This window comes from Flavobacteriales bacterium (assembly GCA_025210295.1).
In the GTDB taxonomy this organism is placed as follows: domain Bacteria; phylum Bacteroidota; class Bacteroidia; order Flavobacteriales_D; family Parvicellaceae; genus S010-51.
This window is the reverse complement of sequence record JAOASC010000043.1, coordinates 1-57671: the sequence shown is the minus strand read 5'-3', so window position 1 is coordinate 57671 and position 57671 is coordinate 1. Positions and strand designations below refer to the sequence as shown.

The 57671-nt window shown below is 34.4% G+C and carries 45 protein-coding genes (1 of these 45 running past the window's edge); 20 read left to right on the top strand and 25 right to left on the bottom strand.

All coding sequences use genetic code 11. The features are described from left to right. A protein-coding gene (locus N4A35_12840; protein ID MCT4582292.1) for a DUF6089 family protein crosses the window boundary here: on the top strand, positions 1-417 show its 3' portion. 384 nt of this gene lie to the left of the window's left edge; 417 of the gene's 801 nt are visible here — the last part of the coding sequence; its start codon lies off the left edge, out of view; it ends in the stop codon at positions 415-417. A gap of 134 nt (positions 418-551) precedes the next feature. Here the strand turns inward: N4A35_12840 and N4A35_12835 are convergent, their stop codons facing one another. Next, positions 552-1244, bottom strand: a complete 693-nt coding sequence (locus tag N4A35_12835) for a response regulator transcription factor (protein ID MCT4582291.1) — start codon at positions 1242-1244, stop codon at positions 552-554. A gap of 161 nt (positions 1245-1405) precedes the next feature. Here N4A35_12835 and N4A35_12830 point away from each other — a divergent pair, with 161 nt between their 5' ends. The 5 genes from N4A35_12830 to menD are packed head-to-tail and all read left to right on the top strand — an operon-like array spanning position 1406 to position 9076. Further along, positions 1406-1639 (top strand): hypothetical protein, encoded by a 234-nt coding sequence (locus N4A35_12830; GenBank protein ID MCT4582290.1) that lies wholly within the window; start codon positions 1406-1408, stop codon positions 1637-1639. Between the two features lie 38 nt (positions 1640-1677). Next, entirely contained in the window at positions 1678-5958 is a 4281-nt protein-coding gene (locus N4A35_12825; GenBank protein ID MCT4582289.1) for a PKD domain-containing protein, read from the top strand. A 2-nt stretch (positions 5959-5960) separates the two neighbouring features. Next, positions 5961-6380, top strand: coding sequence for a hotdog fold thioesterase (locus N4A35_12820; protein MCT4582288.1), 420 nt, complete (start codon positions 5961-5963; stop codon positions 6378-6380). Positions 6381-6385: 5 nt separating this feature from the next. After that, complete coding sequence (locus tag N4A35_12815) at positions 6386-7378, top strand: chorismate-binding protein (protein ID MCT4582287.1); 993 nt, start codon at positions 6386-6388, stop codon at positions 7376-7378. A gap of 15 nt (positions 7379-7393) precedes the next feature. Next, on the top strand, positions 7394-9076 hold the full coding sequence (menD, locus tag N4A35_12810; protein MCT4582286.1) for a 2-succinyl-5-enolpyruvyl-6-hydroxy-3-cyclohexene-1-carboxylic-acid synthase: 1683 nt from the start codon (positions 7394-7396) through the stop codon (positions 9074-9076). Positions 9077-9080: 4 nt separating this feature from the next. Here the strand turns inward: menD and N4A35_12805 are convergent, their stop codons facing one another. From N4A35_12805 to N4A35_12780, 6 genes are all read right to left on the bottom strand, one after another. Further along, positions 9081-9770, bottom strand: a complete 690-nt coding sequence (locus tag N4A35_12805; GenBank protein MCT4582285.1) for a fibrobacter succinogenes major paralogous domain-containing protein — start codon at positions 9768-9770, stop codon at positions 9081-9083. 39 nt (positions 9771-9809) lie between these two features. Further along, on the bottom strand, positions 9810-10523 hold the full coding sequence (locus tag N4A35_12800) for a fibrobacter succinogenes major paralogous domain-containing protein (protein ID MCT4582284.1): 714 nt from the start codon (positions 10521-10523) through the stop codon (positions 9810-9812). A gap of 101 nt (positions 10524-10624) precedes the next feature. After that, positions 10625-14080: a hypothetical protein gene (locus N4A35_12795; protein ID MCT4582283.1), complete on the bottom strand. Its 3456-nt coding sequence runs from the start codon at positions 14078-14080 to the stop codon at positions 10625-10627. Between the two features lie 397 nt (positions 14081-14477). Further along, the gene (locus N4A35_12790; protein ID MCT4582282.1) at positions 14478-15539 is read right to left on the bottom strand and encodes a T9SS type A sorting domain-containing protein; all 1062 of its coding nucleotides are present in this window, start codon (positions 15537-15539) and stop codon (positions 14478-14480) included. 95 nt (positions 15540-15634) lie between these two features. Further along, positions 15635-17830, bottom strand: coding sequence for a DNA helicase RecQ (gene recQ / locus N4A35_12785; protein MCT4582281.1), 2196 nt, complete (start codon positions 17828-17830; stop codon positions 15635-15637). 178 nt (positions 17831-18008) lie between these two features. Further along, positions 18009-19841, bottom strand: coding sequence for an ABC transporter ATP-binding protein/permease (locus N4A35_12780; GenBank protein ID MCT4582280.1), 1833 nt, complete (start codon positions 19839-19841; stop codon positions 18009-18011). Positions 19842-20024: 183 nt separating this feature from the next. Between N4A35_12780 and guaB the strand changes: the two genes are divergently transcribed. The 5 genes from guaB to N4A35_12755 all read left to right on the top strand — a co-directional run bounded on the left by guaB (position 20025) and on the right by N4A35_12755 (position 27716). Next, entirely contained in the window at positions 20025-21497 is a 1473-nt protein-coding gene (gene guaB, locus N4A35_12775) for an IMP dehydrogenase (GenBank protein MCT4582279.1), read from the top strand. 65 nt (positions 21498-21562) lie between these two features. After that, positions 21563-23482, top strand: coding sequence for a peptidylprolyl isomerase (locus N4A35_12770; protein ID MCT4582278.1), 1920 nt, complete (start codon positions 21563-21565; stop codon positions 23480-23482). A 1-nt stretch (position 23483) separates the two neighbouring features. Further along, the gene (locus N4A35_12765) at positions 23484-24338 is read left to right on the top strand and encodes a hypothetical protein (GenBank protein MCT4582277.1); all 855 of its coding nucleotides are present in this window, start codon (positions 23484-23486) and stop codon (positions 24336-24338) included. A 33-nt stretch (positions 24339-24371) separates the two neighbouring features. Continuing rightward, positions 24372-25706 carry a peptidylprolyl isomerase gene (locus N4A35_12760; protein MCT4582276.1) on the top strand — a complete coding sequence of 445 codons (1335 nt, stop codon included), beginning with the start codon at positions 24372-24374 and terminating at the stop codon, positions 25704-25706. A gap of 90 nt (positions 25707-25796) precedes the next feature. Next, positions 25797-27716, top strand: a complete 1920-nt coding sequence (locus tag N4A35_12755; GenBank protein ID MCT4582275.1) for a T9SS type A sorting domain-containing protein — start codon at positions 25797-25799, stop codon at positions 27714-27716. Between the two features lie 56 nt (positions 27717-27772). Here the strand turns inward: N4A35_12755 and trmB are convergent, their stop codons facing one another. Next, positions 27773-28447 (bottom strand): tRNA (guanosine(46)-N7)-methyltransferase TrmB, encoded by a 675-nt coding sequence (gene trmB, locus N4A35_12750; GenBank protein ID MCT4582274.1) that lies wholly within the window; start codon positions 28445-28447, stop codon positions 27773-27775. A 143-nt stretch (positions 28448-28590) separates the two neighbouring features. Between trmB and N4A35_12745 the strand changes: the two genes are divergently transcribed. The 4 genes from N4A35_12745 to N4A35_12730 all read left to right on the top strand — a co-directional run bounded on the left by N4A35_12745 (position 28591) and on the right by N4A35_12730 (position 33391). Continuing rightward, positions 28591-29133 carry a sigma-70 family RNA polymerase sigma factor gene (locus tag N4A35_12745; protein MCT4582273.1) on the top strand — a complete coding sequence of 181 codons (543 nt, stop codon included), beginning with the start codon at positions 28591-28593 and terminating at the stop codon, positions 29131-29133. A gap of 12 nt (positions 29134-29145) precedes the next feature. Then, the gene (locus N4A35_12740; GenBank protein MCT4582272.1) at positions 29146-32082 is read left to right on the top strand and encodes a carboxypeptidase regulatory-like domain-containing protein; all 2937 of its coding nucleotides are present in this window, start codon (positions 29146-29148) and stop codon (positions 32080-32082) included. 214 nt (positions 32083-32296) lie between these two features. Beyond that, a complete protein-coding gene (locus N4A35_12735) occupies positions 32297-32539 on the top strand; it encodes a hypothetical protein (GenBank protein MCT4582271.1) in 243 nt (80 codons plus the stop codon). A 12-nt stretch (positions 32540-32551) separates the two neighbouring features. Further along, positions 32552-33391 carry a hypothetical protein gene (locus tag N4A35_12730; GenBank protein MCT4582270.1) on the top strand — a complete coding sequence of 280 codons (840 nt, stop codon included), beginning with the start codon at positions 32552-32554 and terminating at the stop codon, positions 33389-33391. A gap of 73 nt (positions 33392-33464) precedes the next feature. Here N4A35_12730 and carB read toward each other — a convergent pair whose 3' ends face one another. From carB to N4A35_12705, 5 genes are all read right to left on the bottom strand, one after another. Further along, positions 33465-36284: a carbamoyl-phosphate synthase large subunit gene (gene carB / locus N4A35_12725; protein MCT4582269.1), complete on the bottom strand. Its 2820-nt coding sequence runs from the start codon at positions 36282-36284 to the stop codon at positions 33465-33467. A 164-nt stretch (positions 36285-36448) separates the two neighbouring features. Then, positions 36449-36715 carry a hypothetical protein gene (locus N4A35_12720; protein MCT4582268.1) on the bottom strand — a complete coding sequence of 89 codons (267 nt, stop codon included), beginning with the start codon at positions 36713-36715 and terminating at the stop codon, positions 36449-36451. 2 nt (positions 36716-36717) lie between these two features. After that, positions 36718-36975: a hypothetical protein gene (locus N4A35_12715; protein MCT4582267.1), complete on the bottom strand. Its 258-nt coding sequence runs from the start codon at positions 36973-36975 to the stop codon at positions 36718-36720. Between the two features lie 86 nt (positions 36976-37061). Beyond that, positions 37062-37706 carry a DUF4296 domain-containing protein gene (locus N4A35_12710; GenBank protein MCT4582266.1) on the bottom strand — a complete coding sequence of 215 codons (645 nt, stop codon included), beginning with the start codon at positions 37704-37706 and terminating at the stop codon, positions 37062-37064. 11 nt (positions 37707-37717) lie between these two features. Next, positions 37718-39058: a dihydroorotase gene (locus N4A35_12705; protein MCT4582265.1), complete on the bottom strand. Its 1341-nt coding sequence runs from the start codon at positions 39056-39058 to the stop codon at positions 37718-37720. Between the two features lie 118 nt (positions 39059-39176). On the opposite strand from N4A35_12705, the gene plsX reads away from it, so the two are divergent. The 5 genes from plsX (at position 39177) to N4A35_12680 (ending at position 44577) form a co-directional block, all read left to right on the top strand. Beyond that, positions 39177-40121, top strand: coding sequence for a phosphate acyltransferase PlsX (plsX, locus tag N4A35_12700; protein MCT4582264.1), 945 nt, complete (start codon positions 39177-39179; stop codon positions 40119-40121). 12 nt (positions 40122-40133) lie between these two features. After that, positions 40134-41123, top strand: coding sequence for a ketoacyl-ACP synthase III (locus N4A35_12695; protein ID MCT4582263.1), 990 nt, complete (start codon positions 40134-40136; stop codon positions 41121-41123). 142 nt (positions 41124-41265) lie between these two features. Beyond that, positions 41266-41796, top strand: a complete 531-nt coding sequence (accB, locus tag N4A35_12690) for an acetyl-CoA carboxylase biotin carboxyl carrier protein (GenBank protein MCT4582262.1) — start codon at positions 41266-41268, stop codon at positions 41794-41796. Between the two features lie 91 nt (positions 41797-41887). After that, positions 41888-43228 (top strand): acetyl-CoA carboxylase biotin carboxylase subunit, encoded by a 1341-nt coding sequence (accC, locus tag N4A35_12685; GenBank protein ID MCT4582261.1) that lies wholly within the window; start codon positions 41888-41890, stop codon positions 43226-43228. A gap of 74 nt (positions 43229-43302) precedes the next feature. Further along, on the top strand, positions 43303-44577 hold the full coding sequence (locus tag N4A35_12680; GenBank protein ID MCT4582260.1) for a DNA photolyase family protein: 1275 nt from the start codon (positions 43303-43305) through the stop codon (positions 44575-44577). Here the strand turns inward: N4A35_12680 and N4A35_12675 are convergent. The 12 genes from N4A35_12675 to N4A35_12620 all read right to left on the bottom strand — a co-directional run. Continuing rightward, positions 44574-46061 (bottom strand): polysaccharide biosynthesis C-terminal domain-containing protein, encoded by a 1488-nt coding sequence (locus tag N4A35_12675; protein ID MCT4582259.1) that lies wholly within the window; start codon positions 46059-46061, stop codon positions 44574-44576. The two genes, N4A35_12680 and N4A35_12675, sit on opposite strands and share 4 nt — an antisense overlap. Before the next feature lie 8 nt (positions 46062-46069). Then, positions 46070-47074 (bottom strand): pseudaminic acid synthase, encoded by a 1005-nt coding sequence (gene pseI / locus N4A35_12670; protein ID MCT4582258.1) that lies wholly within the window; start codon positions 47072-47074, stop codon positions 46070-46072. A gap of 12 nt (positions 47075-47086) precedes the next feature. Then, positions 47087-48346 carry an ATP-grasp domain-containing protein gene (locus tag N4A35_12665; GenBank protein MCT4582257.1) on the bottom strand — a complete coding sequence of 420 codons (1260 nt, stop codon included), beginning with the start codon at positions 48344-48346 and terminating at the stop codon, positions 47087-47089. Then, positions 48343-48828 (bottom strand): GNAT family N-acetyltransferase, encoded by a 486-nt coding sequence (locus tag N4A35_12660; GenBank protein MCT4582256.1) that lies wholly within the window; start codon positions 48826-48828, stop codon positions 48343-48345. The genes N4A35_12665 and N4A35_12660 overlap by 4 nt, the downstream gene beginning before the upstream one ends. After that, positions 48809-49837 carry a hypothetical protein gene (locus N4A35_12655; GenBank protein MCT4582255.1) on the bottom strand — a complete coding sequence of 343 codons (1029 nt, stop codon included), beginning with the start codon at positions 49835-49837 and terminating at the stop codon, positions 48809-48811. Before N4A35_12655 ends, N4A35_12660 begins: the two co-directional genes overlap by 20 nt. Beyond that, positions 49827-50519, bottom strand: coding sequence for a pseudaminic acid cytidylyltransferase (gene pseF / locus N4A35_12650; GenBank protein MCT4582254.1), 693 nt, complete (start codon positions 50517-50519; stop codon positions 49827-49829). Before pseF ends, N4A35_12655 begins: the two co-directional genes overlap by 11 nt. Then, on the bottom strand, positions 50512-51666 hold the full coding sequence (gene pseC / locus N4A35_12645) for a UDP-4-amino-4,6-dideoxy-N-acetyl-beta-L-altrosamine transaminase (GenBank protein ID MCT4582253.1): 1155 nt from the start codon (positions 51664-51666) through the stop codon (positions 50512-50514). Before pseC ends, pseF begins: the two co-directional genes overlap by 8 nt. A 1-nt stretch (position 51667) precedes the next feature. Continuing rightward, on the bottom strand, positions 51668-52687 hold the full coding sequence (gene pseB / locus N4A35_12640; GenBank protein MCT4582252.1) for a UDP-N-acetylglucosamine 4,6-dehydratase (inverting): 1020 nt from the start codon (positions 52685-52687) through the stop codon (positions 51668-51670). Positions 52688-52769: 82 nt separating this feature from the next. Beyond that, positions 52770-53645, bottom strand: a complete 876-nt coding sequence (locus N4A35_12635; GenBank protein ID MCT4582251.1) for a hypothetical protein — start codon at positions 53643-53645, stop codon at positions 52770-52772. Then, a complete protein-coding gene (locus N4A35_12630; GenBank protein ID MCT4582250.1) occupies positions 53642-54556 on the bottom strand; it encodes a glycosyltransferase family 2 protein in 915 nt (304 codons plus the stop codon). Before N4A35_12630 ends, N4A35_12635 begins: the two co-directional genes overlap by 4 nt. Continuing rightward, complete coding sequence (locus tag N4A35_12625; GenBank protein ID MCT4582249.1) at positions 54557-57232, bottom strand: YfhO family protein; 2676 nt, start codon at positions 57230-57232, stop codon at positions 54557-54559. It abuts the gene before it with no gap. 149 nt (positions 57233-57381) lie between these two features. Next, positions 57382-57671: OmpA family protein (locus N4A35_12620; protein ID MCT4582248.1), on the bottom strand; the 290-nt coding region annotated here is incomplete at its 5' end.

The following is a 57671-nucleotide window of genomic DNA, read 5'->3' as shown; positions in this document are numbered from 1 at the left end:
ATGAACCCTCAAACCAACAATAATGGTGATTGGGTTAGTCTCCAAACATTAGGCACAGAAGGTCAAGGCTCCTCTCAAAACCCTAATAAGCAATATAAATCACAACAAATCAGTTTACCAGCAGGATTAGGTGTTAAAATAAATCTTTCTAAGCGATTTGCGCTTAGTGCTGAATACGGAATTCGAAAAACATTTACAGATTATTTAGATGATGTTAGTGGAACCTATGTAGACCTCACGCAATTAGAAATAGAAAATGGAACTTTAGCCTCCGATCTCAGTAAAAGTTATGGCATAAATGGCTTACAAAGAGGTAATTCTCAAAATAAAGATTGGTATTCTATTTATGGAGTTATGCTTAGCTTTAGAATACTCCCTAACAACGAGTGTAAAAATAATTTCAGAAAAAAAAGATGAAGTACTTCAATAAGTAACTCCATCTTTTCTTAAACAAGGAAAATATAAAATCAGTAAAATTGAGGTAGAAATCTCGAATTTACTTACTTTATAGACGTAAAAAATATTAAAGGGTTGCCTAACCTTTTGTAAAATTAGGGAGTAAACTTATATCCTACTCCCCTTATAGATTTAAAATAGGTATTCGGAGCTGTGTTTTTTTCAAATATTTTTCTAAATGAAAGTATCACATTATCAATTGTCCTAGTTGTTGGGTATATCTCATAGCCCCAAACCTTTTCTAATATTTCCTGCCTGCTAACAGCTTGATTTTTCTTATCTATAAGTAGCTTCAATAAGTTGATTTGTTTTTTTGTTAATGGAGTGATCACACCTTCATTATTTGAAACCTCAAAAGAATTAAAATTTATTGTAAACTCCCCTATTTGAAAGGTTGATATTCCATGAGTTCCGCTTACCTCTTTTGCAGACCTTTTAATCAAAAGTTTAATCCTTAATAAGAGTTCTTCAATATTAAAAGGCTTTGTTAAATAATCATCTCCACCAATCGTCAATCCTTTTATTCGATCTTCTGAATCACTTTTTGCTGTTAAAAATAAAATGGGGGTATGCTCATCATTTAAGCGTATAGTCTCACAAATATCAAATCCATTAACATCAGGTAACATAACATCCAATATTATTAAATCAAATTTCTTTTCTTTGACTTTAGACACCGCATTTTTACCTGTAAAAACAGAAGTTACACTGTAGCCTTCTATATCAAGATTTAACTTTATTGCCTCATGTAAATTTTCTTCATCTTCTACCAAAAGTATATTTTTCATAGCTCTTGCATTATTGGTTATGCAAATATAAACAATATCAGCACTATCTAGAAAAACCATAAATAAGGATACAAAAAAATGACAAACTCCTGCTTTTTTTAAACGAATCTATTGATATTCATTATAAATAACGTTATCTTGCGTAGCAAAATTTCTATAATATGAAAAACACTTTTTTTAGTATAACTGCTGTATTGATCAGCTCTATTGCATACAGCCAAAGCCAAAGTACACCTACTGTTGAGCGCAAAAACTTAAGTTTAACCCCAATTACAATAAAGGAGCAAGCAAAAATTAAGGACCTACCAACATTAGCTGTACCACAAAGTTCTACCTCCCCAAAAGAGGCTACAGCTAAAAAACAAGTTGCTGACGAACCAAAGCAAAAAAAATAGTGCACTTCCTTTTCGATTAACCAACAAGATCCGTAAACATGAAAACAAATTTCAGCCTTAAACTTTTCTTCCTTTTTGTACTAATTAGTAATCTAATTACTTCACAACATCATCCCCATTTGCATCATCACAAAGGTATTGTCAGATGTGCAACAGTCGAATATGATCAAATAAGAAGAAATGAAAACGCTAAGGTTGGAAGTCAATTGGAATTTGAAGCTTGGTTACAACAAGAGATAAAAGCATACAAGCAACAAAAAAGCGGAATAAAACTACCTGTTTTAACAATACCTGTTGTTGTTCATGTCATTCACAATGGAGATGCTGTTGGTTCTGGAGAGAACATTACAGATGCACAAGTACTCTCTCAAATTCAAGTGTTAAATGAAGATTTTAGAAAAATGGCTAACAGTCGTGGATACAATACCAATCCAGTAGGGGCTGATGTAGAAATTGAGTTTTGTTTAGCGTCTATTGATCCTAATGGGAATACTACAAATGGTATTGACAGAGTTAACATGGGACAAACTTCTTGGGATAGAAATGCTATTGAAAGCACCCTTAAACCGCAAACAATATGGGACCCAAACAATTACTTAAACATGTGGACTTGTCGATTTGGAGGAAGCGCAAGTTCTCTTTTAGGTTATGCTCAATTTCCTGACAACTCAGGATTATCTGGATTAAATCCATCTGGAGGTTCTGCAAATACGGACGGAGTAGTTATGAACTACAATGCTTTTGGTACAGCAGACCTAGATGATGGGTCTTTTGTTTTAAACCCAACATACAACCTCGGAAGAACTACTACGCACGAAGTAGGACACTGGCTTGGTTTAAGACATATTTGGGGAGATGGTAACTGTAGTCAAGATGATTACTGTAATGACACCCCTTTAGCAGGCGCTGCGAATTACGGATGCCCAACAGGAAGTTCTTCTTGTAGTTCTGTAGACATGATTGAAAACTACATGGATTATACAGATGATGCTTGTATGAACATCTTTACAGAAGATCAAAAAGCAAGAATTAGAACTGTTTTAAGTGTTTGCCCTCGAAGAGCAAGCCTAACAACATCTACAGTTTGTTCTAATGCATCTGCTCCTCCAACCTGTGCTATATCTGCTTCTAGTACCACGATTATAGCTGGAGGAAGTATCAACTTTACAGATGGCTCTACAGGAAACCCTACTTCATGGAGCTGGAACTTTGATAATACAGGACTAGGAGGCGTTTCTCCTGCAACATCTACCTCACAAAACCCTACCAATATCACTTACAATAATGTTGGAACATATCAAGTACAATTAACTGCTACGAATACTAATGGTTCTTGTACTTCAACACAAACAATAAATGTTGTTCTTTCTTCTGGCTGTGATACTTTATCAAACTTTGTTGCTACTGATTCACTTACTGTTTACCTTTCAAACCAAGGAAACAACCCATTTGGATATATCGCTGGCTGGAATAATTTTAGTGATATTTCAAAAGCTGAGTACTATAACAACTACTCTCCATATACACACGTAACAGGACTTGACATTTATTTTTATGGAGTAAATGACGGCGGAAATGGCGCGACTGTTGATTTTAACGTATGGGGAGACAACTCTGGAGCCCCTGGAAATATATTGGGTACTGCTACTGCTACCTTAGCCCAACTAGATAATGCACTAGCCTCAAACTCTGGCTTAGGTGTTCTTCACGTTACTTTCCCATCACCTGTGAATGTCGGAGGAAACCCTTTCTATTGTGGAATCTCTATGAATGGTTTTGGAAATACCGACTCTCTTGCCATTATAACAAGCACTGTAAACACTCCTACCAATACAGGGTGGGAACAATGGAGCAATAATGCATGGTATCCATATAACGACCAAGATAGTTGGGATGTAAACCTAACCCACTACATCTTACCTTATGTCACTGATCAACCTGTCTCAGCTACCATAACAGCAACACCAACAACATCATGTACAGGTACTCCAATTAATTTTAACGCAACTGGTACAAATGCTAATAACTATTCGTGGTTTTTCCCTGGTGCTACTATTGATACTGCTTCAGGTGCGAGTAGCTCAGCTACCTATTCTACTTCTGGCAGCTATACAGCCTATTTATTGGTTGATGGAACATGTAGAGGTAGATATTTAGATAGTGTACAAATTACCATTACTGATGGTCCAACAATTTCATCTACTACGACTACACCTAGTTGTAGTGGTAATGATGGACAAATCATCATCAACGCAACCAACGGTACAACTCCTTATCAATATAGTATTGATGGTGGAAATACCTACCAAACTTCCAATACATTTACAAACTTAACAGGAGGAAGCTATACTGTAAGTGTAATGGACGCTTCAGGATGTCAGAGTTCTGAAAGTGTTACAATTAATAATGGAACTGGGACTTTAACTGTTACAACTGTTGACACCAATCCAAGCTGTGGAAATATTGACGGAAGTATTGCTATTAACGTCAATGGCGGTGCTTCACCATATAATTTTAGCATTGACAATGGGCAATCCTTTTCGTCTGGTTCTGCTCCATATACGTTCTCTAGTTTAGGAGTAGGAACTTACAACATTGTAGTTCAAGATGCCAACGGATGTCAAGGTTTTAGCTCTACTAACCTAATTAATTCAAATGCTCCTACATTGACTTCTAATGCTGTTGATGTAAGTTGCAATGGTTCAAGTGATGGGCAGTTGTTTAACACAGCAACTGGCGGAACTTATCCTTATCAATATAGCATTGACGGAGGGAGTAACTTTCAAGCATCTGGAACTTTTGGTGGATTAAGTGGTGGAAATTATACAGTTATCGTACAAGATGCCAACGGATGTCAAGCAACAGGAAATGCTGTAATCAATGAAAGTAGTCCTATGACTCATACTGTGAGCATCACACATACTACCTGTGGTAATGATAATGGAAACATTGCAATCATTCCTAATGGCGGAACAACTCCTTATCAATATAGTATCAATGGAGGGGCTACGTTCCAAGCCAATGGATTCTTTAATACTTTACAAGGAGGAAACTACAGTGTTGTGGTTGTTGATGCCAATGGGTGCTCTTCTACAATATCTTCTGAAACAATTCAAGGGAGTGGAACATTCTCTGTATCTGCGACAACTACAGGAGAAACGTGTATGGATGCTAATGGAAGCATCACTGTAACAGAAACTGGTGGATTAGCTCCATACCAATACAGTATTAATGGAGGATTAAACTTTCAAAACACAGGATTATTTACTGGACTTTCTGCTAACAATTATAACATTGTTTTACAAGATGCCAACGGTTGTACAACCAATACATCTACTACAATAACCAACCAAGGAGGTTTTAACCTGTCTGTAACTCCAGACCAAACTGTTTGTTTAGGAAATACAGCAACAATAACAGCAGGAGGAGCAGGAAGTGGTTCGACTTACTCATGGGATAATGGTTTAGGAAGTGGTACAATGCATATTGTAACCCCATCACAAACTACAACCTATACTGTAATAGCTAATGATACCCAAGGTTGTTCGAGAACTGCAACCACTACTATTACAGTAAACACTCAACCAAATGTTACTGTTACACCTGCTAACCCTACAATTTGTAGTGGCGATAGCGTAACACTTATCGCTAACGGAGCACAGTCGTATGTTTGGAATAATGGTACAACACTAAACACCATAACTGTAGCACCAACATCTCAAACCCAATATGTTGTGATAGGACAAAATGGAAATTGTAATGGGACACCAGTAAACACTACGATTAATGTAAATCCATCTCCTACTATTGTTGCTAATGCTAGTCCGCTTACGATTCCTGTAGGAGGAACTGTTAACTTCAGTAATAATGGTTCGGTTGCAACAAGTTATAATTGGATTTTTGGAGATGGAACAAACTCCACTCAAGGCTCTCCATCTCACACCTATAATACTGATGGAACTTACAATGTTGTTCTCTCGGGAGTATTAGGCAATTGTGAAGCTACAGATACCATAACAATAATTGTTGGAAATGGAGGCCCAACTTCGATCAACAATTTCAAAATAGAAGAAGCGGTTCAAGTTTACCCTAACCCTACTAATGGATTAATCAACTTAAGCATTGAACTTCCTTATTATCAAGACATTGAATACGTACTATTTGATGCTATTGGAAAGGTTATTCAATCACAACAAGCAATTCAGGTTCTACAACTTAATACACCTATTGATTTTAGCAATAATGCTAAAGGTGTATATTATTTAAGAATTCAAACAGAGTTAGGGCAAACAACCAAAAGAATATCATTAATAAAATAACTATGATACCAAAAAACGTAAAGGTAAAAGATATTAATGCCATCAATAAAAACACATTAATTGACACATTAGGAATCGAATTTACTGAGGTTGGAAGCGATTATATTGTTGGAAAAATGCCTGTGGACGAACGTACTTTTCAACCGATGGGATTATTGCATGGAGGAGCAAATGTCGCATTAGCTGAGACCTTAGGAAGTACTGGAACCTATTTAATGATAGGCACGAAAACCCATTATGGTGTTTGTATCGAAATTAACGCCAACCATGTTGGAAGCATCATGGATGGATACGTTTATGGTAAAGCAGAAATTGTCCATAAAGGAAAGACAACACATATTTGGAAAATTGAAATTAAAGATGAGCATGGGAAGATGATTTCCATAGCTCGTCTTACTATGATGATTTTGGAACGTAAATAATTTTTATGACCTTAACTTCTTCAGAAGGCTTCGTTATCTACCGAACTCCGTATTCTAATAAAAAATATTATAGAACTGGAGACTGGAAAGAATATTCAGCTCAAAGTCATGGCTTTATTATTCAAAGTTTTGACAATCAAAAATCGTTTATTTTAGAAGCTCCTAAAAAAGAACTCAATGATAAAAACATTATCATCAATTTTCCTGAGAAAAAGCAAACTAACCATGAGTTAAGTAAAACTGCTTACCTTGAACAGTTAAATACTTTTATTGATGCTTCTCAAAGAGAGTTAACGAAAGTCATCTCATCAAGAATTATTAATCAAAGCGTTAATCAACAGTTTGACCTCTTTCAAGCATTCGAAAAATTGGCTTCTCAACAAACAAATGCTCTCGTTTATATTTTAAATATCCCTAATATTGGTATGTGGATGGGAGCCACACCAGAAACACTACTAAAAGTATCCCCTACCGAATCCTATACCATAGCATTAGCTGGAAGTCAAAAAAGTGATCACATTAGTCCATGGGGGAAGAAAGAAATTCAAGAACATGAATATGTAATTGAAGACATCTCTCAAAAGTTAATGGTTCAACAAATAAAGCATATCATATCCGATACAGAAACTATAGTTGCGGGAAGAGTGGCACATTTAAAGACCAAAATAAATATAAAAACTACATTAACAAACATAAAAGCTATTGCAGACACTTTACATCCTACATCAGCGATTTGTGGAATGCCACAGGAAAATGCTTATGAATTCATTATTGAAAATGAACCTTATGATCGAGAGTTTTATACTGGGTATTTAGGAGAGTTAGAAGATCATAATAATGCTTGGATTTTTGTAAACTTGAGATGTATGCAATTGTTTGATCATGTATTAACCTTATATGTCGGAGGAGGGATCACCAATGACTCTAATTCTGAAAAAGAATGGGAAGAGACCCAATTAAAATCACAAACATTATTGGCTGTCATTGAAAAAATATAGACCTTTGGGGTTTATATGGTATCAGAAAGTAAAAGAGTACAAGCAATAGTTGAGCTATTTGCTGCTAAAGGCATTAAAAAAATAATTTTTTCACCTGGATCAAGAAATGCTCCTTTAGTCTTATCGTTCACCAATGATGAAAGGTTTGAATGCATTTCAATCGTTGACGAACGTTCAGCTAGTTTTTTTGCTCTTGGAGTCGCGATATCTACACAAAGGCCAGTTGCAATATGCTGCACTTCTGGCAGTGCTGCTCTCAACTATTCTTCTGCATTAAGCGAAGCTTTTTACCAAAAAATACCGCTCATTGCTATTACTACTGATAGACCTCCTGAATGGATTCATCATGGAGAAGGACAAGCCATTAATCAAGTTAATGTTTTTCAAAACTTCGTTCACTCTGGATATCATCTTCCTATAGGTGAAAGCCTAGAAGACCTTCATTATTGTCAACGACAAATAAATGAAGCGCTTATTCACTGTTCAAAGAATAAATTACCTGTTCACATCAATATTCCTTTCAGAGAACCGCTATATAATACCGTTGAAAAAAGCACAGTTCAAGTCACGAATATTGAAAACATTTCTGTAGAACAAACCCTAGCAGAAAAAACTATTTTAGCGTTATCATCAATATACAATGAGCATAAAAAAGTTCTTATTCTTTGTGGTCAGTTGCCAAAAAATGGAGCCCTAAACTATATTTTGGAAGAGTTTGCTCTCCTCTCAAACACCATTGTTTTAACCGAATCAACAGCGAATTTATATAGCTCTAATTTTATTCCTTGTATAGATAGGGTTATCACAACATTTGAGTCTCCTGAAAAATATGAACCTGAACTTTTAATTACTATTGGTAACGCCATTATTTCAAAAAAAATCAAACAATTTTTAAGAAACGTTAAGAACCTAAAGCATTGGCGAATTGCTGATAATACACCAATAGAAGATACCTATTTACACTTAACCAAACACATACCTATTGATCCCACTTCATTTTTTAGAACCATAAAGCCATACCTCAATGACAACTTGGATTCCGAATACAAGAATGAATGGTTTACAAGACATCTAATTACTCGTACAAATCATGATAATTACATGCATAAGACCAAATGGAGCGATTTAAAGGCCTTTAACTCTATTTACAATACATTACCAGAAAATTGCAACTTGCATTTAGGAAACAGCTCTCCTGTTCGTTATATGCAATTATTTAGTCAAATTAAAGGCATCAACTATTTTAGCAACCGAGGAGTGAGTGGTATTGACGGCTCTACCTCAACAGCTGCTGGAATAGCTTATGATCAACCTCATCAATTAAACATCCTTATTTCTGGTGACCTAAGTTTTGTTTATGACATCAATGCTTTATGGAACCAACATTTAAGTCAAAATTTTAGAATCATTATTCTCAATAATGGAGGGGGGGGGATTTTTAGAATCATACCTGGTCCCAACACTACAAACTCGTTAGAAGACTTCTTTGAAGTTGGGAACAGCACATCAATTAAACATCTTGCCAGTGCTCATCACATCAACTACTATCATGCAGACGATTCATCAACGTTAGAAGAACAGCTTCCTCTTTTTTTTAACCCACAAGAGAATAAACGTCCTGCTATATTAGAAATATTTACTCCAAACGAAATTAATGCCTCTATATTAAAAGAATACTTCAAGGCTCTAAAAGACTAATCATTTAATTATCTTTTATACAACGTACGCTAAGTCCGTTTGCCCTTATTCCACTAAATACATAGGAGTCATTTGAGGTAATAAGCATTGCGTTTGAACGTGCCCCACTCACTGTACTAGACCAATAGCAACCATAACTCCCAACACTATTCAGCGAACCATCGCTATGACTTCGATAACCTCCTAATGTAAAACGTAGGGGAGATGCGAATGCACCGTTTCCATTATTCATTTTCCAACTTTTTCGTTCAAAATCTAATTCAACATCAGAGGGCAGCCTATACCCTTTGGGACAAGGGTTGTTTCTATTCCCTCCCCTCCACAATTCATTACTCGGATTAACCATCCAATCCCATGGAGAATAAGGTTCAACAATAAAATTATCATGTATGGGCTTATCAGTAAAAGTTTTGGAATTAGTTGTTGGACTTTTTCTACACTGATGACCATCTGAAAAACGTCCCCATTGATACAAATCACCATAAGCTTTGGAATCCGTACAACTTATTGCTGCCTGGGCTGCTCCTAAATTACGATCCATCCACACCTTATTCGTGATAGGATTGTAAACTTCAACAACAAGCGTTTTAAATCCTTCACAAAAACGACCTTGACTAAAAAGCAACATTGTATCTGTATTCCAAACAACTAACACAGTCAATAACATTTTTTTAAGTTTTCCTTCTTTTTTCATGGCATGAACTTTATATTAAAAAACTACTTTGAATATTTACTACTGATTCTTTATACAACGTACACTAAACCCGTATGCCCTTAAAAGTAAACCAACATAGGCTCCCTTATCATGAAAACTAGAGAAATACGCATACTCATCACTTACTGTACTCGACCAATAATAACCAAAACTACCAACGCCATAAAGGATACCACTTCTCAGGTTTCGAAATCCACCTAAAGTAAAACGAAGAGGAGACCTTATCGCCCCTTTACTATCATTACTCTCCCAACTTAAACGTTCTTCATTTAACTCAGCTTGAGATGGGAGCCGGTAACCACTCGGGCAAGGGTTATTAACACCATTTATTCCTTGCCATAAATTATCATTTTTAGGGACACTCCAATCAAAAGGAGCTTTCAAACGCACAATAAACTCTCCATTTCTTTGATTAGAAGTAATAAACTCTGTCGTAGAGCTATTTCTACATTGGTGACCATCTGAAGATCTACCCCATTGATATAAATCACCATAAGCTTTGGAATCTGTAGTTTTAGTTGCTACCTGACTAGCCCCTAAATTACGATCCATCCATATTTTATTCGTAATAGGGTTTAATACATCTACTATTGCTGTAAGGGTTTCTGGACAAGCACTTTCCTTAAAAGCACCTAACTGCCCATAAGCTATCATACCTCCTAAAGGAAACAGCCCCCACTTCAATAGTATGATTAATAAAAAGACATTAACCCCGTATCTTTTTTCTATCATACTTTACTATTTTATCATACAAACAGAACTTTCATGTCAATCAAAATGAAGTTTTATCAATTTTTCTTTGTATTACCTCTCATTAATAAGCATATATCGTTTTAATTTTTAATACATCTAACACTAAATCCTCTTGATCTATAATGCATTCTTATTGTTGCACCATTACTAGAAATTTCTATTACCCTTGAATCACTATTGCTTACTGTACTAGACCAATAAAAGCCATTACTTCCTACAAGGTTTAGTGCCCCAGAACTATGCACTCGATAACCAGCTAAAGGTATGCGAAGAACAGATGCTATAGCCCCTGAAATATCATTACTACTCCAACTTAATCGTTCCGCTTCTAACTCTGCTTCTGTTGGCAGACGATAACCGCTAGGACAAGGATTATTAGCTCCATTAATACCTTGCCACAGCGCTGAATTTTGAGGGATTCTCCAATCATAAGGAGAATTCCCAGGAAAAGGACCTGTTGCTATAAAATTATTATGCCCTACAGTATTATTTGAAACAGTTGTACTCGTTGTTGTACTCGTTCTACACTGGTGCCCATCTGCAGCGCGTCCCCATTGATATAAATCACCATAAGCAGCAGCATCAGTAGTTGCTGTAGCCGCTTGGCTTGCGCCTAGATTACGATCCATCCAAGTCTTATTGGTTGTTGGGTTAACAACATCGATAACAGCAGTTGGCGTTCCAGAACAATGAACAGTTCCTGTTGGGTAAGTTGGCGATGGAGCACTCACACTAACCGAAAATACGCAAGTCTCCCCTCCTAAACTTACCGAAAAGTTTGCTGTTCCACTACTACTTGGTGTTCCACTTATGTTATAAGTTACATTTCCAATACCAGCGGCCAATACACCACTATTTAAAGTAGCTGTTAATCCCGTTACTCCTGAAGACAATACGGACTCTCCAGTATATGGCAGACCATTCCCCCCAGAATAACTAATTGTTGTATTAACTCCTGACGCCACTGTTCCAGCTATCAATGTTCCTGTGTGGGAGGCACTACTACAGTTTAGCATAGAAACACTCGGAGTCTCGTTTCCTTTTATACAACGGACACTATACCCATTGGCTCTATTAGCATCCATAACATTTGCACCAACAGCATTAACAGTCAAAAATCGAGAAAAAGTGCTATTAACAGTACTTGACCAATACCCTCCAAGATTCCCAATAAGGTTTCCATTCGAAAAATTACGTCCCCCCGCCTCTGGAAGCCTAATTGGAGATCCAAATGCTCCAGTGGTATTATTAGTATTCCAGCTTTGCCTTTCAGCCTCTAATTCCGCCTCTGTTGGTAAGCGATACCCATTCGGACATGGAGAATTTTCTCCATGTATACCTTGCCATACCCCTATATTTTGCGTTCCTAGCCAGTCGAAAGGAGTTGTTGAGCTAACAATAAAATTCCCATGTAAAGGCACATGATTTGACGCTATTGTACTTTCTATTGAACTTGTTCTACATTGATGCCCATCCGAAAAACGCCCCCATTGATACAAATCACCGAAAGAAGCAGTATCATTACTACTCGCTGCGGCTTGGATTGCTCCTAAATTACGATCCATCCATGTTTTATTCGTTATTGGGTTAAGCACATCCAATATAGCTGTTGGCCTCCCTGAACAATATACTGAACCTGAAGGATAATTATTATCAATCCCTTGCACTCCATAACTATTAATTAAAAGGTTAGCTAAAGCTTCTAACGAAAGTGCATGTATATTTCCTTGCGCATCTGCAATGGTCAACAAGGTATCAGTTAGGTGAGAATACTGTGGTAAATTTTCGACTCGTGTATGTCCATCATTTTGTATTAGAATTCCTACACTCCCTCCATTACCCACTAATTTTTTATTGGCGATATCTAAATTTTGAGTAGCTATATGACTCCCTAAATTATCGGCACTAGATGGAATCATTATATTTCCACCGCCATTAGACAAAGAAAGAACATTTCCTGAAAGACTTAACGCTTGTATTTCATTGGTTGAATCAGCATCTGCATCATTAATACGATCTATTAATGCTACACTATTCCCTCCACTTATACTTAATGTGTTGCCCGTTAAATTTAATGTTTGACTATCTGTACCTGTTCCATCTCGTAAGCTTGATAAGTTTACTGTTTTAGCCCCTCCACCATCAACAACACTTAAAGTTGTTCCATTTAAAGAAACACTAATATTATACTCATTACCTACATTTCCGTCAACCTCTGTAAATGTTGTCAGATAACCATTATTACTAGTATAGGCATCTACCTGCGCTTCCGACAACTGTGTATTATCATCAGTAAAACTTCCTCCTCCATGGCTAAGTGTAACCATACTCCCTGATTTTGAGATTGTTTGTAACTCATTACTTACAGAGCCATCTATCTCTGTAAATGTTGTCAGATAACCGTTATTACTTGTATAAGCATCTACCTGTGCTTCCGACAGCTGTGTATTATCATCAGTAAAACTTCCTCCTCCATGGCTGAGTGTAACCATACTTCCTGATTTTGAGATTGTTTGTAGCTCATTACTAACAGAGCCATCTATCTCTGTAAATGTTGTCAGGTAACCGTTATTACTTGTATAAGCATCTACCTGTGCTTCCGATAACTGTGTATTATCATCAATAAAACTTCCTCCTCCATGGCTGAGTGTAACCATACTTCCTGATTTTGAAATTGTTTGTAACTCATTACTTACATTATTATCTGCATCATCTACATTATCGACAATAGTGACACTATTTCCATTACTAATAGAAAGAGTATTCCCCAACAATGATAATGTTTGTGCATCCGTATTATCTAAATACGGGCTTAAATCGATAACATTAGGAGCATCATTATTCGTAATAGAGAGGTTATTCCCTGTTAAGTTTAAATCTTGGATTTCATTTTGAGGATCATTATCTGCACTATTTAAAGCACTCAAATCTACAAATACCCCATTTCCATTTTCATAAATTGTTAAAGTATTTCCAACAAAAGTTATGCTATCAACATCTGTATCAATTGAATCCCTGAGGTTATCTACAAAAATGGAACTACTCAATAAAGTATCAGCACGATGATACAACAAAGCGACTATACTATCCTTAAATGATTCATTAGAAAATAAAGTATCTGCATGGTTAACCACATTGTGTATTGAACTATCAATTAAAGGTTGTAAACTAATATTCGCTGCGGTTCCATTTTCAATATAAGCATTTAGAGTTACCCCTTCTAGGGTCAAACTATCCATATTTTGATTATCTGTACCAGTATTAATTTGATCATTTATTATGGCTATAAAATCGGTTGGGTTAATGTATTTAACAACTCCTGTTACTGAATTAATCATTAATAAAGAGGTGTCTCCAACAGAATATGTTTGCAAGCCATCTATACGCAATGGATCCTCTCCTAAGTTTACCGGTGAGACATGTAAGGAATGACTAGGATTAGCCTGATTGACCCCTACATTCTGAGCGACACCAATGTAGCTCCCTAATAAAACTACAATCAATAAATAAAAACTTTTAATTTGCTTATTTTTCATTTTACTTTTATTGCTTATTTTTTATAATTAACACGCTTAAGACACAATAATTACATGTTAATTACTTACATGTAAAATCCATAATAGTGTCCAAAGTAAAAGAAAATGATTTCAGGTTGTTAAGCTTTTTAGCCGAACAACTTATACACAAAAGTGAACAACACCACAACGCAATGAATGACGTCTTCACCAACTAAAAGACTGATAATTTTTATGAGTTAGTTCTTATAAAAACAACCTAAACACAAGAGAATACAATAGCGATCTTATTAATAAACGAGGCCTATATAGCCTCTATATTCTCTCTCATACTTTCAGCTTAAGGTCAATTTTTTCCAAAAAAAAAGTCTCATTGAACTTAATCAATGAGACTTTTTTTTAAAAGTGTTTATTACAATTATTTAACAACGTTAAATGACTTAGTCAATTTAGTGTTATCAGCATAAATTGTATAGTAGTAAGTTCCTGCACTTAAAGAAGAAACTTCCATTACTTCGTTATATAAACCAGCTTGAAGCGCTCCTTTTTCAATTCTGTTAACAATTTTTCCAGTAGCATCCATTACGTTAATTTTAACGTTATTGAAGCTTCTTTCTAAATTAAATGAAATAGTTGTCATTTCAACAGCTGGGTTAGGGAAAGCACTTAACTGAACTCCGTTAAAGAACTCATCATCGTCAATTCCAACGTTGTTATCTCCAATTACAGCGAAGATAGCAATGTTGTTATCTAAACCAGAAGTTGAAGCTGCTCTAGTTACGATCCAGTAGTATCCAGGCCCTCTTCTTACGAAGCTATATCCTTGTCCACTTCCGTCACCGTCAGAAACAATACCAATAGTATCACCTGAAGCAGCAAAAGAACTAGCGTCTACTTCAACAGCAAAATTTCCATTAACAGAAACTGGTGAAGAAAGTACTACAGAAGTAAGCACTAAAGAAGAAGCTGTATCAGCATCTGAAAGTAATAATGTTTCTGATGCTACAGGAGTATTGTTTGGTCCTTCTGCATCAGGAGTACCAGCAAAGTTATCAAGATCTTCGATAGCTCTGTTTTGAGACATTTCATAAAGGTTAATGTTCATGCTTCCAGAGTTAGAAACAGAATCTTTTGCTGCAAACCAAATTAAAATCTCTTTAATTTCAGCTGTAGAGTTATTAGCATTCTCGTATCCTTGAGCACAGCTATTTAATGAATCGTTGTTTGATCCATAAAAATATCCACCACCTTGGTATCCAATAATAACTGGTCCTCCAGCGTTCGCAAACTCAGGATAAAAATTACCTGTTGTGCTCCACCCAGCAGTATCAGTTTCTACTCCTTTTAAAAAGTTTTCATTTCTTTCAACATCTAAAGTTTTCACAGCTCCTGTTTCCATAGAAATATCCAACTGAGCAACTTGAGCAAAACTAGCTCCTACAATTGTTGACATTGCCAACAAAGAGTAAATTTTTTTCATAATTATTTATATTAAATTAAACATTCTTTAACAAAGAAACTATTTTTTTTTTGAATAGTTGTCCAAATACTCTTAAAAAAAGATGTTTTTTTGTTTTAATTTGCTACCTCAGACATGAATTTAATGCGCATCACCCTCAATTCCTCCTCTGAATAATCGCCATCAAATTCTTCATAGGCTTCTGCTATACTATCTGTTTCCGCATCTTCCATAAAATAGTCATAAATCTCTTCTTGCGCATCCTCTTCTATCATTTCATTGATACAATAATCTAAGTTAACTTTTGTACCGGAAGAGACGATTACCTCAATCTCATTTAACAACTCATCATAAGAAATCCCAATACCTTTAGCGATATCTTCTAATGGCAATTTTCGATCAATATTCATAATAATATTAACTTTTGCTCCACTTTTCTTTACTACAGACTTCACAATAAAATCTTGTGGTCGTTCAATATTATTATCTTTTACGTATTTTATTATTAAATCTAAAAATGGAGCTCCATATCTTTTGGCTTTACCTTGTCCAACTCCTTGAATTTGCATTAATTCTTCTTGAGTGATTGGATACTGGACAGTCATATCTTCTAATGATGGATCTTGAAAGACAACAAATGGAGGCACTCCTTTATCTTTAGCTATTTTTTTCCTCAAGTCTTTTAACATACCAAATAATGTATCGTCCAATACACTGCCTCCTTTCTGGCTAACAACAATGTCATCACCTAAATCATCTACAAAGTCTCGTTCTTTGATTAATTCAAAAGAGCTTGGAGCTGCTAAAAACGCTTTTCCTTTTTCTTTCAAAAACAATGTCCCATAGCTCTCAATTTCCTTTCCTACCAGCCCCTTTACAATTACTTGCCTTAAAACAGCATTCCAATGGGCTCCTCCCTCTTCTTTTCCTTTTCCAAAGAAAGGGTTATCCAAGTGTTTGTAGGTGGTCATTTCTGCATTCACCTTACCTGTGAGTAGGTTAACAAAATGCTTAACCTTATGTTTTCCATTAACGGATTCTATCGTCTTCAGTACTAACAACACATCTTCTTTACCTTCAAATTTTTCTTTTGGATACCTAGAGTTATCACACATATCAGCCCCTTCTCCATTTACGTCATCAAAGTCTTCTCCAAAATAATGCAGTAAAAACTTTCGACGGTTCATGCTTGTTTCTGCATAAGCAGCAACTTCCTGCAACAATTGACTTCCAACTTCCTGCTCAGCTACTGGTCTTCCATGTAAAAACTTCTCTAATTTTTCGATATCTTTATAACTATAAAAAGCTAGGCAATACCCTTCTCCTCCATCTCTTCCTGCTCTTCCTGTTTCTTGATAATAACTCTCTAATGACTTAGGAATATCATGATGAATTACAAACCTAACATCTGGTTTATCGATCCCCATTCCAAATGCTATTGTTGCAACAATAACCTCTACATCCTCCATTAAAAACATGTCTTGATGTTTCGCCCTAGTAGCAGCGTCTAAACCAGCATGGTATGGCAATGCATTAATGCCATTTACTTGTAATAACTCCGCTAATTCTTCTACTTTTTTTCTACTTAAGCAATAAATAACACCAGATTTCCCTTCCCGTTGTTTAATAAATTTAACGATTTCCTTTTCTACATTTTTTTTGGGTTTAATTTCGTAGTAAAGGTTTTTTCTATTAAATGATGCTTTAAAGACTTTAGCATCCAACATTCCTAAATTCTTTTGAATATCATGCTGAACCTTGGAAGTAGCAGTTGCTGTCAAAGCGATGATTGGAACTTTATCAATACTTTCTATAATCGGTCGTAAACGTCGGTATTCTGGTCTAAAATCATGTCCCCATTCCGAGATACAATGTGCTTCATCAATTGCAAAAAATGAAATTTTAACACTTTTTAAAAAATCTACATTTTCCTGTTTAGTCAGTGATTCAGGTGCTACATATAAGAGCTTAGTACGCCCCTCTATCACATCATTTTTGACTCTATTAGCCTCTGTTTTATTCAATGATGAATTTAAAAAATGAGCGACACTATCGTCGTCACTTACCTGACGTATAGAATCAACTTGATTTTTCATTAAAGCGATCAAAGGCGACACAACAATTGCTGTTCCCTCTGACATTAAAGCTGGCAGCTGGTAACACAGCGACTTACCTCCTCCAGTTGGCATAATCACGAACGTATGCTTTCCTTCTAACAATCCTTGAATTATTGATTCTTGCTCTCCTTTAAAGCTATCGAAACCAAAATATTTTTGCAGCCCTTCCCTAAGAGATAATCCTATTGCTTCCATTAGTTTTACAAACTTTTATTTTACAAATATTACGCATTAAAGCACAATAAATATACTGATAAATTTGGATGAAAAGTAAAAAGTTTAACAGAAGATTAAGTATTTTTATTTCAAATTCAGAAAAAATACTACTAAAGCTTTGCTCTATAAAGTAAAAGCGCAAAAAACTCGTTTCAGGCTAATCAAACGATTGCATTTCTGTCAATCTTTTGTATTTTCCATCTAACGCAACTAATTCCGTATGATTGCCTCTTTCTACAATTTTCCCATCCTGCATCACAACAATTTCATCAGCATGCTGAACAGTTGATAAACGATGAGCGATCACAATTGAGGTTCTATTTTTCATTAGATTATTTAAAGCTTCCTGAACTAATTTTTCGCTTTCAGTATCTAAAGCTGAAGTCGCTTCATCTAAAATCAATATAGACGGGTTTTTCAAAACTGCTCTTGCGATGCTAATCCTTTGGCGTTGACCTCCCGACAAACTACCTCCACCATCTCCAACATTTGTTTGATAGCCATCTTCTAGTTTTAAGATGAATTCGTGAGCATTTGCAATCTTTGCTGCTTTTACAATTTCTTCCTTGGTGACATTTTCTTGTCCAAAAGCAATGTTATTATAGACCGTATCATTAAATAAAATTGGAGCTTGAGTAACGACACCTAAATGACTTCTCAAATCTTTCAATTTTAACGCTTTAATGTTTACTCCATCTATCAAGATTTGCCCCTCGGTAACATCATAAAACCGAGGTAATAAATCCGCTAACGTAGATTTCCCTGCACCTGATTGGCCTACTAAAGCGACCATTTTTCCTTTTGGAATAGACAAGTTGATATTTGACAACACTTCTTCTTTTCCATATTTAAACGAAACCCCCTCATAAACGACTGCTTCTTCAAAAGCTTTGTAAGGCTGAGGTACAACTGGATCTGTAATAGTTATTTCAGCTTGAATAATTTCCTTTATTCTATCCATTGCTGATAGCCCCCTTTGTGCGTTTGAATACGCTGAAGTTATAGACTTAAATGGAGAAATTAGCTGAGACAAAAGTCCGATATAGGTAATAAACATTGAGCTTCTAATTTCTCCTTCAAAAACTAGACTTCCCCCATACAACAACACAACTGCGATTAAAGTAATTCCCAAGAACTCACTTACAGGAGATGCTAAATCACCTTTCCTGTACATTTTAATCATTATTTGATTGTAATCCTCATTGTATTTTTTAAACTTCTCTTTCGAACTTTCTTTAGCATTAAAAGCTTTTATAATTCTTAGTCCCCCTAGTGTTTCTTCTAAATGAGCGATTAAGCCTCCTAATTTCTCTTGACCTTTTGAAGCACTTCTTCTTAAACTTTTACCAATTACACCTATTAAAAAGCCTGAAAGAGGGAAAAACACGATTAGGAACAAAGTCAAAGATGGACTCATCCAAACAAGCGTAACAAAAAAAACGACAATATTAATTGGGTCTCTAAATACAGCTTCAAGAGATCTTAATACTGACCATTCTACCTCTTTTAAGTCATTAGTCATTCTAGAAATAATGTCCCCTTTTTTCTCATCAGAATAATAGGCTAATGGTAATTCTACAATTTGATCATAAATCGTATTCCTAAAGTCTCTAACGACACCATTTCTAATAACAGCAATATAATACAATGCAAAATAGGTGGATAAATTTTTTAATAAAATTGCGACAACAAGGAATACGCAAACCATCAACAACACTTTTTCTTGACCTACAAGTTGAATTTGCTCAGCTAATTGATAAAACAAATAATCTTTTAATGAGAAATCCAACGATGTAAAATTCAAACTTGGCGGATTTTCTAATATCTCTTTCAATTTATCTCCTTGGCTAAACAAAACTTCCGTTACAGGAATAAGCATCATCAAAGAAAATAAGGAGAAAAATGTAGCCAATAAGTTGAGGACTACATTTAATATCGCATAAAGCCTATACCCTTTAACCAAGGTTAATATTTTAAAAAACTCTTTCATTGTATTCAAACAAAGGTAATATAATATTATCTCTGGTTTTACTTTTTTTTTAATTGCCTACGATTCATTAACAAATTTTAGATTTTTAATCTCAATCATAAGCATTTAAAATTATTTATAGTCAATGAATTTTGTTACATTTGCAGGAATTTAATTACCAAATCTTACACCTAAAAAAAAGTCATGTCATTAAATTCATCAAAATTCATCGGAGAAGGTCTTACATACGATGATGTCCTATTAGTTCCTGCTTATTCTGAAGTGTTGCCAAGAGATGTCAATTTATCTTCTCAATTTACCAAAAACATTACACTTAACAGTCCTATTATTTCTGCTGCAATGGATACTGTTACAGAAAGTGCGCTTGCGATTTCAATTGCGCAACAAGGCGGTATAGGAGTTGTACATAAAAATATGCCTATAGCAGCTCAAGCCAATGAAGTTCGTAAAGTAAAACGTTCTGAAAGTGGGTTAATTCTTGATCCCATTACTGTTACTGAGGACAAAAGTGTAGGTGATGTTTTGAATTTAATGGCTGAAAATAAAATAGGAGGAATTCCTGTAGTTGATCAACAAAAAGAATTAGTTGGAATTATCACCAATAGAGATCTACGCTTTGTTAAAGACATCAAGAAAAAAGTTAGTGAAGTGATGACTAAAGCTCCTTTAATTACAGCTAAAGGAAAAGTTAACTTAGTAGATGCTGAGAAAATTTTACAACAACACAAGATTGAGAAGTTACCTGTTGTTAATGACGAGAATAAATTGATCGGATTAATCACATTTAGAGATATCATTAAAGTTAAAGAATATCCAAACGCTTGTAAAGATCAGTATGGTAGATTAAGAGTTGCTGCTGCAGTAGGAGTTACTTATGACACCATTGAACGAGTAGAAGCCTTGGCCAATGCTGGTGTAGACGCTGTTATTATTGATACCGCACATGGTCATACTAAAGGGGTGATTGAAGTGCTTAAAAAAGTTAAACAACAATTCCCTAACATCGATGTTGTTGTAGGAAACATTGCTACAGGAGCTGCTGCAAAAGCGCTTGCTGATGCAGGAGCTGACGCAGTAAAAGTAGGAATTGGACCAGGTTCGATTTGTACAACGAGAATTATTGCCGGAGTAGGTGTACCACAATTATCTGCTGTCATCAATGTGGCTGAAGGTCTAGCTGGTTATAATGTTCCTATTATTGCTGATGGGGGGATTCGTTTTACGGGAGATTTAGTTAAAGCTATCGCTGCTGGTGCTGATTCTATTATGATGGGATCCCTTTTTGCTGGTACTGAAGAGTCTCCAGGTGAAACGATTATTTTTGAGGGAAGAAAGTTTAAATCTTATCGTGGAATGGGATCATTAGAGGCGATGCAAAAAGGTTCTAAAGATCGATATTTTCAGGACATGGAAGATGACATTAAAAAGTTGGTTCCTGAAGGAATTTCTGGTAGAGTTCCTTACAAAGGGAACTTACAAGAAGTTATGCACCAATTAATTGGAGGACTTCGATCAGGGATGGGATATTGTGGTGCTGACACCATTGAAAAATTAAAACTGGCTCAATTTGTGCGAATCACCAACTCAGGGATAAAAGAAAGCCATCCTCATGATGTGACCATCACTAGAGAGGCTCCAAACTATAATATTAAATAATCATTTTTAGATATTCTAGTATTTAAATTTTAATTTCGCTACTCTTAAAATCAAATATTAAAACAATGAAACATTTCATTCATAGCATTATTGCGCTACTTTTTTCTTCGGCGATCTATAGTCAGGGAGCTACTGATCCTGTATTGCTAACCATTGATGGTAAAGCAGTTACTAAATCGGAGTTTGAACAGATTTTCTGGAAAAACAAAAAAGAAACTGTAACCAATAAAAAAGAACTGGATGATTATATGGTTCTCTTTAAAAAATTCAAATTAAAAGTTGCTGCTGCAGAAGACATTGGACTAGACACTACTAAAAAATTTAAGAGTGAATTAGCTGGTTATAGAGCACAGTTGGAAAGACCTTACTTGGTAGACACAACACTTAACGAAGCATTGCTCAAAGAAGCTTATCACAGAATTGAAAACGAGGTTAGAGCTAGTCATATCTTAATTGAAGTAAAAAAAGGGGCTTCTCCTAAAGACACACTTGCTGCTTATAATAGAATTTTAAATGTACGTTCTCAGATATTAGATAAAAAAATCAGTTTTGATGATGCTGCATTAAAATTTTCAACTGACCCTTCTGCCAAACACAACAAAGGTGACTTAGGCTTTTTTAGTGCTTTTAGAATGGTATACCCATTTGAGAATGCAGCTTTTAACACCTCATTAGGCACTGTTTCTATGCCTTTCAGAACTCAGTTTGGATATCACATTGTTCAACCTACTGAAGAAAGAAAAGGACGAGGTAAAATTAAAGTTGCTCACATTATGTTGAGAATTAAAGAAGATGCTTCTAATTCTGAAAGAGAGAACTTAAAAAAGAAAGCTGAAGAAATCTATCAGAAGATAAATGCAGGAGGTGATTATGCTAAACTAGCTCAAGAATTTTCTGAAGACAGAAACTCTGCCAGAAAAGGAGGAGAAATTGGGTGGATCAACACGGGGGAAACTTTTGCCGAATTTGACAATGCTGCTTTTGAGCTTAAAACAAACAATGCTATCTCTAAACCAGTAAAATCTCCTGTTGGCTGGCATATTATCAAAAGACTAGACTATAAGCCTGTTGGTTCTTACGAAGAAATGCGTTCTGAGCTAAAGCACAAAATTCAACGTGACGTACGCTCTCAAAAAACAAGAGAACAATTTATTGCTAACCTAAAAAAGGAATACGGTTTTATCGAGAACAAACTTGTTCTTGAAAGCTTTTACAAGACTTCAAAATCAGAACTAAATAACAAGACTAATGTTTTATTTTCATTTGCAAAACAAGCTTATACGCGTGAGGATTTTAACGCTTACTTAACTCAGAACAAAAGAAACAACAAAGACTTAAACAATGAAGAAATATTGGATATCTACAACAAATTTGTTGCGAATAAAATTGTTGAGTATGAAAAAACGCAACTTGAGCGTAAACACCCTGAATTCAGAGCATTATTAAAAGAATATAGAGATGGGATTTTACTTTTTGACATTACCGATCAAATGGTATGGAGCAAAGCGGTCAAAGACACTACTGGGTTAAAAGCGTTCTACGAAACAACACAAAACAATTATATGTGGCCAGATAGACTTCAAGGAGACCTTTTCTCTTCTAATAATAAGAAGACGATTAAAAAAGCCTACAAATTGGTAAAAAAAGGAAAACTTAAAAGCGATTCTATTGTCAACTTCTTAAACCAAGATTCTCAATTAAATATACAATTAGAAAGTGGTATATTTGAGCAAGCTCAACATCAGTACCTTAAAAATCAATCTTGGAAAAAAGGATTAAACAAGGTTCAAATGATTAATGGCAAATATGTTTTTTGTAATGTAAAAAATAGTCTCCCAAGCCAACCAAAAAAACTAGATGAAGCTAAAGGTTTAATTACAGCTGCCTATCAAGAACACCTAGAAAAAGAATGGTTAAAAACATTGGAAGCTAAACATAAAATCATTGTAGATGAAGCCGTTCTTTATGCTATAACTAAGAAGTAACGTGAATAAGCTCTTTATTTTATTTTTTATTGTTGTTACACTTGCTAGTTGTAATGATACTCAAGACCAAAACAGCTCTGCTAAAATAGCTAGTGTAGGGAGTGTTTCTCTTTATGAAGATGAACTTCTGAGAAAAATCCCTAAGGCGCTTAATTCTGCAGATAGTTTAAAGTTTATCGAGCAATTTATTCACAATTGGACTAAAGAGCAAGTTATTTTACAAAAGGCGGAAGAAGTCTTATCAGAAGAGAGCAAAAACGTGAAAGAACGACTTGAAAATTACAGGAGATCTCTTATCATTCATTCCTATGAGCAAGCCTACATTGAAAACCGTTTAGATACATTGATTGAGGAAACTGAAATAGAAGACTATTATCAAGAGCACATCAAAGATTTTACGTTAAAAGGATACATTATTAAAGGGTATTATGCCCAATTCCCTGATTCAATTGACCAATTAGAACTCAAAGAATGGTATCAATTAAAAAAGCCAGAAGACTACATTACGCTTCAAAGTTTTTCTCAAATTAATGCTGTTACATATCATTTGGACACTACTAACTGGATATACTTTGATAAGGTAATGGAAAAAATACCACTAGAAAACAACATTCACATTTCTTCGTTCATTAAACATAAAAAACAGATTTCATTCGAAGAAAATAAAACGACTTACTACTTGAATGTCATTGATTACAAACTTAAAGATGAGGCTTCACCTTTGGTCTTTGAAAAAGAAAAAATAAAAACAATTATCCTCAACCAAAGAACTCAAAAACTAAGACAGGAATTAAACGAAAACCTATATAAAGACGCGCTTAACAAGCAACAGATCATCATTTACAATAAAAAATAATTTGCCCCGTTTATCATACAACAAAACAATAGAATGAAACACATTTTAACGATATTATCCATAGTATTTTCTTTATCAATTGCTAACGCTCAAAAACTAATAGACAAGGTTGTTGCTATTGTTGGTGACAAAGCTGTTTTGTATTCAGAAATAGAGGGACAAAAAATACAAGCTAAACAACAAGGTTTAACATTGACTAAAGCTGATGAAGCCTTAATCTTAGAAGATTTAATGTTCCAAAAACTATTGTTACATCAAGCCGAGATAGACAGTATTGAAGTAAGTGAACAACAAGTATCAGCGGAATTGGATCAAAGAATTCAATACTTTGCGGCTCAAATTGGCGGAATTGCTGAATTAGAAAAGTTTTATGAAAAATCTATCGAAGAAATTAAAGACGAGTTTTTCGAACAAATAGAAAACCGATTGAAAACTCAGCAAATGGAACAAAAGATTACTGAAGATGTTAGTGTTTCTCCAAAAGAAATCAAAACATTTTTCAATAAAATACCATCAGACAGTGTTCCCGAAATCGGAAGTAAAATTGCCGTTTCTCAAATTGTAATTAGACCTGAAGTTACCTACGAAGAGAAGAAGAAAATAAAAACTAAACTGACTGAATTGCGCAATAAGATTATTGGCGGTGAACTTAACTTTGACATTGCTGCCGAATTTTATTCAGAGGACCCTGGATCAAAATCACAAGGAGGGTACTTTGGCTGGGTTACCAGAGGAACTTTTGTTCCTGAATTTGATGCTGTGGCTTTTAGAGTACCATTAAATGAAGTTTCTGAAATATTTGAAACGCAATATGGTTATCACATTACACTCATTGAAGAGCGTAGAGGAGAACAATTTAAAGGAAAACATATCTTGCTGAGCTTTAAAGTTGGAGATCTACAACTCTCTGAAACTAAACGTCAATTAATTGATATTAAAAAAGAGATTAATGAAAATAAGATTACTTGGGAGGCTGCTGTATTAAAACATAGTGATGATGACCAAACAAAAGGAAGTGAAGGAATCTTATACAATGAAGCTGCTGGTTCTATGCTTTGGGACATGAGAGAATTAGACCCTCAAATATTTGCAGGAATTAATCAGCTAAAAGTTAACGAAATTTCTGAACCTCAACTGATGCAAACTAGAGATGGAGCTGCTTATAGAATACTAAAACTAAATGAGCAAACGTCTCCACACAAAGCTAATTTAAAAGACGATTATCAACTGATACAAAGTTTTGCTTTACAAAACAAAAAGGCTAAAGCTATTGAGCAGTGGACCAACACAAAAATTAAAGATGTATACATCAAACTAGATGAAGACTATAAAGAAGGTTCGTACCAATACAACTGGCTGAACGAATAATGACACAAATAAGATAATCGCCAGACAACTTTTATCAAATTGAGTAGTTTTATTTGTAATTTTGTACATCTACCAAACGATAAAAAGATTATGCGCTTATTTTTACTTTTTTCACTTCTTATCTGCGGTTTTTTAATTGTAAATGGTCAAACCAACAACAAAATAAAACCCTACACTTTTCAAAACAAGCTATCAATTACTCCTACCCCCCTTCAACTTCCCTCCTTTGATCTTGATCGTGTAATTGAAGAAGAACATGCTAACCGAATCAACAAATCTGGTATGTATCGTTTTGGCTATGAACACCAAACAAACATAGACTTTAAAGAAGAAGCCACTTGGAACCTATTACCCAATGGCGATCAAATTGCTTTATTAAAATTGAAGAGCGATGGCGCTTTATCTATCAATATTATCTTCTCTAATTTTTACCTCCCTGATGGAGCATACCTACATGTATACAACACAGAGAAAACTACTCTTGTTGGAGCCTATACCTCATACAACAATAACAACAGCAATATTTTAGGTACTGAACTTATTAAAGGAGATGAGATGATTATTGAGTACTATCAACCTCAGAACACTTTAACGACTCCTCAACTATTGATTGGAACTGTTGTTCATGGCTTTGAAGATATCAACAACTGGTATGGACAACTAAAAGTCAATGAATCTGGAGGTTGCAACATGGATGTTATTTGTGCAGATGGGATTCCTTGGGAAAAGGAAATCCGTTCGGTAGCTAGAATAGTAAATGGCGGCGGTTTATGTTCTGGTTCTTTAGTCAACAATACTGCTCAGGATGGCACCCCTTATTTTCTTACTGCCAACCATTGTAATCCCCAGAGTATGGGAAGTGCCATTTTTAGATTTAATTATAACAGTCCAATATGTGGCAGTCAAATTACTGCTAACAGTCAAGATGCTGTAGACAACCATACCATTAACGGTTCTAGTTTAAAAGCAAGAAATGCAGGCTCTGATTTTGGATTGGTTGAATTAAATACAATCCCGCCTGACAACTATAACGTTTATTATGCTGGCTGGAATAACTCGGGTAATACTCCTACTCAGACAGTAGGTATTCACCACCCTAGAGGAGATGTAAAAAAGTTGGCATTTGATGAAGATGCTCCAGTATCTGGAACTTTTGGAACCTCTATTACCAATGGTGAATGGCGTATTTTACAATGGGAAAGAAATACAACTACTGAAGGTGGTTCTTCTGGTTCTGGATTATGGGATGAAAACCACTTAATTGTTGGCCAATTACACGGAGGTCAGGCCAATTGCGCTAATAGTGTCAATGATTATTACGGTAAATTTTCTGTTTCTTGGGATGGAACAAGCTCTACAACAAGACTAAAAGACTGGTTAGACCCTCAAAATTCAGGAGCCACTTCTCTCAATGGGTGGGATCCTAACGCTTCGGATAACGACGTTTATATGGTGGCTATTTTAACTCCTGAGACCACCAACTGTGGTAACGCTGTTACTCCTAAGATTTTGATCAAAAACAATGGAGAAGAAGCGCTTTCAACAATTACTTTTAATTATGGGACAAACGGTAACATATTATCCAGCTATAACTGGAGTGGAAACTTAGCTACCAACGACACCTTATCCATAACTTTACCAAGTACTGGTGTTATTCCACAAGGAGAAAACAGCATCACCATTATTTCTAATAACCCCAATGAAACTGAAGATGGAGACCATTCCAACGATACCTTAACAACTACTTTTACAAATAATCAAAACTGTTTAGCCTATCCTAACCCATTTAGGGATCAACTTACTATCAATTTTGAAAGTGATAAAATCAATGATTTACCTGTTGAAATATTCTTAACAGATGTACAGGGAAAACAATTGTGGAGCTCTACTCATGATGCTAATGCCAACAACGAGCTAACGATTAACACAAGCCAACTAGCAAAAGGAATCTACCTTTTAGAAATAAGATACGCTAAAGAAAGTACGCTACAAAAACTAATTAAGAATTAATTAGGTAATTAGCTAATGAGATGATGAGCTAATGAGATGATTAGATGATTAGATGATTAGATTGTAAATTGAACAAATTTAATCTTTTTACCTTCTTCCAACCACTTTTGCTCATAGAACGTTTTTATCTCCATTAAGTCAATTAGCTCTTGTGATGCTGTTAGCACAAGCTCTCCATAGACATCCCAAGAAGACAATAACTTTTGATAGCCATGCTCTTCTATTTGCTCCAGGGTTGACTCAAACAACAAATCACTGTCTGTTTTCATATTTACAACACCATCTGATTTCATTATTTTTCGATAACGATCTACAAACAATTTTGATGACAAACGTTTACGTGGCCTTTTAGGTTGCGGATCTGAAAATGTTAGCCAAATTTCTGAGACTTCATTTTCTGCAAATAAATATTCAATAAAATCCACTTTTGATCGAACAAAACCTACATTCGGCATTTGATCTTCTACTCCAGTCTTAGCACCACGCCAAATACGTGAACCTTTAATGTCTATCCCAATGAAATTCTTTTCAGGATACCTTTGCGCCATTCCTACAGTATACTCTCCTCTACCACACCCCAACTCAACAACAATTGGATGATCATTTTTAAAAAAGTCTGCATGCCATTTCCCTTTCATGCTAAAGCCCTCTTTCACCTCTTCCATTGATGGCTGAAAAACATTATCAAAATGCTCCATTTCTGCAAAACGCTTTAATTTATCCTTTCCCATTGTCTTTTTTTTTGCAAGTATAAAAAGAAGTTTTTTAATTCTTGTAAATTTATATTCTCATAATGAGAAGTTATTTAAGGTAAATAAAAAAAAGCAGGTTACCTTTTTCTTTTTATAACATTAAAAGGGAAAAGAAAGGTAGAATGACAGACCAAGAAATTATAAGACAAATTAGAAAAGGGAATAGAAACATCCCCTTAAAAAGACTTTATAAGGAATTCCCTAAAATAAAAAAACTCATTATTTCTAGTGGCGGAAACGCAGACATAGCCCAAGAAATATTTAATGATAGCCTAATTATCCTACTGGAAAAAATTGATACTGAAGACTTTGTTTTAACATCAAAATTAACAACCTACTTATATGGTATCAATCGTTTTTTATGGAAAAACGAACTACGTAAGCAAAACAAAAAAAAGGAATTGGAATGGCGAGACACATTGATACTAAACCATGAAGACTTAAACTATGATGAAGAAAAAGAAGAAAAAATTCAACTTTTAGAAAAATTATTAAACCAAATCACAGAAAAATGTAAGGCTATTATTCAATTGTTCTATTTCGAAAAATTATCAATGAAACAGATTGCAGAACGACTTAACTACTCAAGTGTCAACTCTGCTAAAACACAAAAATATAAGTGTTTAGAAAATGTAAGTAAACAAGCTAAAACTACTCACCTTTAAATCTGACTTCAAATGAGAAAAGAACTAGAAAATATAGAACAAATTGAGTTGTATTTAACACATCAATTAGATCAAGACTCACGTCATGCTTTTGAAAACCAACTTCATCAAAATCCAATTTTGGCTGAACAAGTTGAAGCACATCAAATGCTCCTCAAAGCGATTCGACGAGCGCAATTTAGAAAAGAAGTTTTAGCAGTTTCCCAAGCCACTAACTTTTGGAATATTTGGACGCAATTAGGGTTAGGAATCCTCATTTTAACCTTTGTTTCTGTGGGTTTTACATTCTTAATGAAGAACCAACATCATTACAATGCTAAACAACTGACCAACATAGAAACTAGGGAAACTATTGCTACTTTTAATGACAGTTCAAATGTTCAACAAACAGAAATAGCTGAATCAAAAGATACGATCTCTCAAAAAAGTTATAGCGCTAAAAAAACAATTAGCAAGAATATTCCAACTCATGATAACTTCCAAATTGGAGGGGTTAAAACATTTGTTGAGCCAACTATCCAACACTTTGTTGTTGATCCTCAAAAGGGTGAAACAATCGAAGGACAACAAGGCACCTTAATCATTATTCCTCCTAATGCTTTTGTTGACAGTAATAATAATTTGGCTACTTCAGCAATAGACTTTGAATTAGTGGAAGCCCTTACATTAAAAGATATGATTTTGTATAATTTAACCACTACTTCTAATGGAAAGCAATTAGAAACTGGAGGGATGTTTTATATAAATGCCTCTAACAATGGAACTCCAGTAAAACTAAATCCTAATGCTCCAATTTATACTGAAATTCCAACTCAAAGTATAAAAAAAGGTATGCTTGCTTTTGACAGTGAAATCGATATTAATGGTAATATTAATTGGGTCACACCTAAACCTTTAAAGAAATACCTTACAAAAGTAGATTTAAACCTTTTAGACTTCCTACCCAAAGGATTCGCCAACGGTGTAGCGGAAAACTTACCTTTTAAAAACTACAACAAAGCTACCCCAAAACTTATAGACAGTTTGTATTACAGTTTAGATGACATTTCTGAAGCAAACACTGAAAGCACAACATTTATACCTCAGGAATCTAGCAATAGAAAAAGAAATGGTCTAGGGGTAAGATGGGGAGCTGAACGAACAATTGATTTTAAAAATAAAAATGCCTCCAGCATCAATGGTACAATAATCGATGAAAGTGGTAAACCTATGCCATTCGTAAACATTACCCTCAGAAAAGATAACATTGTACGATATGGAACCAATAGTGATTTTGATGGCAACTATACATTTGATAATATTTCGCCAGGTAACTATATACTAGAAATTAGTTTTGTTGGCTACCAAACATCCCAACAAGCATTAGCCATAACCGATCAAAATATTACTGTTCCAACCATTACCCTTTTCGAAGGTATTATACCTGAAAATCAATCAACTTCTTTTGGAAAAAGAAAAAGCAAGATCAAAACAATTAAAGGAAAAAAGAAAAGCTACAAAAAATGTGGAATTCGTCCACTATCTATAAAGACAATAAAAAGCTCCGAATTTGAACATACATACATTGCAACCAAAGAAATGGAAGAACGTATTTTTTATTTGCACCAACTCAATAACGGCGATAGTCTATTGGGAATATACATTGATAACTTAGGTAACAATTTATACCTCGCAGACTCTATTGTTGCGAACTCATTAACCGGAAGCATGAAAAAACAATTCCTTGAGTTCTATAACCAAAAACTAACTAACATAAAAGATGCTAATAACATTTACCAACAGCAACTATCTAATTTTTACAATAAAAAGAAAAAACAGTATTCTAACGAGTTAAACCAGCTGAAGCAGGCTTTGGACCAAAAAACAACAGCGGAACTTAAACAGCTAAAAAACTTAATCGAAAACAATAGAAAAGCTTATCAAAAAACTATACTTACGGCCTCAAAACCTAATAAGCTTTCTAACTTCCCTATAAAGCAAACACCTCAACGTTCGGTTGTTACTACTCCATCTTATGCCGCTCAATGGACTTCTTTAGGATGGAAAAATATAGACAAGTATACGCATCTTCTAGCTAATGGCTCTGAAACAGTTCAAATTGAAACCAACCAACATGATGGTTTTAGTAGAATATTTCAGTACTTGAACACGATAAAAACCATAACACCATTACTAAACAGCAACAATATAGCACAGGCTAAATTCCCTAAAAGAAGCACTGTTGAAGCTAAAAAAATGAGCAATACCTATACTTTTAGCCTTACTAAACGAAACAAAAAATTGTATTGGGGTATAACACATTATAATCCATATACTGATACAACTATTCATATTGAAGAAAAAGAAACTCCACTTACAAAGATAAAAGACGAGCTATCTTTAGTTGGTTCTGAAGGGCTATACGCACTCAACTACTTTGAAGATCAATTGAAACGAACCATTAAACAGAAGAATAAACAACTTAACAATCGTAAACGGTTACTTGAAGAAAAACATAAACGTGAAGAATTATTCAAAAAATACCAAGCGCAACAAAACGAATTAAATTTAGAAATTGAGAGAAGAAACCGAAAAGAACTTGAGCAAAAAAGATTTACAGACACGCTCAGAAGTATTGCTTTTCCATGCTTTGAAAATGAACAGAACAAAACAGAAAACCTCAACATCTCTGCTCCAAACATATTTACACCTGATGGTGATGGTATAAATGATAACTTCATAGTCAATACTAAAGCTAACATCAAATCTTATAAAATGACCATTACCAATAAAAAAGGGAAACTACTTTATACTACAACATCCATGAACAAGCCATGGAATGGAATTCAACCCAACTCAAGAAAAAGTTATCCTAATGATATTTACTTATGGAATGTTCAAATTATTGACAATAATGACAAAGAAGCTTTGTTTAATGGTGTTGTTCAATTAGTCAATAACCAACAATAATCCTTTCCTTTATTGCTTGACTATAAAGTTCTAAAACAGCTCAAAATATAGTCATGTTGTTAACCTTGTATTGAACCAGGCGAACAAATCAAAACTATTTATACCATTCCAATACGTTTTAAACTTCCTAAATAAACCCTATTCTTAAGAAAAAAATAACACCTCCATTTCTTTTTATCGACTATATTCGCAGCAAACTTATATAATTTAAACAATGAAAAAAGCAATGATTGCAGCTACAGTTGTAGCATTTACAGCATTCACGTCTTGTGGTGGAGCTGAAGAAAAAAGTGAAGATAAAACTCATGCAACAGAAGAAACTGTTGATGCTGCTAACTTATATGACGAGACCTTAAAGATGGAAGAAGCGATTGACGAGTTGAACTTGGAGATAGAAGAGTTAAACGAAGTTGAAATCGAGTTAGATGAATTAGAAAGTGAGTTAGATAACATTTAAGAAATTAGAACAATGAAAAAAGTATATATCGCAATATTTTCGTTAACTATCGCAGGAACTAGTGTTGCTCAGGTTGGCGGAAAATTAAAACAAGCTCACCAAGACAAGAAAGAGCTTAAAGAGGGAATTAAAAAGCAAAAAGAAGAGCTTAGAGAAGAGTCTGGGAAATTATCCAAAGAACAAAGAGAAGAACTAAAAGCAGAGAGAGAAGCTCACAAAGCAGAAATGCAAGGGAAACGTGAGGAAATGAAAGCAGAGATGGAGAACATGACTGAGGAAGAAAAAGCTGCTTTTAAAGAAAAAATGAAAGCTGAACAGCAAGCTCATAGAGATGAAATGATCGAGAAGAGAGGGGCTATGAAAGGAATGACAGCTGAAGAAATTGAAGCAAAAAAAGCTGAAATTCATGCTAGAAAAGCAGAAATGGATGCTAAGAAAGCTGAGTTAAAAGAAAAATATGGTGAAGATGAGGCCGCTTACAAAGCCGAAATGGAAAAAATAAAAGCGGAACGTAAAGCTGAAATGGAAGCTAAAAGAGCTGAACGTAAAGCTGCTTTTAAGGAAGAGCATAAAGCTGAATTAGACGCCATTAAAGCTGACAAAGAAAAGTTAGCTGCTAAAAAAGCGGAAATAGAAACGTTAAAAGCGGAAAAAGAAGCAGCTAAAGCGGCTAAAAATGCAGCTTTAAAAGCTAAAGCAGCAACGTTAACTACAAAAATAGCCAATGCTGAAACTAAGTTAGCGGCAGCCAAAGCAGACGGTTCGCTTTCTGCTGAGGAAATCGCCAACAAGACTGCTGTAATTACTAAAGCTAAAGAAAGATTAGCTACACTTGAAAGCAGAATAAAATAAGCGTAATTAATAAAAATAGAAAAGCCACTTATGAAATTCATAAGTGGCTTTTTTTATGCTTAATGCATCGCTATTATCTACTTAAATATAGGTTTCTTTCAGAGTGAACTTTTCTGAAGTAAGGATCGCGTAAATCTTTGATAAAACGAATAGCTTCACCAGTAGATTTCATCTCAGGCCCTAATTCCTTATTTACATTTGGAAATTTCTCAAACGAAAATACAGGAATCTTCATTGCATACCCTTCTTTTACGGGATTAAACTCAAAGTCTGCTACTTTCTTCTCTCCTAGCATGACTTTGGTTGCATAGTTTACGTAAGGCTCTTGATAGGCCTTAGCAATAAATGGAACCGTACGCGACGCTCTAGGGTTAGCTTCAATGATGTAAACAATATCGTCTTTTATTGCAAACTGGATATTAATTAACCCTACTGTTTTTAAAGCTACAGCTATTTTCTTCGTATGCTCCTCTATTTGAGAAATGATTAAGTCACCTAAATTATACGGAGGCAACATTGCGTATGAATCTCCAGAGTGTATTCCTGCAGGCTCAATGTGTTGCATAATTCCTAAAATATGTACATTTTCACCATCACAAATTGCATCAGCTTCAGCTTCGATGGCACCTCCTAGGAAATGATCCAATAGAATTTGATTCTCTGGCATATCTCTTAGGATGTCTACTACGTGGTGCTCTAAGTCTTCTTCATTGATGACAATTTTCATCTTTTGACCTCCCAAAACATAAGATGGACGAACCAACAATGGGAACCCTAAATCTTTAGATAATTCCAACGCCTGCTCTGCACTTTCTACTACTCCAAATTTTGGATAAGGGATATCTAAGTCTTTTAGCAAATTAGAAAAACGACCTCTATCTTCTGCTAAATCAAGTGCATCATAACTTGTTCCTAAGATTTTAATTCCATAACGCTCCAGTTTTTCAGCTAATTTTAGAGCTGTTTGCCCACCTAATTGAACGATTACACCTTCTGGTTTTTCGTGTAAAATAATATCGTAAATATGCTCCCAGAAGACTGGCTCAAAATACAATTTATCAGCAGTATCAAAATCAGTAGAAACCGTTTCAGGGTTACAGTTAATCATTATCGTTTCGTAACCACATTCTTTGGCTGCCAGAACTCCATGAACACAACAGTAATCAAACTCAATACCTTGTCCAATTCTATTTGGTCCAGAACCTAACACAACGATTTTCTTTTTATCAGTTACTACAGATTCATTTTCATATTCAAAAGTAGAATAGTAATATGGTGTTTCAGCAGGGAACTCAGCGGCACATGTATCTACTAATTTATAGACTCTATTAATCCCTAATTCGTGACGTTTATTGAACACCTCACTTTCTAAACATCTTAATAAATGAGCTACTTGTCTATCGGCATATCCTTTTTGCTTAGCCTCAAATAATAGCTCTTTAGGAATATCACTAACTCTATATTGTTCTATTTTACGTTCAAGGTGAATTAAATCTTCAATTTGACGTAAAAACCAAGAATCAATTCTTGTTTTTTCTCTAATCGTTTTAAATGGAATTCCTAGTTTAATAGCATCATAAATATGGAATAAACGATTCCAACTTGGATGAGCTAAGCTTTCTAAAATTTCATTCTGGTTGGTAATCTCTTTTCCATCAGCTCCTAACCCATTTCTACCAATTTCTAACGATTGACAAGCTTTTTGTAATGCTTCTTGGAATGAACGACCAATTCCCATTACTTCTCCTACGGATTTCATTTGTAACCCCAGCTTACGGTCAGATCCCTTGAACTTATCAAAGTTCCAACGTGGAATCTTCACAATAACGTAATCTAACGTTGGTTCAAAATATGCTGAAGTTGTTTTGGTAATTTGATTTTTTAGCTCATCTAAATGATAACCTATAGCTAATTTTGCAGCAATTTTGGCAATTGGATATCCAGTTGCTTTAGAAGCTAAAGCTGATGAACGAGAAACCCTTGGGTTAATCTCAATTGCGATAATGTCTTCATTTTCATCATCACTCACTGCGAATTGTACATTACATCCTCCTGCAAAATCACCAATAGATCGCATCATATGAATAGCCATATCACGCATTTTCTGATAGGTTGTATCACTCAACGTCATGGCAGGAGCTACTGTAATTGAGTCTCCAGTATGAATTCCCATTGGATCCATATTTTCAATCGAACAGATAATCACAACATTATCATTACTATCTCTCAATAACTCTAACTCATATTCTTTCCAACCTAAAACGGCTTTATCGATCATTACCTCATGAATTGGCGAAGCATGTAACCCTCTGGTCAATAACTTTTCGTAATCCTCTTCATGGTGAACAAATGCAGCACCACTTCCTCCTAATGTAAATGAGGGTCTAATACAAAGTGGAAATCCAAACTCCTGAGCGACCTCTTTTCCTTCTAAAAACGATTTTACGGTAGTTTGAGGGGCCATAGGAATGCCAATTTCAGACATCAAGTTTCTAAACTTCTCTCGATCTTCTGTGATTTCAATGGCGTCGATATCTACACCAATAATATCTACATCAAACTCTTCCCAAATCCCCATCTCTTGACAAGTGATACAAAGATTTAAAGCAGTTTGACCTCCTACTGTCGGCAAAACAGAATCGATGTGAGGATGTGCTTCTAAAATTTTGATGATTGATTCAGGCTCAAGTGGCTCTAAATAGACATTATCTGCTACAACTTTGTCGGTCATAATTGTAGCTGGATTAGAGTTAATCAATGTAACTTCTATTCCTTCTTCTCTTAGTGATCTAGCTGCTTGAGAACCAGAGTAATCGAATTCGCAAGCTTGACCAATTACAATAGGACCACTTCCTATTATTAACACGGATTTAATTGAAGTATTCCTAGGCATATTCTAAGGCTATTTTAAGTTTGTGCAAAAATAGAATTATTTCTTTTTTTGAACCTAAAATTTCAATTAAAAAAAATGATTTGTTAGCAAGATGTAGACTTTGTTTATAGTTGACTATTGTTATGAATATAAAAAGGAAATCCCCCTCCCAATTCCAAACAACATTATTCTTCCATTAACCTTCTGTAAAAATCTCTATCACCCTCAAAACCATTGCATTCTATCATGTTGTAATTAACAAGCTTACGTTCCTCAGGTGTTTCTAAACTCCCTTTATAGATTTCTGCCCATTCCTTTACGCACGAAGTTTTTTCTTTTGGATCTAACTGAGCACATTTACAATAACTCTCTGAAACCTCTTGAGGGGAATAATTTTGACGACAACTAAACAAGAAAATACATCCAATAGCTAAAAAGCCTATTCCTTTCATGTTTATTTTTCCTCCTCTTTCTTTCTATCCTCTTCAATACAGCTAAATAACAACTCTGCCATTTCTTCTTCAGAGGTTGTCATTTCTTTAAATGTACTATACTTATCTACAGCTTTTTCCAACGCACAGTCACAATAAGCATCATTTAATTTGGTCTTTTGACAATGCTCAATAAAGTTATCTCTATCTTGTTTACTCCAAGAACCGCAAGAGTTAAACAGTACCATTAGACCTAAAATTAAAAATAACTGATAACGCATAATACTTTTGATTTGTTTGCTAAGTTAATGAAGTTGTTGAAAGTTAAAAGTAAATTCTACTAAAATATTGAACCCATTTCCTAATTTTAATATTTCCCCTCCGCTACTTTATCCGTTAGTTTTCTTTGTAACTCTTGTTTAAACAACTTAAAAAGTGGTGCTGTATGCGTGGTAACATTAAAGCTCTGTTGAAAAGATAAATGATTGGTGTGAAAAGGCTTTAAAATGGAGTCGTTGTAATAAGCAAATAAAGAATCCTTTATTTCTAAGTATTGATAATTGGTATCTAACACAAAATTAACTGTTGAAGAATCTTTAAGTAAGATTTTTATTAACTGATTTTTATTAATTGGAGATATAGCTGGTTGATCAATGAGCACATCTTTATAAACCCTTTCCTGAATGACCAATTTTTCCTCTATATTCTTATATACTGCTTCTAAAACTTTAGGTTTTGCAGTATAATACTTTAAATTTTCTTTATAGATTTCAGGTGTAATCTCATAACGATTAAAGATTTCCTTATAATAGTTTTTGGAACTATCCATAATAAACACCTGATTTACACGATTGGTATTCAGGTGTCCCTCCAGCAGTTGAACATCAGTCATTAAATCAGTAAACACCTCTACTGATAAAATATTTTCTTGGTTTGCTTCTTTATCTACGGTTACCTCTCCACATGAAGACATGAAGAGCACCATCGTCAATAAAAACAATATCACTTTCATTATTCCTTTATTTATCTTTCAAACAACAAACGCTTTCCATTAGTCCCCTCGATTATTTCTCCGTTATCATATACCAATGCTCCATTTACAAATGTTTTTTCAACTTTTGAGGTAAATCGTACCCCTTCAAAAGGAGACCATCCGCATTTATATAGAATATTATCTTTATTTACTTCCCAATCATTATCAAAATCTACCAGTACTAAATCTGCATAATATCCTTCTCTAATGTACCCTCTGTTACTAATTTGAAACAAGGTCGCAACGTCATGACTCGTTTTTTGTACAATATGTTCCAATGTAAACGCTCCTTTTTTCACCAACTCTAACCAAGCTAGCAAAGCATGTTGTACCAAAGGCCCTCCAGATGGAGCTTTTAAATAATTGTTGTTTTTTTCTTCTAAAGTATGAGGAGCATGATCTGTGGCTAAGACATCAATTGTATTATTATTAATTGCTTCGATTATTGCTGCTCTGTCCTGAGCTGTCTTAACAGCAGGATTCCACTTGATGAATGACCCTTTCTCTTCATAATCGGCATCGGTAAACCATGCATGGTGCACACATCCCTCTGCTGTAATTCTTTTTTCTGACAAAGGTTTGGAGTTATCAAATAAAGCTAGCTCTTTGGCTGTAGAGATGTGTAATATATGTAATTTAGCATTGTGTTTCGTTGCAAGTTCTACTGCCATTGAAGAAGATTTATAGCACGCTTCTGTATTACGAATGATAGGATGTGCGGAAATAGGTATGTTATTTTTATATTTTTCCTTGTAAAACGCTAAGTTTTTTTGGATCGTCTCTTCATCCTCACAATGTGTTGCGATCAACAGTTCACATTCAGCAAATAATCCATCCAAGGTTTTTCGGTTATCGACTAACATATTTCCTGTAGATGACCCCATAAACACTTTTACACCACAAACCTCTTTAGGGTTTGTCTTTAAGACTTCCTCTAAATTATCGTTGGTTGCTCCAAAAAAGAAAGAATAATTAGCAATAGAGTCTTGAGCAGCAATATCATATTTATCCTGTAACAATTCTTGTGTTACTGTATTCGGTACAGTATTGGGCATTTCCATAAAAGAAGTTATTCCACCTGCAACGGCAGCCCTTGACTCTGTTTTAAGATTAGCTTTATGGGTTAGCCCAGGCTCTCTAAAATGCACCTGATCATCAATCAACCCTGGGATTAGAAAACGACCTTCACCATCGATTACGCGATCGATTCCTTCTTCTGGTAATTGTTCTTTAGAAACAGTTTTAATCAGTTCTCCTTCTATCAGAACACTTCCTTTAAAAGTTGTATTCTCATTTACAATAGTAACGTTTTTTAACAAAGTTGATTTCATGATGCTATTATTTAATAAGTGGTGCTTTTCTATTCGTTTTCTATAAAAATTGACACAAAAATAGTTAGTTTTTATCGAATAATCCCTTCATTCGAAAATTTCTTAGTACTTTTCGGGCGTGAAATTAGGAATTGATATAATGGGAGGCGATTTTGCGCCAAGAACAAATGTAGAAGGGGCTATTAAAGCTCAGGCAGAATTACCTGAATCTGCACGTATTGTTCTTATAGGAGATTCTAACAAAGCGAAAGAAATTATTGCTGAACATCAAGTAGATGAATCGCTCTTCGATTTTGTACATACGACTCAGGTAGTAGAAATGGGAGAACATCCAACGCGGGCGTTAAAACTAAAACCAGATTCTAGTATTTCAAAAGGTTTTGAACTCTTAAAAAAGGGAGCTATTGATTCTTTTGGTAGTGCTGGTAATTCTGGAGCCATTTTAGTAGGAGCAATGTTTTCTATACGTCCAATATTGGGGGTATATAGACCTTGTGTAGCTTCTATTGTACCCAAACAAAATGGAAAAGAAGCTGTTATTCTCGATGTTGGGATCGTGGCGGATTGTAAACCAGATGTTTTATATCAATTTGCCGTTTTAGGTTCTATATATGCTGAATTTGTTTACGGCATTGAAAATCCTAAAGTCGGATTATTAAATATAGGAGAAGAAAAAGAAAAAGGCAATTTATTAACCCAGGCTACTTACCAACTCATGGATGGCACTTCAGATTTCAATTTTGTAGGAAATGTAGAAGGAAGAGATATCTATGGTGGTGGTGTAGATGCTGATGTGATTGTTTGTGATGGTTTTACAGGAAATGTTGTATTAAAACAAGCTGAAGCTTTTTACAAACTAATTGCTACAAGGGGGTTATTAGATGATTATTTTAGACGCTTTAATTACGAAAATTATGGAGCTACTCCTGTATTAGGAGTTAATGGTAATGTTTTATTAGCTCATGGTATATCTTCAGCTAAAGCGATAAAGAGTATGTTGCTTCTATCTAAAGATTTAGTTGAAGCCCAATTACCTCAAAAAATACAAGCCGCCTTTAAATAACAATAGGAAAGTATGAAAAAAATTACAGCAGCAATCACAGCAATTCACGGTGCGGTCCCATCCAACAAATTGACCAATGCTGATTTGGAAAAAATGGTAGACACCAATGATGAATGGATTGTTTCTCGAACAGGAATTAAAGAAAGGAGAATCATTGAAAAAGGTAGAGCGCTATCTGATTTAGGAGTTGAGGTTGTTGAAGGAATTTGCAAGAAAAGAGGAATCTCTCCATTAGAAATCGACATGATTATTGTTGGTACAGTTACCGCTGACCATAGATTCCCTAGTACTTCTAATATTATTTGCGATAAAGTAGGAGCAAAAAATGCTTGGGGATTTGACCTAAGTGCAGCTTGCTCAGGTTTTTTATATACCTTAACTACAGGACAACAATTTATTGAAAACGGTTCAGCCAAAAAAGTCATAGTTATTGGTGGTGATATTATGTCAAGCATTCTTGATTATAACGACAGAGCTACTTGTATTATCTTTGGTGATGGAGCTGGAGGAGTTTTATTGGAACCTAATGAAGAAGGTCTTGGAATTCAAGACTCAATTTTAAAAGCTGATGGATCTGGTAGAAAATATTTGATTCAACAAGCAGGAGGTTCACTTGAACCAATTACCAAAGAAAATGTAGAAACGCCAGCGATGTATGTTCACCAAGAGGGACAGACTGTATTCAAATTCGCTGTAACCAATATGGCTGACGTTAGTGCTGAAATTATGGAGAAAAACAACCTTTCTTCAGATGATGTTCAGTGGTTAGTTCCGCATCAAGCCAATTTAAGAATAATTGATGCTACAGCCAGAAGAATGGGACTTTCTACAGAAAAAGTTATGATAAACATTGAAAAATATGGAAACACTACATCTGGAACAATTCCTTTATGTCTTTGGGAGTGGGAAGACAAGCTCAAAAAAGGAGACAATATTGTTTTAGCTGCATTTGGTGGTGGTTTTACATGGGGGGCGATATACCTAAAGTGGGCCATCGATTAAAAACCATAATTTATCAAAAACAAACTCATTTAATTAAGAATAAAATAGGGTGTAATTAAGAATTTATTAACTTAGCTACCCTAGAATGAATATTTATTAAAAGTATCAACGCTTGCCGTTGAAAAATTAAAAATTAACACACATGAAACTTAGTGAAATTCAAGAATTAATCAAATTTGTAGCTCGTGCTGGAGTCAATGAAGTAGAAATAGAGCAAAAAGAGTTCAAAATCTTAATCAAATCTGATTATTTAGCAAAAAAGAAATCGAACATTAAAGAAGAGCCACAAATCATCCAACAGCAAGTACCTGTAGCTATGCCTCAGGCTGTACAAGCTGCTCCTGCTCAAGTTGCTGCTGCACCTGCTGTTAGCGCAACTGTAGAAGTAAAAGAACCAGCTGCTGCTGCACCTGCTAAAGATGAAGAAGCAAACTATATTACTGTTAAATCTCAAATGATTGGAACATTTTATCGTTCTCCATCACCAGACAAACCAGCTTTTGTTTCTGTAGGAGATTCGATCAAAGAAGGTGATCCTATTTGTATTATTGAAGCGATGAAACTATTTAACGAAATTGAATCAGAAGTTTCTGGTAAAATCGTTAAAGTATTGGTTGACGACGCAACACCTGTTGAATTTGACCAACCTTTATTCTTAGTTGATCCTTCATAAGATATAAAACAGTTTAGCCTATATAGCTACTGAATTATCTTATTTTGATTACTTATAAGGACATTCTTCTTATACAATAACAGATTATAGTATGTTTAAAAAAATATTAATTGCCAATAGAGGCGAGATTGCTTTGCGTGTAATAAGAACATGTAAAGAAATGGGAATAAAAACAGTTGCTGTTTACTCTACAGCAGATAAAGATAGCTTACATGTACGATTTGCAGATGAAGCTGTTTGCGTAGGACCTGCATCGAGCTCTGAATCGTATTTAAAAATACCTAACATCATTGCTGCGGCTGAAATCACCAATGCTGATGCTATTCATCCTGGTTATGGATTCCTATCTGAAAATGCTAATTTTTCTAGGGTATGTCAGGAACATAACATTAAGTTTATTGGGGCACTTCCTGAACAAATAGAAGGAATGGGAGATAAAGCATCTGCCAAAGCAACAATGATTAAAGCTAAAGTTCCAACTGTACCAGGGTCAAAAGGACTTTTAAAGGACTTGAACGATGCCATAAAAACAGCTAGCAAAATTGGATATCCTGTAATGATCAAAGCTACTGCTGGTGGTGGTGGTAAAGGGATGCGTGTATGTTGGGATGATGCAGAATTAGAAGTCAACTGGCATTCGGCTAGACAAGAAGCTGCTGCTGCTTTTGGAAACGATGGGATGTATATGGAAAAGTTCATCGAAGAGCCAAGACATATTGAGATTCAAATTGCTGCTGACCAATATGGTAATGCTTGCCACATGTCTGAGAGAGATTGCTCGATTCAAAGAAGACACCAAAAGTTAGTTGAAGAGGTTCCCTCTCCATTTATGACTGATGAGTTAAGAGCAAAAATGGGAGAAGCTGCTAAAAAAGCTGCTTTAGCTGTAAACTATGAAGGGGTAGGAACAGTTGAGTTCTTGGTTGACAAACATAGAAACTTCTATTTTATGGAAATGAATACTCGTATTCAAGTAGAGCATACCATTACAGAAGAAGTGATTAACTTTGATTTAATTAAAGAACAGATTAAAATTGCTGCCGGAGAGAAAATCAGCGGAAAAGATTATTTCCCAGTAGGACACTCTATCCAGTGTAGAATTAATGCTGAGAATCCTTTTAAAAACTTTATGCCTTCTCCTGGTAAAATTAATCATTATCATACTCCTGGTGGACATGGTATTCGAATAGACACGCATGTTTATGCTGGCTACTCAATTCCTCCTTTCTATGACTCTATGATTTCAAAATTAATTACTGTTGCTCAAACGAGAGAGGAAGCAATTACAAAAATGAAAAGAGCTTTACAAGAGTATATTATTGAAGGGATTCATACAACAATTCCTTTTCACCAACAATTAATGGAAGATAAAAAATTTAACGCTGGTGACTTTACTACAAAGTTTATGGAAGATTTCGAAATAAAGGAATAATTAATTTTGTTAAGAAATGATAAAAAAGGCTTTTACTATTATTAGTAAAAGCCTTTTTTTATACCTTGATTCTTATGATGAACATTGTTTGGCTTAGACGAGATTTACGACTAGAAGATCATACTGCTTTACACTTTGCTTTAACGCACTATACAAATGTACAACCAGTATTTATTTTTGATGAGGACATTCTTTCCGGACTCCCCAAAGACGATGCACGCGTATCTTTTATACACCAGTCTTTAACACAATTAAACGCACGACTAAAACCATTCAATTCATCTGTACTTTGTTTTAAAGGAAATGTGGTAGACATTTGGAAAATGCTTTTCAAAGAATATACTATTAATAGTATACACTTTAACAGAGACTATGAGCCTTATGCTATTCATCGTGATGAAACGGTTTCCAACTTAGCGAAAGAAGCTAACATTAAAATTCACAGTTATAAGGATCATGTTTGTTTTGAAAAACATGAGGTTTTAAAAGCAGACCTCACTCCATATACCGTGTATACTCCATATAAAAAAAAGTGGTTAATCGAATTCCAAAAACTTAATATAGCCCCGTTGGAAAGTAACTTTTATGCTTTGAACCATAGTGATTATAAACTACCTACAATTGAAGATCTTGGTTTTATAAAAAGCCCTATCAAGGTAAAGTCTTTTACACTTAAAAACTTAAAAAGCTACGCCCAAACTAGAGATTTCCCATCATTAGATAATACGAGTTATTTAAGCCCTCACCTACGATTTGGGACAATTAGCATTAGACAAATAATCAACGAACTTCCTGAAGAAAGTGAGGTTTTCCTTAGCGAGTTAATATGGCGTGAATTCTTTACGCAAATATTGGCACACTTCCCTCATGTTCAATCGAACAACTTTAAAAGTAAGTACGACCGCATTGCCTGGCGGAACAATCAACAAGAATTTGACAAATGGTGCAAAGGAGAAACAGGTTATCCATTGGTAGACGCTGGTATGCGCCAATTGAATAAAACAGGCTATATGCACAATAGAGTTAGAATGATTACAGCTGGTTTTTTATGTAAACATTTATTGATTGATTGGAAATGGGGTGAGGCCTATTTTGCTAAAAAACTACTCGATTACGACTTGGCTGCAAACAATGGTAATTGGCAGTGGTCTGCGGGAACAGGCTGTGATGCCGCTCCTTACTTTAGAATTTTTAATCCTACAGAACAAATAAAAAAATTTGACAAAGGCCTAAAATATATTAAAAAATGGGTACCAGACCTAGAAGAGCTAACCTATCCACAACCGATAGTCGATCATAAATTTGCCCGTGAAAGATGTTTAAAAACCTATAAAGATGGGTTAAATTAACCCCTTTTAAAGACTTTTGATAGGGTTTGATCAACAACATTATTAATGTCTTCAGAAATTTTAAATAAATAAACTGGAAGCAGATACAACGTTGAAAACACCATGGTTTTAATTGCTATTGAAAAGTAAACATTATCTATCTCAATAAAACTTGTTAAATAAGAAGCAATAATTGCTAGTAAAAGGACCTTTATCGTATTCCATGAAAATGGCTGCATCTTAAACTTAAACCAAAGGAAAAATAGACTAACCGAATTGTACACAACAAGGCTAACTAAAGACCCTATAGCTGCGCCATTTACGCCATAAATAGGTATTAACCAATAATTCAATAGAAAAGTTAATAGAATCAGTCCTATCATGGTGTATGTTCCTATTAAATAATATTTGGAAGTCGCTAGAATAATATTATTGACTCCCAATAACATATTAAAAACTTTTGCACAGCCTAAAATCAACATCGCCGGTTTGGCTTGAATAAAACTTGCTTTTAAAAAAGAAAGTAACGCATCAATATTTAACCCTAATAAGAAAAAGAGAAGTAAAGCTATTGTAAACAAATTTATAGAAGACTTCTTATACACCTTAGTGATTTGATCCATTTCATTTTGAATCCAAAACTTAGATATTATTGGCGAAGAAATAGGAAACAATCCTCTTGAGGGTAACTCTATTAATGTAGCGGTATACAATGCAATCGAATAAATTGCAACAAAGGTTAATCCGCTATTTGCAACAAGGTCACTACTGACAAGAGCTGCAATCATAATCACATCTAGACGGTTGACAATTCCACTGGAGAACCCATTAAAAAAACTAGCGATCCTAAATTTAAAGACTTCATTTTTCTTTTCTGTAACTAACTCCTCTGTACTCTTTAATAAATTCTTCCCTTTTACAACGAAAAAAAGAATAACTAGACCTATTAACACATATCCTAAAACAAAAAGATGAATAAAAGTATCTTCTTGTATGAATTTAAAATAATAAACTAAAATCAAAGCTGTTACATATACCCTTATAGCTACTTCTTTTAAAAAAATAGGAAGTTGCGTTTTCAACATGCCTGTTGATGCTGCTGCAAATAATTCAAATATTAGTCCAGCAAGAAACAGTACATATACTCCATTGTAATGTTCTACAATTAAAGGAGATTTCTCTACATATACACTTATGATAGAATCTTTAAACAGCATTAAAGCTACCAAGACAATTCCTGCAAACAAAAGTGAATATTTGGCTACATAACGAAACAATTGACTTCCGTCTGGAACCCTACTCCAAAAGCGAACAATTGCGGAATTTCCTCCCACCAAACCAAATTGAAGAATAATGTAAGTTAATTCAACAAGAACCCGCGTCAATCCAAAATAAGCTTCAGGAAGTATTCTAGGAAACAGAAACATGACATTAAAAGCTCCTATAGCAGCTCCTATCATCAAAATAATCGAATTAGATATTCCTTGTTTCTGTATCTCTCCCATTTAATTTTTTATTCAAATAAACTTAAAGACAATGGTGTTCCTTTTTTGAAGTCTGCATTAAACTTCTTGCCTATTATTTCGCTATAATACTTAGGATGCAAACCAAAAGCAGGTCTAATTGACTGTATATTTTCAGCAGTTATTTGCTCTCCTTTCGCCACGTCTTTTGAAATATAAAGCGAACGCCCTCTTGTTCTAGACTGAACGGTACTTTTTGTCAATTCAAATGTTTGTTTTCCTAATGCTTTTTCCAGTTTACGTACAGCATCAACCATAGCTTTAAACTCATCGGGATTCATTGAAAAGCTTGAGTCTGGCCCACCAATGCTACGGTCTAGAATAAAATGTTTTTCGATAACTGAAGCTCCTAGAGCTACAGCTCCTAGAGGAACTACACTTCCCATTGTATGATCTGACAACCCCACTTTTATATCAAATGTTGATTGATAGAGCTGAATAGTATTCAAATTAACTTCTTCGAAAGGTGCTGGATAAGCTGTTGTACATTTTAAAATTGTAACCTCATTATTTCCTACCTTACGACAAGTTTCAATCGCTAATTCGATGTCCTCTTTTACAGCAATTCCAGTAGAAATAATCATTGGTTTTCCTTTTGATGCAGCATATTCAATTAATGGAATATCCAAAATCTCAAAAGATGCTATTTTATACATTGGACAATCCAAGGTTTCTAAAAAATCGACTGCTTGGGTATCAAAAGGAGAAGACAACCATTCTAAGCCAAGAGACAATGCATATTCTGATAAATCTTTTTGCCATTCGTAAGGCATTGCAGCTTCTTTATATAAATCATAAAGTCTTCTCCCAGCCCATATACTATGTGGATTCGCTTCAAAATCCTTTCCCTCAATATCAAAAGTCATAGAATCTGGAGTATAGGTCTGAAATTTAACGGCATCAGCTCCTGACTCTTTCATGGCCTTTATGGTTTTCTTTGCTAGCTCAAAATCATTGTTGTGATTAGCCGATAGTTCTGCTATTATATATGTCATCTCTCTAGTCTTTTAATCTGTTTTAAAGTTAGCATTAAACTTATTATAGTTGTCATACGCTTTTAACGAATGTACTCCATTTATTAATATGCTTTTAAATGCTTCCTCTGAAATGTCTACCGCCTCATTTCTTGTTCTTCCTACCGCAATAATTACAGCAAATCTACCAACAGAGCTTTTCAAGTCTTCTACGACAAACTCTCCATCAAAATGTTTATTGAACAGTTTTAATTGATCATTCTGATAATTCAATTCAATTTTAGTAATACGATTTACCTCTTCTGGTAAATTCTTAGCTGTAATAAATTTAGCTGAAATATAATCGTACTTTTTATGGTTAGTGATGGCTTCTAGCGACTCAATATCTTGGATGGCATTTAATATCGTAGCTTCAACTACATCTACCCCACTCAACAGCATTGCTACCTCCCTCAAATATCCACCTGGTACACGAACTGCTATTTCCATAAAAAACAGTTCATCATTTTTATCAATGATAATTTCGCATGTTGCTACTCCATCTTTTAAATCGATTGACTTTACTGCTTTTTCACATTCTTTTTTAATCTCTTCTTCTACCTCTTTCTTAAGAATAGACGGACCAATATGGCGAACAGCTATTCCAAAGTTTTCATTATCCAGCGTTACCCTATCTGTAATGGCTAAGAAGAATACTTCTCCTTTTATTACCTGCATGGTAACATGAACCTCCCTGCCTTCTATCTTCTTATCTATCAACACTTCACCTGAATAAGACGCTGCTTTGGACCGACTAAATTTCTCTTCAAACTCTTCTTTATTTTTTAAAACAAAGGTTCCTCTTTGTCCACTACTATCAACAGGTTTAATGACAAAAGGAGGTGTGTTCTCCTCCCAAAATTCTTCTGCTTTACTGAAGTCTTTTGTAATCATATTTGGAGAAACATTGATGTTATACCTTTGAAAAGCTTTTCTCATTTCATGTTTGTTCGTTGCTTTTCTGGCTGTATCCAAACTAAATGATTTTAAATTTAACGCTTTAGCAACTTCAGCTACTGTTGTAACAGCAGTTTCAGAACATACAGTAAATACTCCATTAATTTTTTCTTCTAGACCTATTTTTATATTTCTTTCACTATCTGTTGTACTGACTTTGTAGAATTGGTCAGCATATTTAACACCTGGAGCATCAGGATTCATATCAGTTGCAATAACATATAAACCTAATTCCCTACCTTTCTTAATTGCAGAGACTTGTTCAACTCCTGCTCCTATAATTAGTACCTTTTTCATTGACTTTGTTCTAATAAATATTCATACAAATAATAAGTCTCTATACGATCAAATCGCTTTCTTTTTTCAGATTCTTTGGATTGGGTAAAGTTATTCTTCTCCACCACTTTTTGAGATCCAATATTCACTTCTGAAATCCACGCGATAATTCGTTTTACATTAAGTTGATGCTTTTCTGCAATCTCAAAAACTGATGCAACTATTTTTGAACCATATCCTTTTCCCTGCAAACTACTGTCTACCCCATAACCAATTGCGACATGGCTTTCATAAATATCAAAATTTAAATACCCAATAATTTGATCTCCCTCAAAATAGAGATAAATCTTTCTTTTTTCATCTTTTAAGCGATCATTATACCAAAGTTGAAACTTTTCAAAATCGGGAGCTGCTTCATAACCTGTCCAAAATAAGTTGTTTTTTTCACTTCTCAACTTATAAAAAGAAGTGTAATCCTCCTTTTTAGCTTCTCTGTATAACATCCATTATTCTTTTTACGAGTAATTCCACTCCATTAACATTAATCTTATTGTAAAGATCATCTATTTTTAAATCATCCTGATATTTTTCGACATTCAATTTCCATTTATTTTCCCAGTTTTCATCATTAAAATCACCTAAATAATGTGCATATTGATGTTCACAAAAGAAGCCTATTTGAGTTTTTTCTCGAGGAGTTGACGAGACGACCATGCAAGGTACTTTATGCAGCACTAACTCCCAATAAGTTAACCCCATTGATGTAATAGCGATGTCAGCTTCTTCCATTAATTGATACATTTCGTTGGTATTAATGTGTACGGCAACTTTTTCTTTATTGTTCAAAATAAAAGGGTGTTGCAACAGGCTTTCAGTATTTTTATACATCCCTCCTATTACTACAATGACCTGCTCAAACTGAGTTAAGTAATTTTCTAAACTTGTAAGAACTTTTATGGTATTATCTGAGGGATCTGAACTTCCAAAAGTGATGAGTATCTTTTTCTTTTCTCTTGTCTCAGCTTTTATTGGAGGCTTAATTGCTCTTACTCTTTTATCAAAAATAAAATATTGAGGTCCAAGAATCAATTCACAAGATTCTTGCGTTTGAAAATCTTGATACAACGACATTAGATTCTGATTAAAAAGAACATCATTATAGTGTTTAATTTTATTATTGATTGTAACAATTAACGAGCGACTTTGTTTTTGAGCTAAGCTAGCATTGAACGCTTGGCTTGAAAAATAGGTACTATCAGAATCAATAATAAAAAAACTTGCTGGTAAACTCAATACAAAGTTGACTAATTCATCTTGACTGTCGAACAGTTGATAATGATAGTTTTTGATGTTAGCCGTTACAATTTGAAGAGGTGTTGAAAAAAGTAAAAATTGAACTTCAATACCATTATTTCTAAATTCATCAGCTAATACCAGACTTCTTTTTAAGTGTCCAAATCCAATTGTTGAATTTGCTGATACAATTATTTTAATTTGTTGATCATTCTCCATTAAGTAGCTTATATTTTAACTCTGCTAGTTTCCAATCTACCTCATTATCGATGTCTTGTACTTCAAGTTCAGAAAATACAATAGGTTTTGACAGCATATTAAATACGCCTTTTTTTTGCAAATATCCATTAGTTTCATAAAAATAAAACTGTCCCGCATCATGATAATGATCATTTAAGTCCTGAGATCTTTTCGTTTTGTTTTCTGGCCAACTCATTTCAATTGCTCCTTGCTGATTTACAATCAGCGACCTTTGTATAGGGTAAGAATATTTGACAACCGAAAAAACAGCTTCTATATCTTGTTCTTTCAACAGCTCACTTGCTGATTTTAGCTTTGATGCTGTTATAAAAGGTGCCGTTGGATATAGGCAACATGTGTTTTCAAAAACTTTTCCTAAATTTTGATAACCGTTTATGACCTCCTCAATAACATCATAAGTCGTCGCATAGTCATCCGAATTTTTGGGACTTCTCATAAAGGGAACAACTGCGCCATATTTTTTTGCTATAGCTACAATCTCCAAATCATCAGTAGAAACCATAACTTCATCAAACAAACCAGACTCCAAAGCTGCCTCAATGGAATATGCAATAATGGGTTTCCCTAAAAAGTTTTTGATATTTTTCCTTGGGATCCTTTTACTTCCTCCTCTGGCTGGTATGATGCATAGATTAGGCATTATTTACAAAGTTCAAAGTTTTTTCAATGACATAAGCCACTTCTTCATTAGTTAAACTCGGGAACATTGGTAAGCTTATGCATTTTTGATAATAAGCATTAGCATGGTTCAAGCGCGCTCCATCATAACCTATTTCTTTATAATAAGGCAATTGATGAACAGGTATATAATGTATTTGGGCTAAAATTCCATTTTCATGTAGATAATCATACAACTCTTTTCTTTTTTCAACCTCAATGACAAACAAATGATGAGCATTTAAAACACCATTGGGTAAGTCCTGAAATTTTATGACTCCATCAAAAGCTTTTTTATATTGTTGAGCTATATCATTTCTCCTTTCAACCCCTTTATTATTTTTGGCCAATTGCGTAATTCCTAGAGCCGACTGAATATCTGTTAAACGGTAATTAAAACCTAGTTCTTGCATTTCATAATACCACCCTCCATCATTTTGTGAAAGATTTTCTTTAGTTATACCATGAGACCTTAGTTTCAACAACTTTTTAAACAACTCCTCTGAATTTGTCGTTATCATTCCTCCTTCTCCACAAGCAATATGTTTAACTGGGTGAAATGAAAAAACAGCTAAATCAGCATATTTTCCATTCCCACAACTTTCAACATTACCTGAAGTGCTTGTAAATGATCCTCCTGGAGCATGGCATGCATCTTCTATAATCCATAAGTTATGTTCATTAGCTAAAGCTCTATACTCTTCCAAATTAACAGGCAACCCAGCAAAATCTACAGGTATAATTCCCTTAAAAAAACCTTTAGGTTTACTTTCTATTAATGCTCTTACACTATTAATGTCTAATAAATAAGTATCAGGATCAATGTCAGCAAACCAAACTTCTCCCTCTGCATATCTAATACAATTTGCTGTTGCTGCAAATGTAATTGGGGTTGTAATTACTCTTTCTTTTGGTTTTAATCCTAAGGCTAACACAGAAAGGTGTAGACCAGCTGTTGCATTTGATACTGCTACTGCATACTTTGCTCCAACATATTGTGCAAACTTTTCTTCAAACTCAGCAACTTTAGGTCCCTGTGTTAAAAAATCAGCCAAAAGGGTATTTTCTACAGCTTTTAAGTCTACGGCATCTATACTTTGTCGCCCATAGGGTATTTTTCTGCTTTGCATCTTATATACTAAATGTTGGATCTACATGATCTTTGATTAAAACTCTTAGAGATTCTGGAGTTTCCCAATCTTCATTTTCACCAGAATTGTAGACAAATCCACCTTTTACTTTAGTCGCATTAAATGCAGCCTGATATTCCTCTACATTCCAATTAGGAACACTTGGTATAATCGAATAATACTCTCCTAAGTCGTAAGTGTAAAAAGAGTCGGAAGATGTAATCATTTCTTCATGAATTTTTTCTCCTGGTCTTATTCCTATTTCACGATGTTCTTTATTAGGAGCAATGGCCATTGCAATGTCTGTAATTCTATATGACGGGATTTTAGGGACAAAAATTTCTCCTCCCCAAGCGTGCTCTAAAGCATGTAAGACCATGTCTACCCCTCCATCTAGCGTGATATTAAACCTGGTCATTGTTTTATCTGTAATTGGTAAAAAATCGTCATCTTTTTTCGATAAGAAAAAGGGGATAACAGAACCATTAGACCCCATTACATTTCCATAACGAACTACAGAAAATTTGATTTGGTTATCTCCTTTAATGTTATTCGCTGCAACAAATAGCTTATCAGAAGCTAACTTTGTAGCTCCATATAAATTGATTGGTGCAGCCGCCTTATCTGTTGATAATGCAACGACTCTAGTCACATCCGTTTCTAAACAAGAATTGATGACATTTTCTGCTCCAATAATATTGGTTTTAATGCATTCCATTGGATTATACTCAGCTAAATGCACATGTTTCATTGCTGCTGCATGAATGACATAGTCAATTCCTTTCATTGCTCTTTTTAGTCGACTAGCATCTCTTACATCTCCTATGAAGTAGCGAATAGCTTTGTATTCATGGTTCGGAAATTCTTGTGCCATCAAAAACTGTTTCTGTTCATCTCTTGAAAAAATAACCAACCGCTTTACATTTGGATACTCTTTAAAGATTCTTCTTGTCAATGCTTTTCCTAGAGATCCAGTACCTCCTGTTATCAATATTGCTTTATTGTTTAATGAAAAAACCATATAATTTGATTACATATTTATTTTAATTTGGTAAAGTTAGATCCCTCATAACACTACCAAAGATAAAGGTAATAATATTATTCTATTTTAAGTAAGTTTCGAGATTAGACCTTTCAAATGCATCAATATAAGATCCCTCTGTAAGATTTATGATCTCTACTTCTTTTTCAGAAGCATATTCTTTTATCTCAAAATAAGACTTAAAGGCCAGGTAAAATTTAAAAATAATTTCATGCAATTTTCTCTGCCCAACCCCCTTTTTCCTCATGGCTTTCGCTTCCGCTTTTTTCTTCTCATAAAAATGTCTTTGCGTTAACAATGCGACATTATCTTCTGTAACATTTACCGTTGGGAGCCAAGAATGGTCAGCACCTAAGACACCAATTTCTTTATAACCTTTCCAAATCATCATCATTAGTGCATTTCCTAAAATATTATGACTTCTAGGCATTCCCATTTTTCTATTATAAATAGCTTTTGAAACAAAGGTAAGTCCCTCTACAGTAGCATCATTATAAAAAATAATATGAATATGTTTATTTTTTTTCAGAATTTGTCGCCAAAAATCATTTTTTCTTGCTTGAAAAGGAATATAAAACTCCATACTCCAGTCCACTTCTCGAACCAGTGTATCATACATTAATTTTCTCTTTTTGACATATACTTCTTCTACATTTTCTATCCAAAACTCTGGAGCAGAGATAATATAGTAATTAGGTTTCAAAAGCTTAAAAACTTCGGATTCACAAAAATAATTTACACAAATTAAATCCGTTTCTTTAAGCCTATCAATATTTTCTTTTTCTTCTATTACTCTTTTTAAAGATGGCCCATTAGCTAACACCACAACCTTATTCTGCTTAATCTTGGTCAAAGCATAGCCCTTAGAAGTGACAATTACTTTAACCAAAGAAATTAAACTCATTAATAGTTCCTTTATAAAAGTTGTCCCTTTCATATACTTTCAACTTTTAGTAATCCTTTAGTCACCCAGCTCCTAAAACGAATAATCATCTGCGCCTTAGGGTATTTAAATTGTAGGGTAAACACAACAAATAAAACAATGCTTCCTCCCCATTTATAAGCCTCCTTAAGGAGACTATACACATACTCTAATTTACCTATAGAAGATGATCTTATTCTTTCACTTACCCCAATTCCAATAGCCTGTTTTTTTATAAAACCATGTGTTAATCTGGCATCAGGTACAACATGTTGAACAATTACTGATGGAAAATAATAGATTTTTGCTTTTACTTTTCTCATTCTAAAAAACAAGTCTTTTTCCTCACCTCCTAATGTGTTTTTTCCTACTCTACCCAAGTTTACATTAAAATCTCCAACTTTATCAATCAACAATTTGGAAAACCCCATGTTTGCTCCAATAGGAAATTTATTTTGCTTAAATTCAATTACGCTATTTCCCATATCTAAAACAGACATCAATGGCATAAGATAAGATGACATCCACTCAGGTAAATCAGACTCTAAATAAGGTGTTATCTTCCCTCCAAATGCAATTAACTCTCCTTTATAAACTTCTAGAGCCTTTTGAAGCTCTTCTATATAATTAGGTACTAAAAAGGCATCGTCATCAATAAACACCAAAAAATCACCTTTAGCCTCTTCTATCCCTTTATTCCTTGCAAAAGAAAGCCCTTGTTGATGTTCTTTATAATAAGAGACATTGATAACTTTTTGATACTTCATTATGAATTCTTTAATTAAAGTATCTGTACTATCTGTACTGTTGTTATTAACAATAATAAGCTCCCAACTACTCTGATCACCTTGCTGAGCAGCTATACTTTCCAAACATTGAGAGATATATTGCTCTCTATTGTATGTAGAAATAATGATTGATATCATTTACACCTGTTTATTTTCCCTATAATAAGAAAAAACACCATACCCCAACAACGCAAGGATAGCTATAAATGCTAATGGAGACACTATTGATGCCACGCTATATGATTTTAAGCTGTACTTAAATTCAATTTTATGCTCTCCTGCAGGAATTGACATTCCCCTCAAAACATAATTTGTTCTAAAATGTTCAACAGGTTCACCATCTATATATGCTTCCCAACCTAAATCATAAAATATTTCAGAGAAGACTGCTATCTGATTAGTATTTGATTTAGTATTATAAACCAAATAATTTGGAGCATAACTTTCCATTGTTATTGTTGCAGCTTTGTCTCTTTTCAATAATTCATCTTTCTCTAAAAGATCACTATATCGTTTATCAACTACAGCTGTATTTGCAGGGTCAAAACCATTTTCTTCCTTTAAAGCTACGATTTCTTCATCTGCATTTTCTACTATATTAACATCATTAACAAACCAAGCATTACCTAAAGCTGTTCCTCTTTGTTGAGCTAAGGTGTTATTTTGTTCTCCTGTTTTCGGATCATTTTGATATTGGACAACATATTTTGCATTTAACATGTCCATTACTTTTTGGTTATTCTTACTTAAACAAGAATCAATTAACTCTTGATAGCGCTTTAACTTCGCCCCGTGATACCCACCTAAAGACTTATAGAAATAACTTGTACGCGATTCATTGAAAGGATTGCTTACTGAAAACACTCTAAAGTTGGTATATTTATTCAACACCCCATACTTAATTGCTGCTATTTCTCTAGGAGAAAGTCCATCTTCGCTTTCTTCTTTTGCTTGTGCTATTTTTTGTTCAGCTTCTTGAACAATAATAGGATTACTGGCAGCTTCTCTTTGAAAAATCATTTCGTCACCAGCAAAAACATTATATGGAATCTTTCCTTTAGTATTCTCTGTCCAAAATCGAGAATCGTTATCATAATCTTTAGAATTGATATATCCTGAATTAATTGACCACATATCAACTATTGTGAGAAGACCTAAAACTATACTTACTCCCAATATATTAATCTTATCCTTTATAAATCCAAGTATAACAATTGTTGCAATAGCAAAAAATGCAAGCCCTCTATAAACATTTGATTGAAAAATTGAAATTCTAACTTTCTTTAAAAAGGGATAATATTCTCCATTATAAAACGACATCACTCCTACTTGTTGTTCTGCCGACATATCAGGTTGAACTTGCTGCAAGTATTCAAGCGTCAATTTACCTTGTCCCTTAGGAAAGAAGTTAAAAAAGGTTTCTGGAGTTACAGCCAACAGAATCAAAAACAATAAAAAAGCTCCTGAAACGACATAAAACTTATTTATATTCTGATTTATCTCTTCACGATGTTTAACCAGATATCCTAAAAATAACATTGCTAAGATAGGTAGACATAACTCAGCTATCACTAATATCATACTTACTGTTCTAAACTTATTATAACCTGGTATATAATCTAAAAAGAAATCTGTCAACCACATCATATTTTTACCCCAAGACAACATGACACTCAAGATAATAACACTTAACAGCGCCCATTTCAACGTATCCTTAACAAAAAACAATGCTAATAAGGCCAGAAATACAACAATGATTCCCACATAATCATTTCCAGAAGTAAAGGATTGATTCCCCCAGTAAGAGGTCTCATTTTTCACCTGATTAAACACTTGTTGTTTTATCTGGCTATTCATATCTCCACTTAGACTTTCTAAACGCTCATCTTCTACTTGAGACTCATGTAACATAAACAAAGGAACATTGGCTCCACCTTTCACATAAGGCAACATTAAGCTAAACGTTTCTCCTTTTCCGTAACTCCATGCTGTCACATAATCTCTATCAAGACCAGATGTTTTATTAACCTTGTTATTAGTCAACTCACTTTTCCCTCTTGTCGTATGCTTTCCATACTCTATAGTTCCCCACAAGTTTCCTAAACTTGTTAAAATGGGTAAAACGGAGATAGCTAAGAGAAAGAATGATATTTTCATAAACTTAGGAAACTCTCCAGCTCTAATAAAACGAATCATTTCACTAATCGCAACTGCTAGAATAATAAAGATAAAATAATACGTTATTTGAAGGTGATTTGACAACAACTCAAGCGCTAAAAACAGAGCAAAAACACACAATCCAATAATTAACCTCCCCCTATAAGCCAGTATAATACCCGCTAATGTTGGAGCCATAAATGCTATCGTAAATGTTTTAGTGATATGTCCTGCCTGAATAATCACAAAAAAGTAAGTTGAAAAACCAAAAGCTATGGCTCCTATTATTGCTAATTTATAATCAAGTTTTAGGCTCAATAATAGAATATAAAAACCGAGAAAATAAAGAAACACAACTCCTATCGGATATGGAAGCCATAACCTTAAAAAATCCCTAAACTTTTTTGTCAATACATTTTGTTTGATCGATATTTGGTTTCCTGGCATTCCCCCAAACATTGAGTTGGTCCAAAGTGCTTCCTCTCCATTTTCTGCTCTAAAATCGATTAACTCTTTAGACATTCCTTTATAGGTCTTCACATCATGAGATTTAACTGCATAACCATTTAATGCGGGATAAAAATATGATATTGAAATAATCAAAAATAATCCTATCGCAATTAAATGAGGTAGGAACGACTTCAGTTGTAAATTCATAGCTTCAATTGTTATAACAGGCAAATATATAATTTTAATACTTGATGTAGTTTACTCCAAAAGTTAATTTTCAAATATTCTCTTTTATTAACAATAAAAAAGCCGTCATAGACAATCTATAACGGCTTTCAGTTAACAATTTAATATCTTTACTTTCCTTTTTCAAACGATTGTGGGCTGTTGTTTTTAACGCCTATGTTAGCATCCATCTTTGTGATTCGAAACTCTGTTCGACGATTTGCCTGATGCTCTTCATCGCTACACTTAGACTTTACTCGTCCCTCACAAGCACAATGGTTGATCAACTGTGACTCTCCATAACCCTTACCATAAATACGCTCTGGGTTAGTGATCTTAGAAGCAATATACTTTGCCGATGCTTTTGCTCGTCGATCGGATAATCGTTCGTTGTACTTCATACTACCTCTACAGTCTGTAT

Coding starts and splice junctions, on each gene's coding strand:
- N4A35_12760 (MCT4582276.1), top strand. CDS start 24,372: ATGAAACACATTTTAACGATATTATCCATAGTATTTTCTTTATCAATT.
- accC (MCT4582261.1), top strand. CDS start 41,888: ATGTTTAAAAAAATATTAATTGCCAATAGAGGCGAGATTGCTTTGCGT.
- N4A35_12630 (MCT4582250.1), bottom strand. CDS start 54,556: ATGATATCAATCATTATTTCTACATACAATAGAGAGCAATATATCTCT.
- N4A35_12790 (MCT4582282.1), bottom strand. CDS start 15,539: ATGAAAAAAATTTACTCTTTGTTGGCAATGTCAACAATTGTAGGAGCT.
- N4A35_12720 (MCT4582268.1), bottom strand. CDS start 36,715: ATGAAAGGAATAGGCTTTTTAGCTATTGGATGTATTTTCTTGTTTAGT.
- N4A35_12695 (MCT4582263.1), top strand. CDS start 40,134: ATGAAAAAAATTACAGCAGCAATCACAGCAATTCACGGTGCGGTCCCA.
- N4A35_12830 (MCT4582290.1), top strand. CDS start 1,406: ATGAAAAACACTTTTTTTAGTATAACTGCTGTATTGATCAGCTCTATT.
- pseF (MCT4582254.1), bottom strand. CDS start 50,519: ATGCCTAATCTATGCATCATACCAGCCAGAGGAGGAAGTAAAAGGATC.
- N4A35_12655 (MCT4582255.1), bottom strand. CDS start 49,837: ATGGAGAATGATCAACAAATTAAAATAATTGTATCAGCAAATTCAACA.
- N4A35_12820 (MCT4582288.1), top strand. CDS start 5,961: ATGATACCAAAAAACGTAAAGGTAAAAGATATTAATGCCATCAATAAA.
- pseC (MCT4582253.1), bottom strand. CDS start 51,666: ATGCAAAGCAGAAAAATACCCTATGGGCGACAAAGTATAGATGCCGTA.
- N4A35_12715 (MCT4582267.1), bottom strand. CDS start 36,975: ATGCGTTATCAGTTATTTTTAATTTTAGGTCTAATGGTACTGTTTAAC.
- guaB (MCT4582279.1), top strand. CDS start 20,025: ATGTCATTAAATTCATCAAAATTCATCGGAGAAGGTCTTACATACGAT.
- N4A35_12660 (MCT4582256.1), bottom strand. CDS start 48,828: ATGTTATACAGAGAAGCTAAAAAGGAGGATTACACTTCTTTTTATAAG.
- recQ (MCT4582281.1), bottom strand. CDS start 17,830: ATGGAAGCAATAGGATTATCTCTTAGGGAAGGGCTGCAAAAATATTTT.
- N4A35_12730 (MCT4582270.1), top strand. CDS start 32,552: ATGAAAAAAGTATATATCGCAATATTTTCGTTAACTATCGCAGGAACT.
- N4A35_12815 (MCT4582287.1), top strand. CDS start 6,386: ATGACCTTAACTTCTTCAGAAGGCTTCGTTATCTACCGAACTCCGTAT.
- N4A35_12795 (MCT4582283.1), bottom strand. CDS start 14,080: ATGAAAAATAAGCAAATTAAAAGTTTTTATTTATTGATTGTAGTTTTA.
- trmB (MCT4582274.1), bottom strand. CDS start 28,447: ATGGGAAAGGATAAATTAAAGCGTTTTGCAGAAATGGAGCATTTTGAT.
- N4A35_12705 (MCT4582265.1), bottom strand. CDS start 39,058: ATGAAATCAACTTTGTTAAAAAACGTTACTATTGTAAATGAGAATACA.
- N4A35_12635 (MCT4582251.1), bottom strand. CDS start 53,645: ATGAAAGGGACAACTTTTATAAAGGAACTATTAATGAGTTTAATTTCT.
- N4A35_12710 (MCT4582266.1), bottom strand. CDS start 37,706: ATGAAAGTGATATTGTTTTTATTGACGATGGTGCTCTTCATGTCTTCA.
- pseB (MCT4582252.1), bottom strand. CDS start 52,687: ATGGTTTTTTCATTAAACAATAAAGCAATATTGATAACAGGAGGTACT.
- N4A35_12805 (MCT4582285.1), bottom strand. CDS start 9,770: ATGAAAAAAGAAGGAAAACTTAAAAAAATGTTATTGACTGTGTTAGTT.
- N4A35_12825 (MCT4582289.1), top strand. CDS start 1,678: ATGAAAACAAATTTCAGCCTTAAACTTTTCTTCCTTTTTGTACTAATT.
- N4A35_12735 (MCT4582271.1), top strand. CDS start 32,297: ATGAAAAAAGCAATGATTGCAGCTACAGTTGTAGCATTTACAGCATTC.
- N4A35_12680 (MCT4582260.1), top strand. CDS start 43,303: ATGATGAACATTGTTTGGCTTAGACGAGATTTACGACTAGAAGATCAT.
- N4A35_12745 (MCT4582273.1), top strand. CDS start 28,591: ATGACAGACCAAGAAATTATAAGACAAATTAGAAAAGGGAATAGAAAC.
- N4A35_12625 (MCT4582249.1), bottom strand. CDS start 57,232: ATGAATTTACAACTGAAGTCGTTCCTACCTCATTTAATTGCGATAGGA.
- N4A35_12755 (MCT4582275.1), top strand. CDS start 25,797: ATGCGCTTATTTTTACTTTTTTCACTTCTTATCTGCGGTTTTTTAATT.
- N4A35_12835 (MCT4582291.1), bottom strand. CDS start 1,244: ATGAAAAATATACTTTTGGTAGAAGATGAAGAAAATTTACATGAGGCA.
- carB (MCT4582269.1), bottom strand. CDS start 36,284: ATGCCTAGGAATACTTCAATTAAATCCGTGTTAATAATAGGAAGTGGT.
- accB (MCT4582262.1), top strand. CDS start 41,266: ATGAAACTTAGTGAAATTCAAGAATTAATCAAATTTGTAGCTCGTGCT.
- N4A35_12800 (MCT4582284.1), bottom strand. CDS start 10,523: ATGATAGAAAAAAGATACGGGGTTAATGTCTTTTTATTAATCATACTA.
- N4A35_12675 (MCT4582259.1), bottom strand. CDS start 46,061: ATGGGAGAGATACAGAAACAAGGAATATCTAATTCGATTATTTTGATG.
- N4A35_12780 (MCT4582280.1), bottom strand. CDS start 19,841: ATGAAAGAGTTTTTTAAAATATTAACCTTGGTTAAAGGGTATAGGCTT.
- N4A35_12740 (MCT4582272.1), top strand. CDS start 29,146: ATGAGAAAAGAACTAGAAAATATAGAACAAATTGAGTTGTATTTAACA.
- N4A35_12665 (MCT4582257.1), bottom strand. CDS start 48,346: ATGAAAAAGGTACTAATTATAGGAGCAGGAGTTGAACAAGTCTCTGCA.
- N4A35_12770 (MCT4582278.1), top strand. CDS start 21,563: ATGAAACATTTCATTCATAGCATTATTGCGCTACTTTTTTCTTCGGCG.
- menD (MCT4582286.1), top strand. CDS start 7,394: ATGGTATCAGAAAGTAAAAGAGTACAAGCAATAGTTGAGCTATTTGCT.
- pseI (MCT4582258.1), bottom strand. CDS start 47,074: ATGACATATATAATAGCAGAACTATCGGCTAATCACAACAATGATTTT.